The 56,520-nt window shown below is 73.8% G+C and carries 52 protein-coding genes (2 of these 52 running past the window's edge); 34 read left to right on the top strand and 18 right to left on the bottom strand.

The annotated features are described in order from the left end of the window. Positions 1-1,654: the 5' portion of a translational GTPase TypA gene (gene typA, locus JT721_RS15245; RefSeq protein WP_205474102.1), read on the bottom strand. Its footprint begins 236 nt before the window's first position; only the first 1,654 of its 1,890 coding nucleotides appear in the window; its start codon is at positions 1,652-1,654; the stop codon falls past the left edge of the window. A gap of 191 nt (positions 1,655-1,845) precedes the next feature. On the opposite strand from typA, the gene JT721_RS15240 reads away from it, so the two are divergent. Next, complete coding sequence (locus tag JT721_RS15240) at positions 1,846-2,310, top strand: PPOX class F420-dependent oxidoreductase (protein ID WP_205474101.1); 465 nt, start codon at positions 1,846-1,848, stop codon at positions 2,308-2,310. A gap of 26 nt (positions 2,311-2,336) precedes the next feature. Here the strand turns inward: JT721_RS15240 and JT721_RS15235 are convergent, their stop codons facing one another. From JT721_RS15235 to JT721_RS15225, 3 genes are all read right to left on the bottom strand, one after another. Next, on the bottom strand, positions 2,337-3,083 hold the full coding sequence (locus JT721_RS15235; RefSeq protein ID WP_205474100.1) for an SDR family NAD(P)-dependent oxidoreductase: 747 nt from the start codon (positions 3,081-3,083) through the stop codon (positions 2,337-2,339). 113 nt (positions 3,084-3,196) lie between these two features. Then, entirely contained in the window at positions 3,197-4,624 is a 1,428-nt protein-coding gene (locus JT721_RS15230) for a glycoside hydrolase domain-containing protein (protein WP_205474099.1), read from the bottom strand. 136 nt (positions 4,625-4,760) lie between these two features. Further along, positions 4,761-6,206, bottom strand: coding sequence for an MFS transporter (locus tag JT721_RS15225; protein ID WP_205474098.1), 1,446 nt, complete (start codon positions 6,204-6,206; stop codon positions 4,761-4,763). Positions 6,207-6,321: 115 nt separating this feature from the next. Here JT721_RS15225 and JT721_RS15220 point away from each other — a divergent pair, with 115 nt between their 5' ends. Genes JT721_RS15220 through JT721_RS15195 form a run of 6 tightly spaced genes read left to right on the top strand, consistent with a single transcriptional unit; the run spans position 6,322 to position 11,602 of the window. Beyond that, positions 6,322-6,870 carry a TetR/AcrR family transcriptional regulator gene (locus JT721_RS15220; RefSeq protein ID WP_205474097.1) on the top strand — a complete coding sequence of 183 codons (549 nt, stop codon included), beginning with the start codon at positions 6,322-6,324 and terminating at the stop codon, positions 6,868-6,870. A 30-nt stretch (positions 6,871-6,900) separates the two neighbouring features. Then, positions 6,901-7,065: a hypothetical protein gene (locus tag JT721_RS21790; protein ID WP_205474096.1), complete on the top strand. Its 165-nt coding sequence runs from the start codon at positions 6,901-6,903 to the stop codon at positions 7,063-7,065. A 14-nt stretch (positions 7,066-7,079) separates the two neighbouring features. Beyond that, a complete protein-coding gene (locus tag JT721_RS15210) occupies positions 7,080-7,952 on the top strand; it encodes an alpha/beta fold hydrolase (RefSeq protein WP_205474095.1) in 873 nt (290 codons plus the stop codon). A 53-nt stretch (positions 7,953-8,005) separates the two neighbouring features. Next, positions 8,006-10,270, top strand: a complete 2,265-nt coding sequence (gene purL, locus JT721_RS15205) for a phosphoribosylformylglycinamidine synthase subunit PurL (protein WP_205474094.1) — start codon at positions 8,006-8,008, stop codon at positions 10,268-10,270. A 21-nt stretch (positions 10,271-10,291) separates the two neighbouring features. Beyond that, positions 10,292-10,714, top strand: coding sequence for an alternative ribosome rescue aminoacyl-tRNA hydrolase ArfB (arfB, locus tag JT721_RS15200; protein ID WP_205474093.1), 423 nt, complete (start codon positions 10,292-10,294; stop codon positions 10,712-10,714). A gap of 54 nt (positions 10,715-10,768) precedes the next feature. Continuing rightward, positions 10,769-11,602, top strand: coding sequence for a prolyl oligopeptidase family serine peptidase (locus JT721_RS15195; protein ID WP_307828082.1), 834 nt, complete (start codon positions 10,769-10,771; stop codon positions 11,600-11,602). A 507-nt stretch (positions 11,603-12,109) separates the two neighbouring features. Here JT721_RS15195 and JT721_RS15190 read toward each other — a convergent pair. Genes JT721_RS15190 through JT721_RS15180 form a run of 3 tightly spaced genes read right to left on the bottom strand, consistent with a single transcriptional unit; the run spans position 12,110 to position 14,701 of the window. Continuing rightward, entirely contained in the window at positions 12,110-12,844 is a 735-nt protein-coding gene (locus JT721_RS15190) for a hypothetical protein (RefSeq protein WP_307828081.1), read from the bottom strand. Between the two features lie 37 nt (positions 12,845-12,881). Continuing rightward, positions 12,882-13,694, bottom strand: coding sequence for an ABC transporter permease (locus JT721_RS15185; protein WP_205474092.1), 813 nt, complete (start codon positions 13,692-13,694; stop codon positions 12,882-12,884). Continuing rightward, a complete protein-coding gene (locus JT721_RS15180) occupies positions 13,691-14,701 on the bottom strand; it encodes an ABC transporter ATP-binding protein (protein WP_240340817.1) in 1,011 nt (336 codons plus the stop codon). Before JT721_RS15180 ends, JT721_RS15185 begins: the two co-directional genes overlap by 4 nt. 63 nt (positions 14,702-14,764) lie before the next feature. Between JT721_RS15180 and JT721_RS15175 the strand changes: the two genes are divergently transcribed. Next, positions 14,765-15,718 (top strand): YafY family protein, encoded by a 954-nt coding sequence (locus JT721_RS15175; protein WP_205474091.1) that lies wholly within the window; start codon positions 14,765-14,767, stop codon positions 15,716-15,718. A gap of 46 nt (positions 15,719-15,764) precedes the next feature. After that, positions 15,765-16,406: a histidine kinase dimerization/phospho-acceptor domain-containing protein gene (locus JT721_RS15170; protein WP_205474090.1), complete on the top strand. Its 642-nt coding sequence runs from the start codon at positions 15,765-15,767 to the stop codon at positions 16,404-16,406. A 524-nt stretch (positions 16,407-16,930) separates the two neighbouring features. Here the strand turns inward: JT721_RS15170 and JT721_RS15165 are convergent. Then, positions 16,931-19,033: an MMPL family transporter gene (locus tag JT721_RS15165; RefSeq protein WP_205474089.1), complete on the bottom strand. Its 2,103-nt coding sequence runs from the start codon at positions 19,031-19,033 to the stop codon at positions 16,931-16,933. A gap of 83 nt (positions 19,034-19,116) precedes the next feature. Here JT721_RS15165 and JT721_RS15160 point away from each other — a divergent pair, with 83 nt between their 5' ends. After that, a complete protein-coding gene (locus JT721_RS15160) occupies positions 19,117-19,437 on the top strand; it encodes a PadR family transcriptional regulator (RefSeq protein WP_205474088.1) in 321 nt (106 codons plus the stop codon). Positions 19,438-19,505: 68 nt separating this feature from the next. Then, positions 19,506-20,150 carry a permease prefix domain 1-containing protein gene (locus JT721_RS15155; protein WP_205474087.1) on the top strand — a complete coding sequence of 215 codons (645 nt, stop codon included), beginning with the start codon at positions 19,506-19,508 and terminating at the stop codon, positions 20,148-20,150. On the opposite strand, the gene JT721_RS21785 is transcribed toward JT721_RS15155, so the two are convergent. Further along, positions 20,147-20,983, bottom strand: coding sequence for a DNA-formamidopyrimidine glycosylase family protein (locus tag JT721_RS21785; RefSeq protein WP_205474086.1), 837 nt, complete (start codon positions 20,981-20,983; stop codon positions 20,147-20,149). The genes JT721_RS15155 and JT721_RS21785 overlap by 4 nt on opposite strands. A 31-nt stretch (positions 20,984-21,014) precedes the next feature. On the opposite strand from JT721_RS21785, the gene JT721_RS21455 reads away from it, so the two are divergent. The 5 genes from JT721_RS21455 (at position 21,015) to JT721_RS15125 (ending at position 26,239) form a co-directional block, all read left to right on the top strand. Then, positions 21,015-21,392 carry a sterol carrier family protein gene (locus JT721_RS21455; RefSeq protein WP_205474085.1) on the top strand — a complete coding sequence of 126 codons (378 nt, stop codon included), beginning with the start codon at positions 21,015-21,017 and terminating at the stop codon, positions 21,390-21,392. A gap of 8 nt (positions 21,393-21,400) precedes the next feature. After that, entirely contained in the window at positions 21,401-22,756 is a 1,356-nt protein-coding gene (locus JT721_RS15140) for a dipeptidase (RefSeq protein WP_205474084.1), read from the top strand. Between the two features lie 28 nt (positions 22,757-22,784). Further along, positions 22,785-24,218 (top strand): FAD/NAD(P)-binding protein, encoded by a 1,434-nt coding sequence (locus JT721_RS15135; protein WP_307828080.1) that lies wholly within the window; start codon positions 22,785-22,787, stop codon positions 24,216-24,218. Positions 24,219-24,734: 516 nt separating this feature from the next. Continuing rightward, on the top strand, positions 24,735-25,742 hold the full coding sequence (locus tag JT721_RS15130; protein WP_205474083.1) for a DNA topoisomerase IB: 1,008 nt from the start codon (positions 24,735-24,737) through the stop codon (positions 25,740-25,742). Next, on the top strand, positions 25,739-26,239 hold the full coding sequence (locus JT721_RS15125) for an O-acetyl-ADP-ribose deacetylase (protein WP_205474082.1): 501 nt from the start codon (positions 25,739-25,741) through the stop codon (positions 26,237-26,239). Before JT721_RS15130 ends, JT721_RS15125 begins: the two co-directional genes overlap by 4 nt. Here the strand turns inward: JT721_RS15125 and JT721_RS15120 are convergent. Both JT721_RS15120 and serC read right to left on the bottom strand, forming a co-directional pair. Further along, positions 26,226-28,286 carry a PhoX family phosphatase gene (locus tag JT721_RS15120; protein ID WP_205474081.1) on the bottom strand — a complete coding sequence of 687 codons (2,061 nt, stop codon included), beginning with the start codon at positions 28,284-28,286 and terminating at the stop codon, positions 26,226-26,228. The genes JT721_RS15125 and JT721_RS15120 overlap by 14 nt on opposite strands. A gap of 103 nt (positions 28,287-28,389) precedes the next feature. Then, complete coding sequence (gene serC, locus JT721_RS15115; RefSeq protein WP_205474080.1) at positions 28,390-29,505, bottom strand: phosphoserine transaminase; 1,116 nt, start codon at positions 29,503-29,505, stop codon at positions 28,390-28,392. A 70-nt stretch (positions 29,506-29,575) separates the two neighbouring features. On the opposite strand from serC, the gene JT721_RS15110 reads away from it, so the two are divergent. The 4 genes from JT721_RS15110 to JT721_RS15095 all read left to right on the top strand — a co-directional run bounded on the left by JT721_RS15110 (position 29,576) and on the right by JT721_RS15095 (position 32,057). After that, positions 29,576-30,070 carry a GNAT family N-acetyltransferase gene (locus JT721_RS15110; RefSeq protein WP_205474079.1) on the top strand — a complete coding sequence of 165 codons (495 nt, stop codon included), beginning with the start codon at positions 29,576-29,578 and terminating at the stop codon, positions 30,068-30,070. Positions 30,071-30,160: 90 nt separating this feature from the next. Continuing rightward, positions 30,161-30,817: a DUF6518 family protein gene (locus JT721_RS15105; protein WP_205474078.1), complete on the top strand. Its 657-nt coding sequence runs from the start codon at positions 30,161-30,163 to the stop codon at positions 30,815-30,817. A gap of 14 nt (positions 30,818-30,831) precedes the next feature. Then, positions 30,832-31,464, top strand: a complete 633-nt coding sequence (locus JT721_RS15100; RefSeq protein WP_205474077.1) for a hypothetical protein — start codon at positions 30,832-30,834, stop codon at positions 31,462-31,464. Between the two features lie 32 nt (positions 31,465-31,496). Then, on the top strand, positions 31,497-32,057 hold the full coding sequence (locus JT721_RS15095; RefSeq protein ID WP_205474076.1) for a hypothetical protein: 561 nt from the start codon (positions 31,497-31,499) through the stop codon (positions 32,055-32,057). A gap of 189 nt (positions 32,058-32,246) precedes the next feature. Here JT721_RS15095 and JT721_RS15090 read toward each other — a convergent pair whose 3' ends face one another. Continuing rightward, complete coding sequence (locus tag JT721_RS15090) at positions 32,247-33,350, bottom strand: citrate synthase 2 (protein ID WP_205474075.1); 1,104 nt, start codon at positions 33,348-33,350, stop codon at positions 32,247-32,249. A gap of 123 nt (positions 33,351-33,473) precedes the next feature. Here JT721_RS15090 and pdxH point away from each other — a divergent pair, with 123 nt between their 5' ends. The 8 genes from pdxH to JT721_RS15050 all read left to right on the top strand — a co-directional run bounded on the left by pdxH (position 33,474) and on the right by JT721_RS15050 (position 43,038). After that, a complete protein-coding gene (pdxH, locus tag JT721_RS15085; protein ID WP_205474074.1) occupies positions 33,474-34,124 on the top strand; it encodes a pyridoxamine 5'-phosphate oxidase in 651 nt (216 codons plus the stop codon). Between the two features lie 78 nt (positions 34,125-34,202). Next, positions 34,203-35,075 (top strand): hypothetical protein, encoded by an 873-nt coding sequence (locus tag JT721_RS15080; protein ID WP_205474073.1) that lies wholly within the window; start codon positions 34,203-34,205, stop codon positions 35,073-35,075. 161 nt (positions 35,076-35,236) lie between these two features. Next, positions 35,237-35,809: a hypothetical protein gene (locus JT721_RS15075; RefSeq protein ID WP_205474072.1), complete on the top strand. Its 573-nt coding sequence runs from the start codon at positions 35,237-35,239 to the stop codon at positions 35,807-35,809. A gap of 446 nt (positions 35,810-36,255) precedes the next feature. Continuing rightward, on the top strand, positions 36,256-36,849 hold the full coding sequence (locus JT721_RS15070) for a TetR/AcrR family transcriptional regulator (protein ID WP_205474071.1): 594 nt from the start codon (positions 36,256-36,258) through the stop codon (positions 36,847-36,849). Then, entirely contained in the window at positions 36,849-38,579 is a 1,731-nt protein-coding gene (locus JT721_RS15065) for an ABC transporter ATP-binding protein (RefSeq protein WP_205474070.1), read from the top strand. The genes JT721_RS15070 and JT721_RS15065 overlap by 1 nt, the downstream gene beginning before the upstream one ends. Before the next feature lie 77 nt (positions 38,580-38,656). Next, entirely contained in the window at positions 38,657-40,549 is a 1,893-nt protein-coding gene (locus tag JT721_RS15060) for an ABC transporter ATP-binding protein (protein WP_205474174.1), read from the top strand. Between the two features lie 431 nt (positions 40,550-40,980). Beyond that, complete coding sequence (locus tag JT721_RS15055; RefSeq protein ID WP_307828079.1) at positions 40,981-42,570, top strand: MDR family MFS transporter; 1,590 nt, start codon at positions 40,981-40,983, stop codon at positions 42,568-42,570. Positions 42,571-42,573: 3 nt separating this feature from the next. Beyond that, positions 42,574-43,038, top strand: a complete 465-nt coding sequence (locus tag JT721_RS15050; RefSeq protein WP_307828078.1) for a MarR family transcriptional regulator — start codon at positions 42,574-42,576, stop codon at positions 43,036-43,038. On the opposite strand, the gene JT721_RS15045 is transcribed toward JT721_RS15050, so the two are convergent. From JT721_RS15045 to JT721_RS15035, 3 genes are all read right to left on the bottom strand, one after another. Continuing rightward, positions 43,025-44,635, bottom strand: coding sequence for a glycoside hydrolase family 13 protein (locus JT721_RS15045; protein ID WP_205474069.1), 1,611 nt, complete (start codon positions 44,633-44,635; stop codon positions 43,025-43,027). The two genes, JT721_RS15050 and JT721_RS15045, sit on opposite strands and share 14 nt — an antisense overlap. Then, entirely contained in the window at positions 44,632-45,336 is a 705-nt protein-coding gene (locus JT721_RS15040; protein ID WP_205474068.1) for a hypothetical protein, read from the bottom strand. The genes JT721_RS15045 and JT721_RS15040 overlap by 4 nt, the downstream gene beginning before the upstream one ends. Positions 45,337-46,252: 916 nt before the next feature. Then, positions 46,253-47,605 carry a deoxyribodipyrimidine photo-lyase gene (locus JT721_RS15035; protein ID WP_205474067.1) on the bottom strand — a complete coding sequence of 451 codons (1,353 nt, stop codon included), beginning with the start codon at positions 47,603-47,605 and terminating at the stop codon, positions 46,253-46,255. Between the two features lie 46 nt (positions 47,606-47,651). On the opposite strand from JT721_RS15035, the gene JT721_RS15030 reads away from it, so the two are divergent. Continuing rightward, positions 47,652-48,338 carry a metal-dependent transcriptional regulator gene (locus tag JT721_RS15030; protein ID WP_205474066.1) on the top strand — a complete coding sequence of 229 codons (687 nt, stop codon included), beginning with the start codon at positions 47,652-47,654 and terminating at the stop codon, positions 48,336-48,338. Between the two features lie 9 nt (positions 48,339-48,347). Here JT721_RS15030 and JT721_RS15025 read toward each other — a convergent pair whose 3' ends face one another. Both JT721_RS15025 and JT721_RS15020 read right to left on the bottom strand, forming a co-directional pair. Further along, on the bottom strand, positions 48,348-49,130 hold the full coding sequence (locus JT721_RS15025) for a Sir2 family NAD-dependent protein deacetylase (RefSeq protein WP_307828077.1): 783 nt from the start codon (positions 49,128-49,130) through the stop codon (positions 48,348-48,350). A 47-nt stretch (positions 49,131-49,177) separates the two neighbouring features. Further along, positions 49,178-49,447 carry a DUF2277 domain-containing protein gene (locus tag JT721_RS15020; RefSeq protein WP_205474065.1) on the bottom strand — a complete coding sequence of 90 codons (270 nt, stop codon included), beginning with the start codon at positions 49,445-49,447 and terminating at the stop codon, positions 49,178-49,180. Between the two features lie 210 nt (positions 49,448-49,657). Between JT721_RS15020 and JT721_RS15015 the strand changes: the two genes are divergently transcribed. Together JT721_RS15015 and JT721_RS15010 are read left to right on the top strand one after the other, a co-directional pair. After that, positions 49,658-50,536 carry a LysR substrate-binding domain-containing protein gene (locus JT721_RS15015; RefSeq protein WP_307828076.1) on the top strand — a complete coding sequence of 293 codons (879 nt, stop codon included), beginning with the start codon at positions 49,658-49,660 and terminating at the stop codon, positions 50,534-50,536. A gap of 20 nt (positions 50,537-50,556) precedes the next feature. After that, positions 50,557-51,279: an SDR family oxidoreductase gene (locus JT721_RS15010; RefSeq protein WP_205474064.1), complete on the top strand. Its 723-nt coding sequence runs from the start codon at positions 50,557-50,559 to the stop codon at positions 51,277-51,279. A gap of 131 nt (positions 51,280-51,410) precedes the next feature. Here JT721_RS15010 and JT721_RS15005 read toward each other — a convergent pair whose 3' ends face one another. After that, positions 51,411-53,354, bottom strand: a complete 1,944-nt coding sequence (locus JT721_RS15005) for a beta-propeller domain-containing protein (RefSeq protein WP_205474063.1) — start codon at positions 53,352-53,354, stop codon at positions 51,411-51,413. Positions 53,355-53,451: 97 nt separating this feature from the next. Here JT721_RS15005 and JT721_RS15000 point away from each other — a divergent pair, with 97 nt between their 5' ends. The 3 genes from JT721_RS15000 to JT721_RS14990 all read left to right on the top strand — a co-directional run. Further along, the gene (locus JT721_RS15000) at positions 53,452-54,639 is read left to right on the top strand and encodes a trans-acting enoyl reductase family protein (protein WP_205474062.1); all 1,188 of its coding nucleotides are present in this window, start codon (positions 53,452-53,454) and stop codon (positions 54,637-54,639) included. Beyond that, positions 54,636-54,986, top strand: coding sequence for a hypothetical protein (locus JT721_RS14995; RefSeq protein WP_205474061.1), 351 nt, complete (start codon positions 54,636-54,638; stop codon positions 54,984-54,986). The genes JT721_RS15000 and JT721_RS14995 overlap by 4 nt, the downstream gene beginning before the upstream one ends. Before the next feature lie 173 nt (positions 54,987-55,159). Next, on the top strand, positions 55,160-56,520 hold the 5' portion of the coding sequence (locus JT721_RS14990) for an Ig-like domain-containing protein (RefSeq protein ID WP_205474060.1). It continues 4,822 nt past the right edge of the window; only the first 1,361 of its 6,183 coding nucleotides appear in the window; it begins with the start codon at positions 55,160-55,162; its stop codon lies beyond the right edge, outside the window.

Here is a 56,520-nt window from a genome sequence, read left to right as displayed (position 1 = left end):
CGTCGGCGCGGCTGTTCTCGCCCACGATCATGCCCTCGTAGACCTCGGTGGCCGGCTCGACGAACATCACGCCGCGCTCCTGCAGCGAGGTCATCGCGTACGCCGTCGCGGCGCCCTTGCGGTCGGCGACCAGGGAGCCGGAGTTGCGCGAGCGGATCTCGCCGGCCCAGGGCTCGTAGCCCTCGGAGATGTGGTGGGCGATGCCGGTGCCGCGGGTGTCGGTGAGGAACTCGGTGCGGAAGCCGATCAGGCCGCGCGCCGGCACCACGAACTCCATCCGGACCCAGCCGGTGCCGTGGTTGGTCATCTGCTCCATCCGGCCCTTGCGGCTCGCGAGCAGCTCGGTGATGGTGCCGAGGTACTCCTCGGGCGCGTCGATGGTGAGCCGCTCGAACGGCTCGTGCACCTTGCCGTCGATGGTCTTGGTGACGACCTGGGGCTTGCCGACGGTGAGCTCGAAGCCCTCGCGCCGCATCTGCTCGACCAGGATCGCCAGCGCCAGCTCGCCGCGGCCCTGCACCTCCCAGGCGTCCGGTCGCTCGGTCGGCAGCACCCGGAGCGACACGTTGCCGATCAGCTCGGAGTCGAGGCGGTCCTTGACCAGCCGGGCGGTGACCTTGCTGCCCTTCACCTTGCCGACCAGCGGCGAGGTGTTGGTGCCGATGGTCATGGAGATCGCCGGTTCGTCGACGTGGATGAGCGGCAGCGCGACCGGGTTCTCGGGGTCGGCCAGGGTCTCGCCGATGGTGATGTCGGGGATGCCGGCGATGGCGACGATGTCACCGGGGCCGGCCTGCTCACCGGGCTTGCGCTCCAGGCCCTCGGTGATCAGCAGCTCGGTGATCCGGACGTTCTTGACCGCGCCGTCGCGCTGCATCCAGGCCACGGTCTGGCCCTTGCGCAGCGTGCCCTGGTGGATGCGCACCAGCGCGAGCCGGCCGAGGAACGGCGAGGCGTCGAGGTTGGTGACGTGGGCCTGCAGGGGCGCGCCCTCGACGTACGTCGGCGCGGGGATGGTGTCGAGGATGGTGCGGAACAGCGGCTCGAGGTCGGTGCCGTCGGGAAGGGTGCCGTCGGCGGGCTGCTCGAGCGAGGCGACGCCGGCCTTGCCGCTGGCGTAGACGACCGGGAAGTCGAGCGCGTCCTGGCCGTGGGAGTCGTCGAGCAGGTCCATGAACAGCTCGTAGGTCTCGTCGACGACCTCGCTGATCCGGGCGTCGCCGCGGTCGACCTTGTTGACCACGAGCACGACCGGCATGTCGGCGTTGAGCGCCTTGCGCAGCACGAAGCGGGTCTGGGGGAGCGGGCCCTCGCTCGCGTCGACGAGCAGCACGATCCCGTCGACCATCGACAGCCCGCGCTCGACCTCGCCGCCGAAGTCGGCGTGGCCCGGGGTGTCGATGATGTTGATCGTCATGCCCTCGGGGGCGGACGGGCCGGTGTAGTGGATCGCGGTGTTCTTGGCGAGGATCGTGATGCCCTTCTCGCGCTCGAGGTCACCGGAGTCCATCACCCGGTCGGCGACGCTCTCGGCCTCGTGCGCGGTGAACGCGCCGGCCTGGCGCAGCATCGCGTCGACCAGCGTCGTCTTGCCGTGGTCGACGTGGGCGACGATGGCGACGTTGCGCAGGTGGGCGGTCTTGGTCTCGGACATGCTCGTACGACGTCGCTCTCTCAGGGGTCAGGGGTGGCCGAACGGCCGCAGCGAGTCTAGTGGCGCCCCCGGCCCCGCCCCGCATCGTCGGGGGACCCGGCCGGGGGGGTCACGGACGGACGGCAAGGGTTCCGGCCGGATCGACCTGCCGGACGTCCGTGACCACCGCGCCCCGGCCTACGCTCGGAGCCATGCCCACCATCGCTACGACCACCCGGGTGGACCGCGACGAGCTGCTGGAGTTCGTGCGGCCCCGCCACCGCTTCACGCTGATCACCAGCCGCACGGACGGGCGGCCACAGGTCTCGCCCGTCTCGGGCGGTGTCGACGCCGAGGGCCGGCTGGTGGTCTCGACGTACCCCGACCGGGCCAAGGCGACCAACCTGCGGCGCAACCCCGCCGCCACCGTGCTCGTGCACTCCGACGACTGGAACGGCCCCTACGTGCAGGTCGACGGCGACGCCGAGGTCGTCGACATGCCGGCGGCCGAGGAGGCGCTCGTCGACTACTACCGCTGCATCGCGGGCGAGCACCCCGACTGGGACGAGTACCGCGAGGCGATGCGCCGCCAGGGCAAGTCGCTGATCCGGATCACGCCCACCGGGTGGGGCCCGGTCGCCACCGGCGGGTTCCCGCCGGACCGGGTGCCGCAGTAGCCGCTCCGCGGGACACTGCGGGACGGTCAGTCCGTGACCCGGTGCACCTTGTGCTGGGCGGCCTGGGCGCGGGGCCGGATCACCATCTCGTCGATGTTCACGTGCGGCGGTCGGGTCACCATCCACCCGATCGCGTCGGCGACGTCCTCGGCGACGAGCGGCTCGGCGACGCCGGCGTAGACGGCGTCGGCCTTCTCCCGGTCGCCGTCGAAGCGCACCAGCGAGAACTCGTCGGTGCGCACCATGCCGGGCGCGATCTCCATCACCCGCACCGGCTGGTCCCAGAGCTCCAGGCGCAGGGTCTCGGTGACGACCTGGGTGCCGTGCTTGGCAGCGGTGTAGCCGGCCCCGCCCTCGTAGGCGATCCGGCCGGCGGTCGAGCCGACGTTGACGATGGCGCCGGCGCCGCTGGCGACCAGCGCCGGGAGCAGCGCCCGGGTCACCTGCATCAGGCCGATCACGTTGACCTCGTACATCGCCCGCCACTCCTCGGTGACGGCCTCGGCCACCGGCGACGACCCGAACGCCCCGCCGGCGTTGTTGACCAGTACGTCGAGCCGGGGCCCGACCCGGTCGGCCAGGGCGGCCACCGACTCGGCGTCGGTGACGTCGCAGACGACCGGCGTGCCGCCGATCTCCTCGGCGAGCGCGGTGACCCGGTCGGCCCGCCGCGCGGCGCAGTAGACGTGGTGGCCGGCGGCGGCGAGGGCCCGGGCGGTGGCCGCGCCGATCCCGCTGCTCGCTCCGGTGACGACGGCGGTGGGGGTGCTCATCCGCCCATTGTCCACCGTTCTGGTCTGCTTCGGCGCGCCGGTGCGGTAGTCCGTGACGTTTCGCACCCGATCCGGCCCGATCAGGGGCCCGAACGTCACGGACTACCGCGGCGTCAGCGGTTGCCCTTGGCCAGCTGGGGCCAGTCGTCCGCGCCGACGACGCCGGAGACCTCGAGCCGGTTGGCCTGCTGCCACCTCCGCACCGCGGCGACGGTGGCGGAGGTGACGACGCCGGAGACGGTGAGGCGGGCGGCGGGGTCGGCGGCGTTGAGGGTGCGCTGGAGCCGGCGGACGGGCGCGCCGTACGAGCCGACCTTGAGCACCGGCTTGGTGCCGGTCGCGAGCAGGGTCATCCAGTTCTTGCGGGTCCAGCCGGAGCGCTGGGGCTGGCCGGTGCGCTTCTGCCAGGCCCTGACCGCGGTGACCACGCGGGGGTTGTAGTTGCCGTTGAGCTGCCCGGCGTAGAGCTTGCGCTCGCGCAGGAAGCACTGGAGCGCCCGCACCTGGTCCCTCGGCGCGCGGTAGCCGGTGCGCGGCACGCTGAGCCAGCCGTACGACGGCAGGTCGACCTTGACGCCACCGCAGTGGGTCTCGGGCGCGGCGACCGACCCGTTGCCGACGTCGAGGTAGTTGCTGTCGATGTTGATCGTGACCTGGCCCCACCTCTCCTTGTGACCACCGCGGTACTGCTTGATCCGGTTGCGACGCCAGCCGTCGTCGGGGATGTAGGTGGTCGAGGTGTTGGCGACGCCGTCCCAGCGCGCGATCCACAGCGTGTCGGGCAGCACGAAGGTGCCGGGCCGCTTGCGGCGCGCCTCGTCGAGGGCGAGGATCCCGGAGCCGGCACTGGAGTAGACGCCCGACCTCCAGCCCAGCGCGTGCAGCCGCTGGGTCCAGGCGCTGAGGAACGACAGGGCCGACTCGCGGCAGTCGGTGTTCTTGTGGTCGAAGCCCTCGAGGTCGTAGAAGAGCGTGCTGCCCTTGGTCAAGCCCAGCGCGAGCGCGTCGCGGACGGTGGTGTCGGCCTCGGTGCGACCCTGGGTGCGGGCCAGGCTGTAGCCGCCGTTGCGGCCGGGCTTGGGGTTGATCGTCGGGTCGTCGCCGTAGCGCGGGAAGCTGCGCAGGCACGACGCCTGGGGGCCGAGCGTGATCGGCAGCAGCCGCCAGCCCTTCGCGAGCTGGGTGCGGATCCAGGTCGGCGTCAGGTTGGGCTGCTCGCGGCAGCCGCGGGACTTGCCGGAGATGTAGATGCCGACCGCGAGGAACGGCGACGACTGGAGCCAGCGGTCCATCTTCCACTGCTCGGGCGCCAGGCACTGGTCGAAGCCGAGCCCGGTGAAGCCGCCCGGGGTCACCGGGTTGGGCGTCGTACGGGCGGCGGCCGCGACCGCGGTGTCGTCGGCCACGGCCCGGGGGGCCGGGCCCGGGCCGCCCAGGGCCAGGGTCGCCGCCACCACCAGGGCGAGGAGGCTCGCGACGACGGCCACGGGGGCGGTCGCCGGCACGGTGCGGGGGATGGACGGGCGCGCTCGGCCGGTCATGGCGGATCTCCAGATTGGGGGAAGTCGGTCCGTCGTTTCCCTGCACGAAATCACACCAGTCACACGAGCAACAGGGGTTCGCGCGAACTACAGACGTGTAGTTCGCGCGAACCCCCGTCGAGGGTCCGGAACCGCGTCAGCTGCGCCGGCGGGCCACCAGCATCCGCACGCCGACGGCCAGCGCCAGCAGGGCGAACAGCCCGGAGGTGAGGAACGCCGGCTGGAGGCCGGGCACGACCTCGCCGGGCACGGCGCCCGCGGCGTAGACCGAGACGATCACCGCCAGCCCGACCGCGCCGCCGAGCTGCTGGAAGGTCTGCAGCAGCCCGGACGCCGAGCCGGCGTGCTCGGGCGCGACGCCCTCGAGGATGATCGAGGTCACCGGCAGGAAGACCAGCCCGGCCGAGATGCCGTTGAGCAGCATCGGCCCGAGCAGCCCCGAGGCGTAGCTGTCGTCGAGGGTCACCGTGCTGAGCCAGGCGAAGCTCGCGGCCAGGCCGGCGGAGCCGGTGACGATCATCGGCGCCGGGCCGACCCTGCCCAGGATCGTCGGGGTGATGCGCGACATCGCGAAGATGCCGAGCGACAGCGGCAGGAACGCCAGGCCCGACTGCAGCGGGCTGAATCCGAGGCCGCCCTCGACGAGCTGCACCGCCAGGAAGAACATCGACAGCTGCCCGGCGACGACCAGGCCGATGGCGACCAGGCCGCCGACCCGCAGTCCGCTGCGCAGCAGTGCGGGCTGCACCAGCGGGTGCGCGACGCGGCGCTCGGTGCGCGCGAACAGGGCGATGAGCGCAGCGCCGACGACGAGCCCGGCGATGGTGCGGGCCGAGCCCCAGCCGTGCTCGGGCGCGCTGATCAGCGCCCAGACGACCGATACGGCCCCACCGGTCGCGGTGAGGGCGCCGACGACGTCGAAGCGGCCCGGGCGGGTCGCCGTCTCGTCGAGCACCCGGCGGGTGACCGCCAGCACCGCGATGCCGATCGGCACGTTGATGAACATCGTCCAGCGCCACGAGCCGAGGTCGGTGAGCACGCCGCCGAGGAGCAGCCCGATCGAGAGGCCACCGGAGGTGACGGCTCCGAACAGAGCCAGCGCCCGGGTGCGGGCGGCGACGTCGGGGGCGCTGGTCGTGAGCAGGGCGAGCACGCCGGGCGACGCCAGCGCCGCGCCGATGCCCTGGGCGGCCCGCGCGGCCACCAGCATCTCGGGGGTCTGGGCGAGGCCGCCGGCGAGCGAGCCCAGGGTGAAGACGGCCAGCCCGATCTCGAAGATCCGGCGGCGGCCGAGCACGTCGCCGAGGCGGCCGCCGAGGAGCAGCAGCCCGCCGAAGGCGAGGGTGTAGCCGTTGAGCACCCACGAGAGGCCGGCGGGGCCGAAGCCCAGGTCGGCGTTTATGTGGGGGAGCGCGACGTTCACGACGGTCGCGTCGAGGATCAGCATCAGCTGCGCGACGAGCACGACCGCGATGCCCGCCGCGGCCCGGCCGGCGTTCGCCGGGAGCTCGGTGGGCAGCCCGGGCAGGGCGCCGTTCGCGGTGGCCTGAGGCTGAGCAGGCTGCAGGGTCTCGGTGGTCATGGGGAGGTCCTGTTCTGGCCGGGTGGGCCGAGGTACGCTGATTCCGGAGGATGGCTCCGGTTCCTCCACCACGATACGGAGACCATCTCCGTTTAGCAAGGGCAGGTGTCCATCGGTGCGCGCAGACGCGAGGCGCAACTACGACCGGATCGTCGAGGTCGCGCGGGAGGTCTTCCGCGAGAAGGGGTACGACGCCCCGCTCGACGAGGTCGCCCGTCGGGCGGGCGTGGGTCCCGGCACGCTCTACCGACACTTCCCGCGGCGCGACGACCTGCTCGACGCCATCATGCAGAGCTGGGTCGACCGGGTGCGGGAGACGACCGACAAGGCGCTGGCCCGCGAGGGCTCCCCGCGCGAGGTGCTGATCGGCTGGTTCGAGGCCTACACCGCGTTGATCTCCTCCTACAAGGGCGGGCCCGCCAAGATCACCTCGGCGATGGGCGACCCCCACTCGCCCATCCTGACCAAGTGCCAGGTGCTGGCCGGCGCGAGCCAGCGGGTCGTCGACCGGCTCGACCAGGAGGGCGCCCTGCGCGACGGGGTCGACGCGCTCCAGGTCTGCCGGCTGGTCGGCGGCGTCGCGACCGTGGCCGACAACGCCGGGCTGCCCGCCGCCGACGTGCGACCGCTGCTCGAGGTGGTCGCGGACGGGATGCTGCGCTGACCAGTCCGGACCAGGCCTCGCCCCGGCGGCGTGGCAGGATGGTCGGCGCTCCAGGAGGAGCCGGCCGCCCTGTCGAGCCGGTCGCGGCACGTCACGATCGAGGAGGCCGACCACGTGGGGCTGCTCTTCGGCGAACACATCGCCCGGCGGACCACGCAGCTGGTGGCCGAGACGGTCGCGGTGGCCGCCTCGTGACCGGCGTGCGCACGGTGGAGACGCCCGTCGGCGCGCTGCAGGTGCGCGACTACGGCGGCCCCGACGACGCCCCGGTCGTCGTCTGCGTGCACGGTCTGGGCGGGTCGGCGCTCAACTACGACGAGCTCGGGCCGCGGCTGGCCGGCACCCGCCGCGTCGTCGCCGTCGACCTGCCGGGGCACGGCGGGTCGCCGCCCCCGGCCGACTGGGGTGGCCCCCGCGGCGCCGTACCGGCCCTGGTGGCGGCGGTCGCCGCCGCCGGCGACGCGCTCTCGCCCGACCGGTCCTACGAGCTGGTGGGCCACTCGCTCGGTGGCGTCGCCGCGATCGTGCACGCCGGCGAGCGGCCCGGGCGGGTCGCCCGGCTCGCCCTCCTCGGCCCGCCCGTGCCCGGCCGGAGCGCCGGTCGCGACTGGGCGCTGACCGCGAGGCTCGCAGCGCTCCGGCTGCCCGGCGTCCGGGCGCTGGTGGCCCGCCAGATGCTCGGCGGCGCGCCCGAGGACCTGGTCGCGAAGCAGCTCGGCGACGCCACGCCCCACGTCGACCGGGTGCCGGCGCAGGTGGTCGCGGACGCCGTCGCCGAGACCCGGGCGCGGCTGGCCGCACCGGACGCCCGGCTCGCCCAGCGGCTGCAGTGGGACGCGATCCTCGGCACCATGTCGCTGCTGGCCGCGGCCGGCGCCTGGAGCGCCCGGCTCGACGCCGTCCGCGCGCCGGTGCTGTGGTTGCACGGCGACGACGACAAGCTCTCGCCCGTCGAGGCCGGCCGGGCGCTGGTCGGCGAGCGTCCCGGCTGGCGGTTCGTCCGCCGCCCCGGCGTCGGCCACCTGCCCCACCTCGAGGACCCCGACTGGACCGCAGCCCAGCTCGGAGCGGCGGCCGGCTGACCGCGGACCGGAGCGGTGCGTGGTGGCCGCGGGACCGCCGGTAGATTGCTGCCGTGCCAGAGTCCCGCGCCGCCAGCACTCTCGACACCGTCTCGGTCGCCGCGAGCGACCCCCAGCAGGAGCAGCCCTGGGCCGAGCTCGGCCTCAAGGCCGACGAGTACCAGCGGATCCGCGAGATCCTCGGTCGCCGGCCCACCAGCTCGGAGCTGGCGATGTACTCGGTGATGTGGAGCGAGCACTGCTCCTACAAGTCGAGCAAGGTGCACCTCAAGCAGTTCTCCGAGATCCCGCAGGTGACCCCGGTCGGGCCGATGCTCGCGGGCATCGGTGAGAACGCCGGCGTGCTCGACATCGGGCAGGGCTACGCGGTCACGTTCAAGGTCGAGTCGCACAACCACCCGTCGTACGTCGAGCCCTACCAGGGCGCGGCCACGGGCGTCGGCGGCATCGTGCGCGACATCCTCGCCATGGGCGCCCGCCCGATCGCGGTGATGGACCCGCTGCGCTTCGGGCCGCTCGACGCCGACGACACCTCGCGGGTGCTGCCCGGCGTGGTGGCCGGGGTCGGCGGCTACGGCAACTGCCTCGGGCTGCCCAACATCGGCGGCGAGGTGGTCTTCGACGAGTCCTACCTCGGCAACCCGCTGGTCAACGCGCTGTGCGTCGGCGTGCTGCGCCACGAGGACCTCCACCTCGCCAAGGCCTCCGGTGCCGGCAACCAGGTGATCCTCTACGGCGCCCGCACCGGCGGGGACGGCATCGGCGGCGCGTCGATCCTGGCGTCGGTGACCTTCGACGAGGACGGGCCCGCCAAGCGGCCCAGCGTGCAGGTCGGCGACCCGTTCATGGAGAAGCTGCTCATCGAGTGCACGCTGGAGCTCTTCCAGGCCGGCGTCGTCGCCGGCATCCAGGACTTCGGCGCGGCCGGCATCTCCTGCGCCACCTCCGAGCTGGCCGCGGCGGGCGACGGCGGCATGCACGTCGAGCTCGACAAGGTGCTGCTGCGCGACTCCACGCTCTCGCCCGAGGAGATCCTCATGAGCGAGAGCCAGGAGCGGATGATGGCCGTCGTCGAGCCCGGCGACGTCGCGACGTTCCTGGAGATCTGCGCGCGGTGGGACGTCGAGGCCACGGTGATCGGCGAGGTCACCGGCAACGGCCGGCTGGTCATCGACTGGCACGGCGAGACCGTCGTCGACGTCGACCCGCGCACCGTCGCCCACGACGGCCCCGTCTACCACCGCCCGTTCGCCCGCCCCGCGTGGCAGGACGCCCTCCAGGCCGACGGCGCCGAGTCGCTGCCGCGCCCGTCCGGCGGTGAGGCCCTGCGCGAGACCGCGCTGCGCCTGGCCGCCTCGCCCAACCTGTGCGACAAGTCCTGGGTCACCGACCAGTACGACCGCTACGTGCGCGGCAACACCGTGCTCGCCCAGCCGGCCGACAGCGGCATGCTGCGCATCGACGAGGAGACCAACCTCGGGGTCTCGGTGGCCACCGACTGCAACGGCCGGTTCGCCAAGCTCGACCCCTACGCCGGCGCCCAGCTCGCGCTGGTCGAGGCCTACCGCAACGTCGCCACCGGCGGCGCCGTCCCGCTGGCGGTCAGCGACTGCCTCAACTTCGGCTCTCCCGAGGACCCCGACGTGATGTGGCAGCTCGCCGAGGCCTGCCGCGGTCTCAAGGACGCCTGCCTCGAGCTCGGCGTACCGGTCACCGGTGGCAACGTCAGCCTCTACAACCAGACCGCCGAGACGCCGATCCTGCCCACGCCCGTGGTCGCCGTCCTGGGCGTGGTCGACGACGTCACCCGCCGCACCCCGTCGGCGTGGTCGGCCGAGGGCGAGCGGCTCGTGCTGCTCGGCGAGACCCGCGAGGAGCTGTCGGGCTCGGAGTGGGCGCACGTCGTGCACGGCCACCTCGGCGGGCGGCCCCCGGCCGTCGACCTGGCCGCCGAGAAGGCTCTCGCGTCCCTGCTCCACGAGGCGGTCGGCCTGGTGACGAGCGCCCACGACCTCTCCGACGGTGGCCTCTCGCAGGCGCTGGTCGAGGGAGCGCTCGGCCGGATGGTGGGGGTCTCGGTGGCCTTGCCGGGAGACCCGTTCGTCGCGCTGTTCTCCGAGTCCACCGCCCGCTGCCTGGTGACCGTGCCGGACGCCGACCTCGACCGGCTGACCGCGCTGGCCGAGCGGCACGGCGTACCGCTGACCGAGCTCGGGCGCACCGGCGGCGACACCATCGCGGTGGAGGGACAGTTCGAGCTGAACCTCCTCGAGCTGCGCTCGGAGTGGATGGCGACGCTGCCGGCCGCGCTGGCCTGACCTCGGGCCCACAATGGTCGGGTGGAGGACCTCGTCGTCACCGGCTCGCTGACCGTCCCGGACGGCGAGCTGGTCGAGCGCTTCTCCCGGTCGTCGGGCCCCGGCGGCCAGGGCGTCAACACCACCGACAGCCGGGTCGAGCTGGCCTTCGACCTGGCCCGGTCGCCGTCGGTACCGGAGCACCTGCGGGCCCGCCTGCTCACCCGGCTCGCCGGCCGACTGGTCGACGGCGTCGTGACCGTCACCGCCTCGGAGCACCGCACCCAGCTCGCCAACCGTCGCGCCGCCCGCGAGCGGCTGGCCCAGCTGCTGCGCGAGGCCGCGGCCCCGCCGCCGCCGCGCCGGCGCCCGACCCGGCCGACCCGGGGCTCCCAGGAGCGGCGGATCGCGGAGAAGAAGCGGCGCGGCGAGACCAAGCGCGGTCGGCAGGGCCGGTTCGACTGACCCATCCGTCTCCTCGCCGGCTCCGAACCCTCCCCGACCGTTCGAGGAGGAGTCGTGCAGCGTCGCACCGTGCAGCGTCGGACCGTGCTGGGCCTGCCCGTGCTGGGTGTCGCCGCCCTCGCGGCGGCGGGCTGCGGGGATGATCCTGCTGTGCGCAGACGTCAGGACCAGTCCGGCGAGGGGCGGATCGCCTACGGCGACGACCCCAGCCAGTTCGGCGAGCTCCGCCTGCCCGACGGTCCGCCCCGGGGGGTGGTGGTGGTCGTGCACGGCGGGTTCTGGAAGGCGGAGTACGACCTCTCCCTCGGCTCGCCCCTCGCGGTCGAGCTCGTCGCGCTCGGTTGGGCGGCCTGGAACCTGGAGTACCGCCGGGTCGGCAACGGCGGCGGCGCCTCGACGACGTTCGACGACGTGGCCGCGGGCATCGACCGGCTCGCCAATCTCGACGTGCCCCTCGACACCGTCGTCACCCTCGGCCACTCCGCCGGCGGGCACCTCGCCACCTGGGCCGCGTCGCGGACCCGCTCCGACCGGTGGGCCGGCGGGGTCGAGGTCACCCACGTGGTCTCCCAGGCCGGCGTGCTCGACCTCGGTGCCGCCCACGAGGCCGGTCTCGGCGGCGGCGCGGTCGAGGCGTTCCTCGGCCACCCGCCCGGCCCCGCCGACGCCCTGCTCGACCCCGTCCGGCAGGCGCCGCTCGACGTGCCGGTCTGGTGCGTGCACGGCACCGACGACGACGTCGTACCGATCTCGCAGTCGAGGTCGTACGTCGCCGCCGCCGATGGGTCGGCCGAGCTCGTGGAGGTGCCGGGCGACCACATGTCCGTCATCGACCGCGCCTCCGACGCCTGGCAGGCCCAGCTGCGGATCCTCGAGGGCATCGCCTAGCCGGCGCCGGGGTCGGGGAGCGCCCGTCGCTGGTTGAGGAAGTCGCGCTGGCGACTGTCTCGAAACCCCCGCACCCGACCGCACTCCGCCCCGACCGGGTGCGGGTGCAGGTATCGCCGAGCCAGCGCTTGTTGTCGTCGCGGTGCGTCGAGCCGTCGTTGATTGACGCCGGGTCGGCGAAGCCGGGGCTGCCCACGGTGGTTGCGGGAGGGCTTGCTTCTCGCCGGGTTTCGAGACAGGACTTCGTCCTTCCTCAACCAGCGGTGGTTGAGGAAGTCGCGCTGGCGACTGTCTCGAAGCTCCGCACCTGAGCGCACTCCGCCCCTACCGGGTGCGGGCGCAGGTATCGCCGAGCCGGCGCTTGTTGTCGTCGCGGTGCGCCGAGCCGTCGTTGATTGACGCCGGGTCGGCGAAACCGGGGCTGCCCACGGTGGTTGCGGGAGGGCTTGCTTCTCGCCGGGTTTCGAGACAGGACTTCGTCCTTCCTCAACCAGCGGCGGGGAGCTGCTACCCGTCCACCACCGGGGCGGGCAGGGTCGAGATCTTCTGCCAGATCTTGCGGGACATGCCGGCGGTGAGGGTCTCGATGCGGGCGACGGTGTCGAGGATGACGTTGTCGCGCGATTCCTCGGCGCAGAGCGCGGCGGTCTTGCCGACCAGGCTGAGCAGCTCGGAGCAGTAGTCGAGGTAGCGCTCCATCTGGTCGCGGTCGAGGTCGAGCGGGACGCTCGCCTCGGTGGGCACGAACGTCGGCTTGAGCTGCTCGGGGTCCTTGGTGAGCTGGTGCATGTCGATGATGTGGGCGGTCGAGCGCAGCTGGTGGAGCAGGTTGAGCAGCTGGCCGCGCTGGATCCGCTCGGGAAACGACCACAGGAAGAAGACCGCGATCCCGGCGAAGACGATGTCGTTGATCGCGGTCTCCACCAGCGGGAGCAGGTCGAGCGAGCTGTCGAACTGGCCGTCGACCACGGCGCGGGCGGCGTCGCGCACGGCCAGCGCCAGGGCCAGCAGGGTCCCGGCCAGGATCAGCACCATCAGCGCCCGCGAGGCCAGGCGGGCCAGCTGGATGCGGCGGTTGATGAGGGTCGCGCTCGACTCCACCTCGTCGATGAGGATGAGCAGGTCGCCGGCGACCTTGGGCAGGCCGCGGTGGGGGAACCGGGCCACGATCCGGCTGCGCAGCTGGGTCACCGTGTCGCGGACCGGTCCCGCCTCGAGCGGTTCGTGCAGGTCCGGGTTCACGAGCGGCAGCCTAGGGCGTCCCGGTCCCCCCGTCGGCTCAGTCGGCCCGACGCATCGCCCGCAGCCCGACGACCAGGCCCAGCACCGCCACCAGCGCGGCGGCCGCGAAGCCGGCCAGCACGGTGTCGGCGGGGTAGTCGCCGGCGAACAGGGCGCGCTCGGCCTCGACGACGTACGTGAGCGGGTTGAGGTCGGAGGCGGTGGCGAGCCAGCCGGGCGCGCCGTCGAGGGGCAGCAGCACCCCGGCGAGCAGCAGCACCGGGAAGATCAGCGTCTGCTGCACGGTCCAGAACAGCCACTCCTGGCCCTTCGACACCAGCGCCAGCGCGAAGCTCAGCGAGCCCAGCCCGATGGCGAACAGCGCCGCCATCAGCGAGCCCAGCAGCACGCCCCCGAGGTGGAGGTCGAAGGAGAACGGCGTCACGACCGCCACGATGATCGCGGCCTGCATCAGCACCGGCACGACCTCCTTGAGGGCCCGCCCGACCAGCAGCGACGACCGGTTCAGCGGCGAGACCAGCAGCCGCTCGTGGGAGCCGGTCATCATCTCCTGGGTCAGGTTCGAGCCGGTCATCGACGCCCCCATCAGCGCGGTCATCACCACGATGCCGGGGACGAACCACTGCAGCGCCGAGCCGTGCGGCACCTCGGGCAGCAGCGGCGCGAACAGGCCCAGGAAGACCAGCGGCTGCACCATCGCGAACAGCACCGAGACGGGCTCGCGGAGCACCGGTCGCAGCTCGCGGACCATCACGTTCCAGGTGTCGGCCAGGAAGCCCGGCACCCGCTCGGAGGTGACCGTGGTGGACAGGGGGGTGGTGCGGGTCGGGGTGTCGAGGACGGCGCTCATGCCGCGGCTCCTTCGGTGGTGTCGGTGGACTCGTTGCTCTCGCGCAGGCTGCGCCCGGTCAGGTCGAGGAAGACGTCGTCGAGGGTCGGGCCGACCACCTCGAGCCGGGTCGCCGGCGTGCCGGCGGCCGCCAGGTCCGCGACGTACGACGCCGCGAGGTCGCGACCGTGGGCGACCCGCACCCGCAGGTCGGCGCCGCTCACCGTGATGCTGGCGCCGTCGATGCGGGCGGCCCGCTCGGCGGCCGCGGCCGCGTGGGCGGGCGAGGCGAACCCGAGCGAGACCAGGTCGCCCAGTGCCGACTTCAGCCGGGCCGCGGTGTCGTCGGCGATGACCACGCCGTGGTCGATCACGACGACCCGGCCGGCGATGGCGTCGGCCTCCTCGAGGTAGTGGGTGGTGAGCACGATCGTGGTGCCGAGCTCGCGGTGCAGCCGCTGCACCTGCTCCTGGAGGTTCACCCGGTTCTGCGGGTCCAGGCCGGTGGAGGGCTCGTCGAGGAAGAGGATGCGCGGCGCGTGCACCAGCCCGATCGCCACGTCGAGGCGGCGTCGCTGGCCGCCCGAGAGCGTGGAGACCGGACGGTCGGCGAGCTCGGTGAGGTCGAACGCCTCCAGCAGCTCCTCGGCCCGGCGCCGTGCGTCGGCGCGCCCCAGCCCGTGGGCCCGGGCCTGCGCGACCAGCTCGTCGCGGCCGCGCTGCTGGTGGCCGGCGCCGTTGCCCTGGCCGACGTAGCCCAGCGCGCGGCGTACCTCGCGCTGGTGGCGAACGACGTCGTGGCCGGCCACCTCGGCGCTGCCGGCGGTCGGCGGCACCAGGGTGGTCAGCATCCGCAGGGTCGTGGACTTGCCGGCCCCGTTGGGGCCGAGGAAGGCGACGAGCTCGCCGTCGGCGATCTCGAGGTCGAGGCCGCGCACGGCCCGGACCTCCTTCTTGTGGCGGGTGAAGGTCTTGGTGAGCCCCGAGGTGCGGATCACCGGACCGGTGCGAGTGGTGTGGTTGGTCATGACCACGACGCTAGGAGTCCTTTAGGCCAGTTCCTGGCCGCAATCAGAACTAGTCTGGGAAACATGAACACCAGCGCCCGGATGCTGCGCCTGCTCTCGCTGCTGCAGACCCACCGCTACTGGCCCGGCGGGGAGCTCTCCGACCGCCTCGAGGTCAGCCCCCGCACCCTGCGCCGCGACATCGACCGGCTCCGCGAGCTCGGCTACGCCGTCGACGCCGTGCGCGGCACCGCCGGCGGCTACCAGCTGCGCGCCGGCGGCTCGCTGCCGCCGCTGCTGCTCGAGGACGAGGAGGCGGTCGCGATCGCCGTGGGCCTCCAGCAGGCAGCGAACGGCGGTGCCGTGGCCGGGATGGAGGACACCTCGGTGCAGGCGCTCACGAAGGTGATCGGGCTGATGCCGCCGCGGTTGCGGCGCAAGGTCGACGCCCTCCGCTCGCAGACCGACAACCTGGTCTGGGGTGGCGGCCCGGCCGTCGACGCCGGTGTGCTCACGACGCTCGCCCAGGCCTGCCGCGACGACGAGTCGGTCCACCTCACCTACACCGCGCCCGGCGCGACACCCACCGAGCGCCGGGTCGAGCCGCACCGGCTGGTGACCCTCGGCCGCCGCTGGTACCTCGTCGCCCACGACCGCGACCGCCAGGACTGGCGCTCCTTCCGCCTCGACCGGATCGGCGAGGTGCGTACCACCGGTCAGCGGTTCCGGCCGCGCGAGATCCCCGGCGGCGACGCGCTGGCCTTCGTGCAGTCGGGCATCCGCAGCCGGCCGCAGCGCTACGACGTGCGCGTGCGGCTCGACACCAGCCGGGCCGCGGCGGAACGGGCGGTCGGTCACTGGGGCACGGTCTCGGGCCGTGACGGCGACGTGCTGCTGGAGATGAACCTCGACCACCTGCAGTGGCCGGTGCTGGTGCTGGCCGAGGTCGACTGCGACTTCACGATCGAGTCGCCGCCGGAGCTGCGCGAGCTCGTCGGCCGGCTCGCGGCGCGGGCCTCCCGGCCGGCCGCCGGATAGGCGGACGCTGGTCGGGCACCGAGTCGCAGGACCCCAGGAGGCTGCGGTGCACCAGGAGATGTGGGACCTCCGGCTGCGCGCGCTGCTCGCGCACACCTCGGTGGGCATCGCGGCCAGCGACGCCGAGGGCAACCTCACCGTGTTCAGCCCCGGCCTCGAGGGACTCTTCGGCCGTACCTTCGAGCCGCTGCCCGAGGAGTCCTGGACCGAGGCCTTCCAGCTGCGCGACGAGACAGGGGCGCGGCCGCTGCCGCCCGAGGAGGTGCCGCTGGCCAGGGCCCGTCGGGGCGAGGTGGTCACCAACGCGATCATCACCACCGAGTTGCCGGAGCGCGGGCTGGTGCACCTGCGGTGCAACGGCGGGCCGGTCACCGACGCCCAGGGTCGCGTCGTCGGCGCCATCGTGCTGGTGCAGGACGTCTCCGCCGAGCGCCGGGCCGAGGCCCGCCAGCACGCGCTGCAGGAGCGGCTGGTGGCGACGATCAACCACGAGTTCCGCACCCCGCTGGCCGCCCTGCTGGGTCACGCCGAGCTCCTCCGCGCCGGCACCGACCCCCTCTCTCCCGAGGTCGTCTCCTCCCTCGAGGCGATCGAGCGCGCGGCGTGGCGGCTGCGCGAGCTGGTGCGCCAGGCGTCGCTGATCGTCGAGCGGCAGGCCGAGGCCAGCGCTGACGCTGGTGGTGGTTGAGGAAGTCGCGCTGGCGCACCCGATCGCCGACCGTTCCCACCGGAGGGTTGTCGTCTCACCGGGTCTCGAGGCTCAGGCCTGGCGGCCTTCGCGCCTCGACCAGCGCCACCCACCGGTGGTCGAGCAGCGACGAGCGCCAGCGAGGAGCGTCCGTCGAGACCCCGGACGGCCGAACGGCCTGCGGTGGGGACGGGAGGTCTTTCGTCTCACCGGGTTTCGAGACACGACTTCGTCGTTCCTCAACCAGCGGTGGGCGCCGGTTGAGGTGCGAGCGGAGCGAGCCTCGAAACCTGCGCACCCGAACGCCGACCGTGCCCACCGGAGGGTTGTCGTCCCACCGGGTCTCGAGGCTCAGGCCTGGCGGCCTTCGCACCTCGACCAGCGCTACCGGCGCTGGTTGAGGTGCGAGGGGAGCGAGCCTCGAAACCTGCGCACCCGGACGCCCTCCGGTGGGGACGGGAGGGCGTCCGTCGCACGGGGTCTCGACGACGCTCGCTGGCGCTCGCTGCTCGACCAGAGGTGGGTCAGTCGACCCGCACCCGCGGGGCGACCCGGGTCAGCCAGCGCGGCGCCCACCAGGCCCGGCGGCCGAGCAGCTGGAGGACGGCGGGCACGACCAGGCAGCGGATCACCAGCGCGTCGATGAGCACCGCGGACGCCAGCCCGACCCCGAACATCTGGAGCATCCGGTCGGGTGCGGCCACGAACGCCCCGAAGACCACGATCATGATCGCCGCGGCCGCGGTGATCACCCCGCCGGTGGTGGCGAGTCCCTCGCGCACGGCGTGCACCGGGTCGTGGCTGCGCTCCCACTCCTCGTGCATCCGCGACACCAGGAAGACCTCGTAGTCCATCGACAGACCGAACACGATCGCGAAGGTCATCACCGGCACGAACGCCTCGATCGGGCCGGGCTCGGCGATCCATCGGCCGTCCTGGAAGACGAGCACCATCACGCCCAGCGCCGCGCCGATCGAGAGCAGGTTCAGCACCGCCGCCTTGACCGCGATCGCCACCGACCGGAAGACCACGAGCAGCAGCAGCGCGGAGAGCCCCACGACCACGCCCACGAACAGCGGGAACCGCTCGGAGACCGCGTCGGAGAAGTCGACCGCGGCCGCCGTGGGCCCGCCGACGACGCTCTCCGCCGGCAGGGTGTCCCGCAGGTCGCGCACCAGCTCGGAGGTCTCCTCGTCCTGGGGGGAGGTCTCGGGGAAGGCCAGGCTGGTGAAGATCGCGCCGTCCTCGGAGGCCTGGGGCGGGGTGGCCGACGCGACGCCGTCGGTACCCACCAGCTCGTCGTACGCCGCCCGCGCGCTCGCCTCGTCACCGCGGGTGACGACGACCAGCGGTCCGTTGGCACCGGGACCGAACCCGTCGGCGACCAGGTCGTAGGCCTGCCGGCTGGTCGTCGACGGGTCGTCGTTGCCCGCGTCGGCGAAGCCGAGCTGCATCGAGAGCGCCGGCACGCACAGCGCGCCGAGCACCACTGCGGCCCCGACGAGCGCGGCCCAGGGTCGGCGCTGCACCGCGGCCGCCCATCGGCGCCAGCGGTGGCCGGGCTCGTGGGTGCGCTTGGCCGCGCGGCGCCGCACGCTGCGCTCGAGGCGGCTGCCGAGGATCGTGAGCAGGCTGGGGAGCAGGGAGATCGAGGCCAGCATCGTCATCAGCACGGTGAGCGAGACCGAGAGCGCGACACCCTCGAGCGAGCCCAGGTCGAGCGTGTAGAGGCCGAGGAGGGCGATGACGACCGTGGTGCCGGCGAAGAGCACGGCCCGGCCGGCGGTGTCGAGGGCGACGGCGGTGGCCCGCGGCCGGTCCGCGCCGCGCAGCAGCTCGGAGCGGTAGCGGGCGAAGATCAGCAGCGCGTAGTCGATGCCGACGCCGAGCCCCACCAGCACGAGCATCGGCGCGGTGTAGTCGGGGATCGTGACCAGGTGGCTGGCCAGGGTCACCACCCCGAAGGTCGTGCCCACCGCGAGGATCGCGGTCACCAGCGGCAACGACGCCGCGAGCAGCGACCCGAACAGGAACAGCAGGATCACCAGCGCCGCCAGCATCCCGGCACCCTCGGCCGCGCCGCCCGCGGCCTCGCTCTCCTGCACCTCGCGGATCGCGTCGCCGCCGAGCTCGACCCGCAGCCCGTCGCCGTCGGCCTCCAGCGCGGTGTCCATGATCGCGACCTTCGCCTCGGTCGCGATCAGGCCGGCCTGGTCGTCGAGCACGACCGTCGCGATGCCGAGGGTGCCGTCCTCGGAGACCGTCCCGCCGCGGGGGTCCGGCGGCTGCACGGCGGCCACGTGGTCGAGGTCGCCGAGCCGGCCCCAGAGGTCGTCGAGCCGCTGCTGGTGGGCCGCCACGCCGTCGGCCGCCTGCACCACCACCGTCACCAAGTCGCCCTGCTGCTCGGGTGCGTGCTCGGCATAGGCGTCGAGCAGCTCCTGCGATTCGGTGCCGGGCAGCGTGAAGTCGTTCCTGAAGTCGCTCCCGGCCACTTGCGAGCCGGCCGTGATCGCCACCAGGGCCACCACCCACAACAGGATGGCGGTCCAGTGGTGGCGCTGGGAGTACGCCGCCAGGCGGGTCAGGCGGGTGGACCGCTGCTCGGGTGGTGCCGTCGTCGTCATCGGTGCTCCATGCGTAGGTCGTCTATAGGTAGACAGGCAACTTATAGGTCCCTGTATAGCGCGGGCATGTGTAGGCTGTCTACATGAAGGCGGACGCGCTGCGCGGGCACCTCGACCCGCTGATCCTGGCCGTGGTCGAGGCCGCGCCCCTCCACGGCTACGCGATCATCGAGGCGCTCTCGGCGCGCAGCGGCGGCGAGCTCGACCTGCCCACCGGCACCGTCTACCCCGCGCTGAGGCGGCTGGAGGCTGCCGGCTACCTCGAGTCGGACTGGTCGGAGGTCGGCGGGCGGCGGCGCCGCACCTACCGGCTCTCGCGGGCCGGCCGGCGCCAGCTCCGCGAGGCACGCAGCGAGTGGCAGGTGTTCTCGCGGGTGGTCGACGGCGTGCTGGGACCGGCATGACCCGGGCGCACGAAATGGGGGGTTGCCCCGATGGTGCTGCCGGGGTGGGTCGGGCGACCATGACCCCCATGACCACGCCGGTGACCGACCACGTCCGCGAGCTCGGCGCCGCCCTGCGCGGACCGCAGCGGGTCCGCCGGGGCCTGGTGCGCGAGGCCGCCGACCACCTCGCGGACGCCACCGACGCCTACGTCGCCGCCGGTCTCGACCGCGCGGCCGCCGAGCGGCGGGCGGTCGCCGACTTCGGCACCGTCGCGGAGGTGGCGCCGGCGTTCCAGACTACGCTCGCGGTGGCGTCGTCACGGCGCACAGCCTGGGCCTTCCTCCTCGGGCTGCTGCCGCAGCCGTTCCTGTGGGACAAGGGGCTCAACCTCTCCGCGCGCGCCGACGACGCCACGCCCGACAGCGCCCTCACCGCCGTCCTCGACACGGGCATCGAGATGGTGGGCGCGGCGATCTTCGTCGGCACCGTGCTGTCGCTGGTCGCCACCGGCATCGGCAACCGCTGGTGGCACGCCGGGGTGCCGGTCGCCCGCGCGACCGGACGGTTCGCGGTCGTCGCGGCCCTCGCGCTGCCCGCCACGGTGCTGGTGTCGATGACCCTGACCCCCGGCACCGACGCGCTGCTCTGGCTAGAGGTGGCGGTGCTGCTGGGCGGGCCGATGGCACTCTCGGTGGTGCTGGGCCGCCGCTGCCTCGCGGTCGCCGGCTAGCGCGACCGGCGCGGTGTGGCCCGGCGCGACTCGGGCCCGGGCCCCGGCTGGCAGTGCGGGCACCACCAGGTGCGCCGGTGGGCCGGGTCGTCGGGCAGCTCGTCGACCATCCGCACCCCGGTGCCGCAGCGCAGGCACGGGCGTCGCTGCCGGCCGGCGACCCAGTGGTCCTCCCCGCGCCGGGACCGGCCGGTGGTGACCTGGTAGGCGCCCGGCACCAGGGCCGAGTGGCGCAGCGCGCGGGCCGCGCGCTCGACCAGCGCCGGCACGTCCAGCTCGCCCATCGGGGTCCAGGGGCTGCGCCCGGTCAGGAACGCGAGCTCGTTCGCCCACAGGTTGCCCAGGCCGGCGATCCGGGTCTGGTCGAGCAGCGCCGAGACGAGCGGCGTGGCGGGCTCGGCGCCGAGGCGGAGGGCGGCCTCATCGGGGTCCCAGTCGTCGCGGAGCGGGTCCGGTCCCAGGTGGCCGACCAGCTGCTGCTCGTCGACGGTCGCCACCACCGCGAGCTGGTGGAGGCGCAGGCCCCAGGCGGTGCTGCCCGTGTCGGCCTCGAGCACGACCCGCAGCTCGTGGTGGAGCCGGCGGGGCAGGACGCGGCCGGGCCGGGTCACGGTCCACTCGCCGTCCATGAGCAGGTGGCTGTGGAGGGTGGCGCCGCCGGAGAAGCGGGTGAGCAGGTGCTTGCCGTGGGTCGCGTGCTCCACGACCTCGCGCCCCGCGAGGTCGGTGGTCGCGAGGTGCGGCACCCGCAGGTCCGAGCGCACCACGGTGCGGCCCAGCAGCGACCGGTCCAGTCGCCGCGCGAGCCTGAAGACGCTGTCCCCCTCCGGCACCTCCCCAGTGTGCCGGGACTACTGTCGCGCCATGCCCGCCCGCCTGCGTCCCGCACCGGCCGCCGACGTCGCCGCGGCCCTCGGCCGGGTCGCCGGGGGGCGCGCGCGGGCCCCCCCCCCCCCGGCCCCCCCCCCCCCCCCCCGGCCCCCCCCCCCCCCCCCCGCGCCCGGCGCGTCGGTGGAGGTGCGGGTGCCGCCGTACGCCGCCGCCCAGGTGATCCCCGGGGTGCGCCACACCCGGGGCACGCCGCCGGCCGTGGTCGAGACCGACCCGCTCACCTGGATCTCGCTCGCGACCGGCGAGCTGGCGTGGCGCGACGCGGTGGCCGAGGGCCGGGTGTCGGCCAGCGGCGAGCGGGCCGACCTGGCGCCGTACCTCCCGCTCGGCGACGCACCGGGCCGTGATTGAGTCGGGCCATGACCGACGACCTCGCGGCCCGCGTGCAGGGCCTCCTCCCGCAGCTGCGCACCGATCTCGAGGACCTGGTGCGCATCGAGTCCGTCAGCGCCGACCCCGCCCGTGCCGGCGAGGTGCGGCGCAGTGCGGAGGCGGTGGCCGAGCTGTTCCGTGCCGAGGGCTTCGACCCCGTCGACATCGTCGCCGAGGAGGGCGGGCACCCCGCGGTCATCGCGCGCAAGGCCGGCCCCGAGGGGGCGCCGACGGTCCTGCTCTACGCCCACCACGACGTCCAGCCCGAGAACGACCACGCCGACTGGGACTCCCCGCCGTTCGAGCCCACCGAGCGCGGCGGTCGCCTCTACGGCCGGGGCGCGGCCGACGACAAGGCCGGCATCGCCGCCCACCTCGGCGCCGTCCGCGCGTTCGGCGACGACCTGCCGGTCAACGTCGTGCTCTTCGTCGAGGGGGAGGAGGAGATCGGCTCGGAGACCCTCACCGCGCTGCTCGAGAAGCACCACGACGCGCTGGCCTCCGACGTGATCGTGATCGCCGACTCCGGCAACTGGGGCATCGGCGAGCCCGCCCTCACCACGAGCCTGCGCGGGCTGGCCCGCGGCTACGTCGAGGTGCGCACGCTCGACCACGCGGTCCACTCCGGCATGTGGGGCGGGCTGGTGCCCGACGCGCTGATGACGCTCACGCGCCTGCTCGCGACCCTCTACGACGACGACGGTGCGCTGGCCGTCGACGGCCTGGTGAGCGGGCCGGCGGCCGACGTCGTCTACCCCGAGGACCGGCTGCGCGCCGAGTCGGGCATCGCCGAGGGCGTCTCGTGGGTGGGTCGCGGGCCGGCCGTCGAGCGGCTGTGGACCCAGCCGGCGCTGACGATCACCGGCATCGACGCGCCCAAGGCCGAGAACGCCAGCAACACCCTCACCGCCTCGGCGCGGGCCATGCTCTCGCTGCGGGTGGCCCCCGGGGACACGGCCGCCGACGCCTGGGCCGCGCTGACCCGGCACCTCGAGGCGCACGTGCCGTGGGGAGCACAGCTCACCGTGACCCTCGCCGACTCCGGCGAGCCCACGGTCATCGACGCCACCGGCCCGGCGTACGACGCGGCGCGGGCGGCGTTCAGCGAGGCCTGGGACGGCACTGCCCCGGTCGACATGGGGGTGGGCGGCTCGATCCCGTTCATCGCGGAGTTCCTCGAGGCGTTCCCGCAGGCCAGCGTGCTGGTCACCGGCGTCGAGGACCCCGATACCCGGGCCCACGGCGCCAACGAGGGGCTGCACCTGGCCGAGTTCGAGCGGGTGGTGCTCGCCGAGGCGCTGCTGCTGCGCAACCTGGGCGAACTCGGCGCGGTTTCTCGCTAAATCAAACCTATCCACTAGACTTGGTCGGGTGGACAGGTCTTCGCAGGGTGCGGGTGTGGCGTCGACGGTGGTGCCCGAGGCCCCGCCCGGACAGCAGCAGTGGCAGCGGGACGGCGCGCGCCGGGTCGCGATCGTGGGCGGTGGCGCCAGCGGGATGCTGACCGCGATCCACCTGCTGGCCTCGCGCTCCCACGACCTGCGGGTCACGATCCACGAGGCGTCCGGCGTGCTGGGGCGGGGCATCGCCTACGGCACCACCGACCCGCGCCACCTGCTCAACGTGCGCTCGCGCCACATGAGCGCCTTCCCCGACATCCCCTCCGACCTGGTCGAGTGGGCTGCCCGCACCGGGCGTGAGCCCGACGCGCAGGCGTTCCTGCCGCGCCGCGACTACGCGGCCTACCTCACCGAGACGCTGGAGCGCCTCGCCGACGACCGGCTCGCCGTCAGTCCCACCCGGGTCGACGACGTCGTCGCCGTGCCCGGCGGCTTCGAGGTCCACTCCGCCGGCGAGGCCACCCGCGCCGAGGCCGTCGTGCTCGCCTACGGCAACCAGACCCCGGCGCGCCTCGAGGCCGGCGGGCAGCCGCTCCCCGACGCGCCGTGGCACCTCGCCGACCCGTGGGACGTCGAGCGGATCGCCGCGCTCCCGGCCGACGCCACCGTCGTGCTCGCCGGCAGCGGGCTGACCGCCGTCGACACCGCGATCACGCTCCTCGACGACGCCCCGGGGCGCCGGGTCGTGATGGCCAGCCGCCAGGGCCTGCTGCCCGAGCCCCACATCGAGCAGAGCTCGACAGCCTGGCTCAGCCCGGTGCCGGTCAGCGGCCCGGTGACCGCCGACCAGCTCGCCGAGCTGTTCCGCGGCCAGGTCGAGGCCGCCCGCCGGCAGGGCGTCGACTGGCGCGCGGTGGTCGACGGCCTCCGGGCTCCCACCCAGTCGCTGTGGCAGCGGCTCGGGCCGGCTGAGCAACGGCGGTTCCTGGCGTCGTACGCGCGGGAGTGGGAGGTGCGCCGGCACCGGATGGCCCCCGGCGTCGCCGACCGGATCGCCGCCTACCGCACCGAGGGCCGGCTCGAGCTGGTCGCCGGCGGCGTGCGCGCGGTCGAGGACCACGGCCGCCGCTGCGAGGTCCACCTCGCCGAGCGCCCCGACTCGGTGTGGGCCGACGCGGTCGTCAACTGCACCGGCCCGCTCACCGACGTCTCCCGCACCGCCGACCCGCTGCTCGCGACCCTCGTCCGCCGCGGCACCCTGGCTCCCGACGAGCTGCGCCTCGGCGTCACCTGCACCCCCGACGGCGAGGTCCTCGACGTCTCCGGCCAGCCCGTCCCCGGTCTCTTCGTCGTCGGTCCGCCCCGCAAGGGCACCCTCTGGGAGACCACCGCCGTCCCCGAGATCCGTGCCCAGGCCGCCACCCTCGCCCACCTGCTGCCCGAGGTCTGCCGGTCCGCCGGTTGACCGCTGGTCGACCGCTGGTCGGGAACGACGAAGTCCTTACCTGGTTGGCCAACCGTCGTTCCGCGGGTGGCGGTGAGCAGGCCTCGGTTTGCGCGCGTTGGGTGGGGGCTGGCTCACCGCTGCCTGGTGGTGGCCCGGGGTGGCGGTGAGCAGGCCTCGGTTTGCGCGCGTTGGGTGGGGGCTGGCTCACCGCTGCCTGGTGGTGGCCCGGGGTGGCGGTGAGCAGGCCTCGGTTTCCGCGCGTTGGGTGGGGGCTGGCTCACCGCTGCCTGGTGGTGGCCCAGGGTGGCGGTGAGCAGGCCTCGGTTTCCGCGCGTCGGATGGGGGCTCACTCACCGGCCCCCGCCGATCCGCCCGTCGCCACGAGACGCCGGAAGCCCACTCACCGATCGCCGAGCCGTCGTCAATCGACGTCGGGTCGGCCCACACCGGCGACAACGAGCGCCGGGTCGGCGATGCCTGGCCTCACCCCAAGGGAGACCTGTCCGGCCGGGGGGTGCCACCTAGGCTCGGGGCATGCGTCTGCGCCGCACCTCACCGGACCAGCCGGGCTGGACGAGACGACGTGCGGGGCGGGGGTTCGTCTACCTCGACCAGCACGGCCAGCGGCTGCCCGAGGAGGACGCCGAGCGGGTGCGGGCGCTGGTGATTCCCCCGGCGTGGCGCGACGTGTGGGTGACGCCCTACGCCAACGGCCACCTCCAGGCGGTCGGCACCGACGACGCGGGGCGGCGGCAGTACCTCTACCACCCGGAGTGGCGCACCCGGCGCGACGCGGAGAAGTTCGACCGGATGCTCATGTTCGGCCGGGCGCTGGTCAAGGCGCGGGAGCGGGTGCTGACCGACCTGGGGTCGGAGGGGATGCCGCTGGCGCGGGCGTGCGCGGCATCGGTGCGGCTCCTCGACCTCGGCTACTTCCGCATCGGCAACGACGTCTACGCCGACGAGAACGGCAGCTTCGGCCTCACGACGCTCGAACGGCGCCACGTGCGGCGCCGGCAGGACAAGCTGGTGTTCACGTTCGTGGGCAAGTCGGGGGTCGACCACCGGATCGAGATCGACGACCGCACCGTCGTCGACGCGATCGAGGTGATGCGCCGCCGCAAGACCAGGGACGACCCGCGGCTGCTCGCCTACAAGCACGGCCGCGGCTGGCGCTCGGTGCTGCCCGAGCTGGTCAACGACTACGTCCGCGAGAGCACCGGCATGGAGGCCACGGCCAAGGACTTCCGCACCTGGCACGCGACCGTGCTCGCGGCGGCTGCCCTGGCCGAGTCGCCGGAGCCGGGGCAGACCCGCGCGTCGCGCAAGCGCGCGGTGGCCGGGGCGATGCGCGAGGTCGCGGAGTTCCTCGGCAACACACCCACCCTCGCGCGCTCGTCGTACGTCGACCCGCGGGTGATCCAGGCCTACGAGCAGGGCCTCACCATCGAGCGGGTCACCCGCCGCAGCTACCCCAACCCCGACGTCCGCCAGGCCGCGCTGGAGCGGGCCACGCTCAAGCTGATCAAGGCGGTCGCATGAGGATCACCGCGGTGCAGGGCGACATCACCGAGCAGCACGTCGATGCGGTGGTCAACGCCGCCAACAACCGGATGCGCGGCGGTGGCGGCGTCGACGGCGCCATCCACCGGGCGGGCGGCCCGGAGGTGCTGGCCGACTGCGTACGCCGCTTCCCCGACGGGTTGGCCACCGGTGACGCCGGATGGACCACGGCGGGGGCGCTGCCGGCGAGGTGGGTGATCCACGTGGTCGGCCCCAACCGCAACGCCGGCGAGACCGACCGCGGCCTGCTCACCTCCTGCTACGCCCGCGCGCTCGAGGTCGCCGACGAGCTCGGCGCCCGCAGCGTGGCCTTCCCGCTGGTCAGCGCCGGCGTCTACGGCTGGCCCAAGGACGACGCCGTCGCGTGCGCGCTCGAGGTCCTCCGGTCGGCCGCCACCGGGGTGGAGGAGGCGCGGCTGGTCGCCTTCGACCGGTCGACCTTCGAGCTGGTGGAGCGCGCGGTCAGCGCTTCGTGACCTGCACGACCGTCGGGCGGGGGCCGGCGAGCTCACCGCGCCGGGCCCGCTTCCCGACCGGGACGTAGTCGGGGAACCGCGACTTCTGCGCCTCCCACGTGCCGTCCTCGCCGGGGTGCTGCACGGCCACGAACACCGAGTCGTCCCGGTCGTGGATCACCGGCCCGCAGGTCTCGGCACCGGTCGGCACGGCGAGGAACTGCTGCACCCGCCCGCGCTCGGGCCCGCTCACGGGCACCTTGAACAGCCCGTCGTTCAGCTGCAGCGAGCTCGGCTGCCCGTCGGTGGAGACCCACAGGTTGCCGCGGCTGTCGAAGGCGACGTTGTCGGGGCACGAGATCGGCGAGACCTCACCCTGGTAACCGCCGAAGTAGGTGCCGGCGGTGGCGGGATCGCCGCAGACCAGCAGCAGGTTCCAGCTGAACGTGCGGGCGGTGTGGTCGCCGCGGGTCGGCACCAGCTCGACCACGTGGCCGTCCTTGTTGGCCGGGCGGGGGTTGGGCTCGGTGGGACCCTCCTTGCCGGCCTTCCCGCGGTCGGTGTTGTTGGTGCACGCGATGTAGACCCGGCCGTTGTGGAGGTTGGGCTCGACGTCCTCGGGGCGGTCCATCTTCGTGGGCTGCACGGCGTCCGCGGCCAGCCGGGTGAAGACCAGCACCTCGTCGATCGAGAAGCCCGGCACCATCGACCGGCCGTCGCGGGTCAGCGGGATCCACTCGCCGGTGCCGTCGGAGACGCCGTCGGCGAGGCCGTCGCCGGTGAAGCGGGCCACCGAGAGGTCGCCCTCGGAGAGCAGTCCGAGGTTGTGGCGACGGTCGCGGGGGCGGTCGCCGGCGCGGTAGCGCCGCTTGGAGACGAAGCGGTAGACGTAGTCGAACCGCTCGTCGTCGCCCATGTAGGCCACGACCCGACCGTCGTGGTTGACGACGACGTTCGCGCCCTCGTGCTTGAAGCGGCCCATCGCGGTGTGCTTCACCGGGGTGGACGTCGGGTCGTGCGGGTCGACCTCGACGACCCAGCCGAAGCGGTTGGGTTCGTTGCGGAAGTCGGCGCTGGTGGCGTTCCACCGCGGGTCGACCGAGCGCCAGTTGCGGCCGTCCTGGGTCGGCCCGAGGCCGTAGCGCGCCTCGCGCTGGTCGGTGCCGGCCGCGTAGAAGTACTGGTTGAAGTTCTCCTCCCCCGACAGCACGGTGCCCCACGGCGTGGTGCCGCCGGCGCAGTTGTTCATCGTGCCGCGCACGCGGCGGCCGGTGCGGTCCTCGGCGGTGCGCAGCAGCGGGGAGCCGGCGGCCGGACCGTCCATGCGGAACGGCGTCTCGAGGGTGATCCGCCGGTTGAGGCGGGCGCCCGGCACGTAGGTCCACGCCTCACCCCGGCGGCGACGGCGCAGCTCGACGACCGACATGCCGTGCGCGGCCCAGGCGATCCGGATCTTCTCGGCGGGGTCGAGGTCGGGCGGGAACATGATGTTCTCGTTGGTGTACTCGTGGTTGCACACCAGCAGCGCGCGGGTCCCGCGCCGGTCGGTGACGATGATGTCGAGGTAGTCGTTGTTGTAGCCGAACTGGCCGGCCTGCGCGCGGGCGGTCTGGTGCTCGGGGTCGAACGTCGGCGCGCCGCGCAGCACCGGGTCGCCCCACCGGATCACCGGGTCCCACGTGTAGCCGCGTGGCACGGTGAGGTCGTCGACGCTGGCCGCGACCGGCGCGATCGCGTCGAAGCGCAACCCTCCTACCCCGCCGCCGTGCCCGTGGCCGGGCGGGCGGTGACCGCCGTGGTGGGGGCGGGCCGCGGCCGGGGCGCCACCGAGGGCGGCCAGGCCGGTGCCGAGCGCCGCTGCGCCGAGCGCGCCGCGCCGGGTCAGCGCGGCCGAGGCGACGTCGCGGAAGTACGACGTCTCGGTGACGTTGGGCGCGACGACCGAGCAGGCGTCACCGCAGCGCAGGTGGCAGGTCACCGGGCTCCGGCGGCCGTGGGTGCGGCCGGCCATCGGCAGCCCGTCGGTCAGCAGCGGCAGGGTGGTGCGGTCGGCAGGCTCGACGGTCATGCGGGCTCCCGGGATCTCGTGGTGGCAGGCACGCTGAACCCTGTCGCCGCCGGGTGACCGGCCCGGGACGCCGGGATGGACGACGGGTGAACCTCCGGGGAGGTCAGAGCCGGTCGATCACCCAGTCGATGCAGGCGGTCAGCGCCTCCACGTCGGCGGGGTCGACCGCGGGGTACATCGCGATCCGCAGCTGGTTGCGGCCGAGCTTGCGGTAGGGCTCGGTGTCGACGACGCCGTTGGCCCGCAGCTCGGCGGCGATCCGGGCGGCGTCGATGCCGTCCTCGAAGTCGATGGTGCCGATCACCAGCGACCGGTGCGCGGGCTCGCTGACGTAGGGGAACGCGTGCGACGACTTCTCCGCCCACGTGTAGAGGGCGTCGGACGACGCCGTGGTGCGCTCGACCATGCCGGTCAGGCCGCCGTGGGCGTTCATCCAGGCCAGCTGCTCGGCCATGAGGAAGAGCGTCGCGACCGCGGGGGTGTTGTAGGTCTGGTTCTTGGTGGAGTTGTCGATCGCCGTCGGCAGGTCGAAGAACGCCGGCACGTGGCGGTCGCTCGCGGCGATCCGGGCCGCCCGCTCCAGCGCGGCCGGCGAGAACGTCGCCAGCCACAGTCCGCCGTCGGAGGCGAACGACTTCTGGGGCGCGAAGTAGTAGACGTCGGTCTGGGTCACGTCGACCGGCAGGCCGCCCGCGCCCGAGGTCGCGTCGACGAGCACCAGGGCGTCGCCGCCGGCGCCCTCGGGCCGCACGACCGGGGCCATGACCGCGGTGGAGGTCTCGTTGTGCGCCCAGGCGTAGACGTCGATGCCGTCCTCGGCCACCGGGTCGGGCCGCGAGCCCGGCTCGCTGGTGATCACCGAGGGGTCCTCCAGCCACGGCGCAGCCTTGGCGGCCGCGGCGAACTTCGACGAGAACTCCCCGAACGACAGGTGCTGACTGCGCCGCTCGATCAGCCCGAAGGTGGCGATGTCCCAGAACGCCGTCGCCCCGCCGTTGCCGAGCACCACCTCGTACCCCTCGGGCAGCGAGAACAGCTCGGCCAGCCCCGAGCGGACCCGCCCGACCAGGTCGCGCACCGGCGCCTGCCGGTGGGAGGTGCCCATCAGCGTGGTGCCGGTCGCGGCCAGCGCGTCGAGGTGCGACGGCTGGATCTTCGACGGACCGGCGCCGAAGCGTCCGTCAGCGGGCAGGAGGTCGGCAGGGATCTGCAGGGCCATCGACAGCCTTCCGTGGGGCGGTGGGCACTATTGTCCCACCGCCCTCCGCCGTGGTCCCCGAGGAGTCCAGATGCCCGACCTGCCGGTCGGGACGCTGCTGATCGAGCGCGTCCCCTACGGCCACCCCGACGCACTCGCGCTCGTCGAGGAGGTGCAGCAGGAGTACGTCGCCCGCTACGGCGGCCGCGACGAGACCCCGCTCGACCCGGCGATGTTCGAGCCGCCCGGCGGCAGCTTCTTCGTGGGCTACGACGCCGGCGCGGCGGTCGCGACGGGGGCCTGGCGACGCCGGCACGACGCGGCATTCGAAGGTGTCACCGAGACCGCCGAGATCAAGCGGATGTACGTCGCCCCGCGGGCGCGGGGCCGCGGTCACGCCCGGGCCGTGCTGGCCCACCTCGAGGCGACCGCGGCGGCCGCCGGGGCGGGGGCGATGGTGCTCGAGACCGGGTCGCGCCAGCCCGAGGCGATCGCGCTGTACGAGTCGGCCGGCTACGTGAGGATCCCCGGCTTCGGCCACTACCGCGACTCCCCGGTCAACCGCTGCTTCGCCCGGCGGCTCTAGCACCGTCGGCGGCGTCGCCGGCACCTCGGGTCGGCGTCGCGGTACCTCAGACCGAGGTCGGCCCGGCCCGCGGCTGCCGAGGATCGGGGCATGACCACCTCGACGTCCCTTCCCACGGTCCCTCGGCCGGTCCCCGCCCCTCGGCCGCTGCTCGTCTGGCCGGTCGTGCTCGCGGCCGGCGCCGGCGTCGTACTCGGCGTCGGCGACCTCTGGCTGCAGCGCCAGCTGTCCTACCCGCTGGCCCACCTGGCGAACTCCAGCGCCGTGTGGGCGGTGTGCGCCTTCGTCGTGGGCACGCTGCTGCCCGGACGGCCGTTGCTGGGCGCGCTCTGCGGCGCGGTCGTGCTCGTCGTCGCGACCGAGGCCTACTACGTCGCCGAGCTGCGCCGGCTCGGGCTCGGCTGGAACGGCCTGGCGCCCGACGTGCTGCTCCGCCCGCACACCCTGATGTGGGTGGGCATGGGGCTGGTGGTCGGCCCGGTGCTCGGCGCGGCGGGCGCCGGGTGGCGGCGTACGACGGGCTGGGTCGCGGCCGGGCTGCTGGCGCTGCCGGCCGGGGTGCTGCTGGGCGAGGCGATGCTCCGCGACGGGGCGGTCGCGGTGCTGACCGCCGGGCTGGCGGCGGCGCTGGTGCTGGCCGGCTCGGCCCGGCTCGACGACGCGGCCCGGGCCGCGCTCCTGACGCCGGCCGTCGGCGTCGCCGCCTGGGTGGCCTTCCACCTGGCTGGCTTCGGGTGGGGTGGATAGGCCACTATGCCCGGGTGCTGCTGCCCCCGAAGGTCGCCCAGGGGGTGCGCGACGGCTCGGTGACGTTGGCGTTCCGCCGCTGGCGCCGCCAGGACGTGGTGCCGGGGCAGCAGTTCACGACCGTGGCCGGGATCGTGCGGGTGGAGTCGGTGGAGGTCGTCGACGCCGACACCATCACCGACGACGAGGCGGTGCGCGCCGGCTGGCCCGACGCGGAGCGCCTGCGCCGACGACTCGCCCCCGACCCCACGCTTCCCTGCTACCGCGTGGGACTGTCCTGGGCGGGGGAGGACCCTCGCATCGCGCTGCGGGAGGACGACGACCTCGCCGAGGCCGACGTGGCGGCGATCGACGCGCGACTCGAGCGCCTCGACCGGGCCAGCAGCCACGGCGCCCGGACCATGGCGACCCTCGACCTGATCCGGCGCCACCCCCAGCGCCGGGCGCCCGACCTGGCCGAGCTGGTCGGCCTTGAGACCGCACCGTTCAAGATCGACGTGCGCAAGCTCAAGGCCCTGGGGCTGACCCGCAGCTTCGCGGTCGGCTACGAGCTCTCGCCGCGCGGCATCGCCTACCTGGCCCGCACCGCACGGGTCGTCCCGGACCATCTCGACCGTCGAACGGACGAATCCCCGCCGTCTCGCTGACGCCCCGCCCACGACCTTCCTACGGTCGCGCCATGCCCCGCCGTGCCCCGCTCGCCGCTGCGCTCGTCGCGCTCGTCGCCGTCCTGCTCCCCACCGCCGCGCAGGCGGCGCCGCCGGTCGAGCCCTACGCGTCGTACGACCCCGAGACGAGGTGCAGCAAGTTGGTGCAGCGCGGCACCGTGGTGCTCGGTCGCTGGATCGTCAGGCAGCACGGCGGATCCGGGGGTGCCACCTGGCGCCGGTGCAGCTCGTCGGTCTCCGAGCACCAGGACGGCCGCGCGATCGACTGGACGATGGACGCCGACGACCCGGGCGACGCCGCGACCGTCGAGGCGTTCCTCGCCCGGGTGTTCGCCAGCGACCGGGCCGGCACCCCGCACGCCAAGGCGCGGCGGATGGGGATCATGTACGTCATCTGGGACGACCGGATGTACGCCGCCTGGGAGGGCTTCGAGCCGCGCCCCTACCTGTCGTCGTCGTGCCGGCGGGTCAGGAGCTGCTCCAAGACGCTGCGGCACCGCGACCACGTGCACGTGTCGCTGTCTCGGGCCGGGGCCAAGGGCCGCACCAGCTGGTACCGCGGGCGGCTCTGAGGCCGGCTCCGGGTCGGCTCTCGGTCGGCTCCAGGCCGGGCGCCGAGGTTGCCCGGGCATGAGTAGACCCGCCGGCGTCTCGGGTCACCAGCGGGTCTGCGCCCGAGACTAGCTGCCGCGCTCCTGCCGTCGCGATCCTCACCTCGGGCCATCTTCGGGTAGCCCGATCGGGCCATCCCGACGCTCGCGTCAGGCCCCCCAGGCCTCCTGCCACCCCTCGACCTCGTCGGCACCGCGAGGCGCGGGGCCGGTGTAGATCGCCGAGGGCCGGATCAGCCGGCCGGTGGTCTTCTGCTCGAGGATGTGCGCCGACCAGCCGCCCGTGCGGGCGCAGGTGAACATCGAGGTGAACATGTTGGCCGGCACCTCGGCGAAGTCGAGGACGATCGCGGCCCAGAACTCCACGTTGGTCTCGAGCACCCGGTCGGGGCGCCGCTCGCGCAGCTCGGCGAGCGCCGCCTTCTCCAGGGCCTCGGCGACCTCGTAGCGGGGTGCGTCGAGCTCGCGCGCGGTGCGGCGCAGCACCCGGGCGCGGGGGTCCTCGGCGCGGTAGACGCGGTGGCCGAAGCCCATCAGCCGCTCGCCGGAGTCGAGCAGGCCCTTGACGTACGCCGTGGCGTCGCCGGTCTTCTCGACCTCCTCGATCATCCCCAGCACGCGCGAGGGGGCGCCGCCGTGGAGCGGGCCGCTCATCGCGCCGATCGCACCCGAGAACGCCGCCGCGACGTCGGCGCCGGTGGAGGTGATCACCCGGGCGGTGAAGGTGGAGGCGTTCATGCCGTGCTCGGCGGCGCTGCTCCAGTAGGCGTCGATCGCCTTGACGTGCTTGGGGTCGGCCTCGCCCTTCCAGCGGATGAGGAACTTCTCCGCGAGGGTCTTGCCCTCGTCGACGAGCCGCTGCGGCACGACCGGCTGGTGCAGGCCGCGGGCCGACTGCGCGGCGTACGACAGCACCATGACGGCCACCCGGCCGAGGTCCTCGCGGGCCTGCTCGTCGGAGATGTCGTAGGTCTGCCCGAAGCCGAACGCCGGCGCCAGCATCGCGACGGCCGCCTGTACGTCGACGCGGACGTCGCCGGTGTGGACGGGCAGGATGAACGGCTCGGCCGGCGCCAGGCCGGGGGTGTAGGAGCCGTCGATGAGCAGGCCCCAGACGTTCTCGAACGGCACCCGGCCGACGATGTCCTCGATGTCGACACCGCGGTAGCGGAGGGCGGAGCCCTCCTTGTCGGGCTCGGCGATCTGGGTCTCGAACGCGACGACCCCTTCGAGTCCGTGGTGGACCTCGACCATGCGGGAACTCCTCTGTCCTGGGCCGGTGGCTTCTCCGGCAGGGCCATCGGGCATTGTGCCCCACGGCTCCCGGGGCGCTGACCGCCCCCGACCCCGATACCCAGCATCGGGTTTCATGGCTCCATGAGCGAGCTCTCCGACCTCCTGGCCGCCGCCCGCGAGGAGTACTCCCGCGGCGGCCTCGCCGAGGACGACCTGCTGCCCGACCCGATGGCCATGTTCGCCCGGTGGTACGACGAGGCGCGGACCGCCGGCATCCACGAGCCCAACGCGATGGTGGTCGCCACCGCCACCCCCGACGGCGTGCCCTCGTCGCGGTTCGTGCTGCTCAAGGGGGTCTCCGACGAGGGCTTCGTGTTCTTCACCAACACCGGGTCGCGCAAGGGTGAGGAGCTGGCCGCCAACCCGCGGTGCGCGCTGCTGTTCCCCTGGCACCCGCTCGAGCGCCAGGTCCGCGTCGACGGGATCGCCACCCCGCTGCCGCGCGCCGACGTCGACGCCTACTTCGCCGCCCGCCCGCGCGGGTCGCAGCTCGGTGCGTGGGCCTCCCACCAGTCGCGTCCGGTCGCCGACCGGGCCGAGCTGGAGGCGGCGTACGCCGAGGTGGCGGCCCGCCACGAGGGCGCACCGGTGCCGACACCGCAGGAGTGGGGCGGCTACCGGGTGCGGCCGGAGGCCGTGGAGTTCTGGCAGGGTCGGCCCGGGCGGATGCACGACCGGCTGGTCTACCGGCGTCACCCGGAGGGGTGGAGCACCGAGCGACTGGCCCCCTGACGGTCCACCGCGTGGCCCGCGAAGATGGCTCGGATGAGTCATGTGGGCCATCTCCCCGAGGGCCTACGATTCCCCCTTGTGACCAAGCACCTGTTCCGGGGCAACCCGCGCATCCTCGTGAGCGCGGCGCCGTTCGTCGTGGCCGTCCTGGTGCTCAAGGTCATCATCGAGCAGGCCGAGTGGCACGTGCTCGGGCTGAGCCCGCTGCTGGCCGCCGCCATCTCCGCCGAGGTCTTCATCGTCGGCTTCCTGCTGACCGGCACCTCCAGCGACTTCAAGGAGGCCGAGCGGCTGCCCGGCGAGCTCGCGGCGAGCCTGGAGACGATGGCCGACGAGTGCCTGATCGCCCACCAGGAGCACCAGCTGCCGGCCGCCCGGGCGGCGCTGGCCCAGCTGGTCGAGATCGGCACCTCGGTGCGCACCTGGCTCCAGCACGACAAGGGCTTCGAGGACGTGCTGGGTGACATCCGGGCGTTCAACGGCTTCCTGATCGCGCTCGGCGTCAAGGTGCAGGCCACCTACCTCAACCGGCTCCGGGCCGAGCAGCACAACATCCGCAAGGTCGTCGTCCGGATGGACACGATGCGGCGCACGTCGTTCGTCACCGCGGGCTACCTGATCGCCGAGGTCACCGCGGCTGCGCTGCTGATCGTGCTGCTGCTCACCGACATCGGCCCCAGCCTCGCACCGACGCTGGTCGCGACCGGGCTGATCTCCTACCTGCTCATCTACCTGGTCAGCCTGATCCGCGACCTGGACAACCCGTTCGAGTACACCCGCGGCCCGGCCGGCGCCGCCGACGACAACCTCGTGGGGCTCGCCCGCGCGGCCGCGCGGCTCCGCGACGAGCTGTCGCGGCTCGAGGTCGTGACCCACGAGCCCGCGGCCGCCGCCCACCCCGTCTCCCCGGACCCGGTCCCGGCCGGTGCCTCCTCCGAGCCGCCGGTGTGAGCGGCTCCTCCTGACGGGCGGCTCGCCGCCCGGTAGGACCCCCCCACGTCGGGGTGGTCCGTGGCGATCGGTCAGGGGACCTGGGGAGGGACCCGAACGACCACGGATCACCCCGGCTCTGCTCCCACCCCGGGACGCCGGAGGGTGGGAGCATCTCGCGCATGTCCGCGACCACTCCCGCGCCCGGCTCGGACCGCAGCCCCGCCCCGTGGTCCACGTCGTCGGTGCTGCTGGTCCTCGGCGCCTGCGTCATGGCCGTCGCCCTCGTCTGCTTCGTGGCTGCGGCCGTGGCCACGTCGCGGGGGCACGACTGGCCCCCGGAGGCCACCGTTCCCGTGGACGGGCAACCCCACCAGGTCGCCGTCTCCGCCGACCGCGAGGCGTTCCTCTGGGCGGAGGTCGGTCCGGAGCCGAGCTGTGCCGTCACCGGCGAGCACGCCGAGGTGCTCGAGCTGGAGACGACCGACGGCGCCTACCGCCGGGCGGCGGTCGGCACCGAGCACGTCGCCATCCGGTCGTTCCGCCCGACGTCGTCGTCCGTCTACGTCGAGTGCGTGCGCACCGGCGAGCCCTACGCCGTGGTCTTCGTCGAGCCGGTGCCCCGACTCCCGCCCTTCCTGGCCAACGGCGACTGGCTGTTCGTGCTCCCCGCCGGGCTGGCCCTGGTGGCGACCGGGCTGGTCCTGGTCGCCACGGTGCTGGTCGCCCGTCAGCGGCGTCGGCCGGCTGCGTGAGTGGTGGTGGGCGCGGTCTGGGGCGGGGTCGGGCAGCGGTGAGTGGGCCTCGGTTCGGGGTGTGGGGACGGAGGTTGGCTCACCGCCGCCCGGGGTGCTGCGGGGGGAGCGGTGAGTGGGCCTCGGATTGCCGTCCGGGGATGGGGGGTGACTCACCGCTGCCCGGGGTGGGCGCGGGGCGGCGGTGTGGGGGCCCCGGTTTGCGGTTCGGGAACGGAGGGTGGCTCACCGCCGCCCGGGGTGGCGGCGGGCAGCGGTGAGCACGCCGCCGTTGGCAGCCCGAGAACGGAGGCCCACTCACCGCCGCCAGCGGCGGTCGCCGGGCAGCGGTGACGAGGCCGCCGTCGGCAGCCCGAAAACGGAGGCTCACCCACCGCCGCCCGCAGCAACCCACACCCCCACGACCCACTTGTGAGTGAGCACTCACTCATTTATCGTCCTCCCTCGTGACCCCACCTCGAGAACGCGCCCGACCGCTCTCGCCCGAGGAGCGGCGCCGGGCGATCATCGCCGCCACCCGGCCGCTGCTGCTCGAGCACGGGCAGCGGACGACGACGCGGCTGATCGCCGAGGCGGCGGGGATCGCGGAGGGCACGATCTTCCGCAGCTTCGCCACCAAGGACGAGCTGTTCGACGCGGTGCTCGAGGCGGAGTTCGACCCCGAGGGCTTCCTCGCCGCGGTGGGCGGCATCGACCGCGAGCTGGCGCTGCGCGAGCGGCTGGTGGCCTACACCCGGCTGCTCCAGCGCCGGTTCGTCGGCATCTTCACGCTGATGTCGGCCATGGGGCTGCCCAAGCCCCCGCCGCGGTTCGGTGATCCCGAGGCGCGCAAGAGGCTGGCCGAGGGGGGGCTGGCGACGCTGCTCGAGCCGGACGCCGAACGGCTGACGGTGCCGGTCGAACGGGTCGTCCACCTGGTGCGGCTGCTCACGTTCTCGGGGAGCCACCCCCACATCTCCGACCAGGGGCCGCTGACCCCGGAGGAGATCGTCGACGTGATCCTCCACGGCGTCCTCGCCGATCCCGGGAAGGACGCCTGATGCTGCTCCGACTCCTCCGCGACCACCTCGGCCGCCATCGCGGCTGGCTCGTCGCGATCGTCGTCCTCCAGCTCACCTCGACGCTGGTGATGCTCTACCTGCCGAGCCTCAACGCCGACATCATCGACCGCGGGGTGACCCGCGGCGACACCGACTACATCATCAGCCGCGGCGCCCTGATGCTTGGCTTCTCGGTGCTGCAGGCGGCGTGCGCGATCACCGCGGCCTGGTACGCCGCGCGCACGGCGATGGCGTTCGGGCGCGACCTGCGGGCCTCGGTCTTCCGCCGCACGTTGGCCTTCTCCGGGCGCGAGGTCGCCACCATCGGCGCCCCCTCGCTGGTCACCCGCAGCACCAACGACGTGCAGCAGGTGCAGATGATGGCCCTGATGACCTGCACGATGGCGGTGCAGATCCCGATCATGATGATCGGCGGCATCCTGATGGCGATGCGCGAGGACCTCGGGCTCTCGTGGCTGCTGGTCTTCGTCGTGCCGGCGCTGCTCGCCACCGTGGGGTTCATCGTGTCGCGGATGGTGCCGAGCTTCCGCCTGGTGCAGGTGCGCCTCGACGAGGTCAACCGGATCCTGCGCGAGCAGATCACCGGCATCCGGGTGGTGCGCGCGTTCGTCCGCGAGCCCGCCGAGACCGAGCGGTTCGCATCCGCCAACGACGGGCTCACCGACGTGTCGCTGCGCGCCGGCCGCTGGATGGCGACGATGTTCCCCGCGGTGATGCTGGTCATCAACGTCTCCAGCGTCGCGGTGATCTGGTTCGGCGGCCACCGGGTCGACGACGGCAGCATGCAGGTGGGGGCGCTGACGGCGTTCCTGTCCTACCTGATGCAGATCATGATGAGCATCATGATGGGGATGTTCCTGCTGATGCAGGTGCCCCGGTCGGCGGTCTGCGCCGACCGCATCGCCGAGGTCCTCGACACCGACTCCAGCGTCGTGCCGCCCGAGCGCGGCGTCGACCGCCTCGACGGCGGGGTGCTCGAGCTCGACCACGTCGGGTTCACCTACCCCGGCGCGGCCGAGCCGGTGCTGCGCGACGTCAGCCTCACCGCGCGACCAGGCCAGACCGTCGCGGTGATCGGCTCGACGGGTGCCGGCAAGAGCACCCTGGTCAGCCTGGTGCCCCGCCTCTACGACGCCACGTCGGGCAGCGTCCGGATCGGCGGCGTCGACGTGCGCGAGGTGACGCCGGAGGCGCTGTGGTCGCGGATCGGCCTGGTGCCGCAGAAGGCGTTCCTCTTCACCGGCACGATTCGCTCCAACCTCCTGCACGGCAGGGCCGACGCGACCGACGAGGAGCTCTGGCACGCGCTCGAGGTCGCGCAGGCGCGCGACTTCGTGGAGGCGATGCCCGAGGGGCTCGACAGCCCGGTCGTGCAGGGCGGCACCAACGTCTCCGGCGGCCAGCGGCAGCGGCTCGCCATCGCCCGGGCGCTGGTACGCCGCCCCGCGGTCTACCTCTTCGACGACGCGTTCTCGGCGCTCGACCTCGCCACCGACGCCCGGCTCCGGGCCGCGCTCGCCCCCGAGACCCGCGACGCGACCGTGCTGGTCGTGGCCCAGCGGATCTCCACGATCCGCGACGCCGACCTGATCGTGGTGCTCGAGGACGGCGCGGTGGTGGGCCGCGGCACCCACGAGGAGCTGCTCGCCGGCAACCCCACCTACCAGGAGATCGTCACCTCCCAGCTGAGCGCGGAGGAGGCGGCGTGAGCGGGTCGAGGCAGGGCGGGGCCGAGCTCCGTGAGACCGAGCGGATCGAGGCCGGCCCCGGCCCCGGGCGGGGCCCGATGGGCGGTGGCATGGTCGGTCAGCGGGCCCACCGGTTCGGGCCGTCGGCCAAGCGGCTGGTCCGGCGGCTGGCGCCGGAGCGGGTCCGCGCGACCGCGGTCGTCGTGCTGGCGGTGGCGAGCGTGTTCCTGATGACGCTGGGGCCCCGGCTGCTCGGGCACGCCACCGACCTGGTCTTCGCCGGCCTGATCGGCCGGTCGGTGCCCGGCGGCGCCACCAAGGAGGAGGCGGTCGAGGCGCTGCGCCGCGCGGGCGACGACCAGCGGGCCGACCTGCTCTCGGGGGTCGACTTCGTGCCGGGCCGGGGCGTTGACTTCGGCGCGGTCTCCGACGCCCTGCTGATCGTGCTGGGCGTCTACGTCGCCGCGTCGGCGCTGGCCTGGCTGCAGGGCTACCTGCTCAACGACGTGGTCCAGAACGTCGTGCGCACGATGCGCTCCGACGTCGAGGACAAGGTCAACCGGCTGCCGCTGGAGTACTTCGACCGCCAGCCGCGCGGCGAGCTGCTGAGCCGGGCCACCAACGACATCGACAACGTCAGCCAGTCGCTGCAGCAGACCATGAGCCAGCTGCTCACCTCGTTGCTGACGGTGGTCGGCGTGCTCGCGATGATGTTCTGGATCTCGCCGCTGCTGGCGCTGATCGCGCTGGTGACGGTGCCGATCTCGATGTGGGTGGCCGGCCGGATCATGAAACGGTCGCAGGGCGAGTTCATCAGCCAGTGGCGCCAGACCGGCCGCCTCAACGCACACATCGAGGAGAGCATCTCCGGCCACGCGCTGGTGACGGTCTTCGGCCGCCGCCAGCAGGTCGAGGACGACTTCGCCCGCCAGAACGACGAGCTCTACGACGCGTCGTTCCGCGCCCAGTTCATCAGCGGCCTGATCATGCCGGTGATGTTCCTGATCGGGAACCTCAACTACGTCGCGGTCGCCGTCGTCGGTGCGCTGCGGGTGACCCAGGGCTCGCTGTCGATCGGCGAGGTGCAGGCGTTCATCCAGTACTCCCGCCAGTTCATGCAGCCGCTCACCCAGGTCGCGTCGATGGCCAACCTCCTGCAGTCGGGCGTCGCGTCGGCCGAGCGGGTCTTCGAGCTGCTCGACGCCGACGAGCAGGTGCCCGACGCCGCCGCGCTGCCGCACCCGCCTCTACGCCGGGGCGAGGTGGCCTTCGAGGACGTCTCGTTCAGCTACGACCCCGAGCGGCCGCTCATCCAGGGGCTGTCGCTGGTGGCCTCGCCCGGGCAGACCGTCGCGATCGTCGGCCCCACCGGAGCCGGCAAGACCACGCTGGTCAACCTGGTGATGCGGTTCTACGAGCTCCAGGGCGGCCGGATCACCCTCGACGGCGTCGACATCACCGCCGTGCCGCGCGCGCAGCTGCGTGGGCAGGTCGGCATGGTGCTCCAGGACACCTGGCTCTTCGAGGGCACGATCCGCGACAACATCGCCTACGGCCGGCCCGGCGCCACGGAGGAGGAGATCCTCGAGGCCGCGCGGGCGACGTTCGTCGACCGCTTCGTCCACTCGCTTCCCGACGGCTACGACACGGTCATCGAGGAGAACGGCGAGAACCTCGCCGCCGGCGAGCGGCAGCTGGTCACCATCGCCCGGGCATTCCTGTCCGACCCGGCGCTGCTGATCCTCGACGAGGCGACCTCGTCGGTCGACACCCGCACCGAGCTCCTGCTGCAGAAGGCGATGGCGGCGCTGCGCACCGACCGCACGTCGTTCGTCATCGCCCACCGGCTGTCCACGATCCGCGACGCCGACCTGATCCTGGTGATGGAGGACGGCGCGATCGTCGAGCAGGGCACCCACGACGAGCTGCTCGCGGCCGACGGCGCCTACGCCCGGCTCTACCAGGCCCAGTTCGCCGCCGCGGTCGCGTGACCGGCTCGCGAAGACGCGGGAAAAGGTGTTGAGCGGCCGGGTGCGGCGACCTACGCTCGTCGTACACGGGAAAGGAGGTGGTCCGAAGAATGAAGTCTTCAAGGACGCGTGAGGTGGCTGCGAGCTAGCAGCCCACGCAGCAATGCAGGGGGCGGGAATGCCCCCATGGCTGCGCGCGAATCCCAACGCAGCTACCCGACCCGCAGGCGATCCGGTCATCACGTCCACCGGAGCGGTCTCCACCGGAGGCCACGCCTGCGGGTTGCTGCATTTCCGGAACGGTCAGGGACGGTCCGGATCTGCGGCGGCGTGATCCGGGGCACAAGAAGTTGTCGTCGGCAACCACCACGGAATAAGGTTGACCGCAGCAACCTTCTATCCGGTGTCGCACCCGACACCAGCGCCCCGCACCGAATCGAGATGACGTCCCCGTGAGCCAGTCCGTCGACCTGGACCAGCCGGCCCCGGTCTCCGCCGAGGAGACCGGCCAGATGACCCACCGCCAGATCCTGGAGGCCCTCTCGGGGCTCCTGCTGGCGATGTTCGTGGCGATGCTCTCCAGCACCATCGTCACCAACGCCCTGCCCCGCATCGTGGCCGACCTCGACGGCAGCCAGACCGGCTACACCTGGGTCGTCGTCGCCACGCTGCTGGCGATGACCGCGACCACCCCGATCTGGGGCAAGCTCGCCGACCTGTTCAGCAAGAAGCTGCTCGTGCAGAGCGCCCTGGTCATCTACTCCGTGGGCTCGGTGGTGGCCGCGCTGGCCCCGAACATGGAGGTGCTGATCGGCGCCCGGGTCATCCAGGGCCTCGGGGTCGGCGGCCTGACCGCGCTGGTGCAGGTGGTGATCGCGTCGATGGTCACCCCGCGCGAGCGCGGCCGCTACAGCGGCTACATCGGTGCGGTGTTCGCGGTCGCGACCGTCTCCGGCCCGCTGCTCGGCGGGCTGATCGTCGACTCGCCGCTCGGCTGGCGGGGCACCTTCTTCGCCACCCTGCCGATCGCGCTGTTCGCCTTCGTCGTGCTGCAGGCCAAGCTCCACCTGCCGGTCGTGCGTCGCGACGTGAGCATCGACTACCTCGGCGCGACGCTGCTCGTCGGCGGCGTCAGCCTGCTGCTGGTCTGGGTCTCCCTGGCCGGGCAGCAGTTCGACTGGCTCAGCACCCAGACCTACCTGCTCGTGGCCGCCGGCGTCGTGCTCCTCGCCGCGGCGATCTGGGTCGAGGGCCGGGTCGCCAAGGACCCGATCATCCCGCTGCGGCTCTTCCGGGACCGCACCACCGCCCTGGCCACCACCGCGTCGGTGCTGATCGGCCTCGCGATGTTCGGCGCGACCGTCTACCTCAGCGAGTACTTCCAGAACGCCCGGGGCATGAGCCCGACCCAGGCCGGCCTGATGTCGATCTGCATGGTCGGCGGGCTGCTCGTCTCGAGCATCGTCAGCGGCCGGATCATCAGCAACACAGGGCGTTGGAAGGGCTGGCTGGTGGGCGGCATGGTGCTGGTCATCGCCGGCCTGGCGCTGCTCGGCACCCTCGACGCCACCACCCACCTGGTCGCGATCGGCGCCTCGATGGCGCTGCTCGGCCTGGGGCTCGGCGCGACCATGCAGAACCTGATCCTCGCGGTGCAGAACAACACCGCGCAGGCCGACATGGGTGCGGCCAGCTCGGTGGTGGCGTTCTTCCGCTCGATGGGCGGCTCCATCGGCGTATCCGCGCTCGGCGCGGTGCTGGCCCACCAGGTCAGCGACAAGGTGCTGGCCGGGTTGGCCGACCTCGGCGTCGACGGCGGGCACCAGACCGGCTCGATCCCCGACCTGGCCGACCTGCCGGCCCCCGTGCGGGCGATCTACGAGACCGCGTTCGGCGAGGCCACCGGTCACCTGTTCCTCATCGCGGTGCCGTTCGCGGTGCTGGCCCTGGTCTGCGTGCTGTTCATCCGCGAGGTCCCGCTGCGCACCACCCTCGACCGCGACGAGCTGGCCCCCGAGGTCCGCGCCGAGCTGGGCGACTGAGCCGTGGCCGAGACGCGTGGCACCGCCACCACCCGCACCGACTCGCTCATGCACATCGAGCGCGAGATCGGCGTGCTGATCCGCCGGGTGCGACGGGTGATCGGCGAGCGAGCCCGCGCCGTGCACCCCGACCTGCAGCCGGCGTCGTACCTGGTGCTGAGCTGGCTGGTCGAGGAGGGGCCGGTGCGGGCCAGTCAGGTGGTCGACCACTTCGGCATCGACAAGGGCGCGGTCAGCCGCCAGGTCCAGCACCTCGCCGAGCTGGGGCTCGTCGACCGGGTGCCCGACCCGGAGGACGGCCGCGCGTCGCTGGTCTCGGCGAGCGCCGACGCCGTGCGCCGGCTCGCCGACGTCACCGCGATGCGCCGGGTCTGGCTCGACGAGCGGCTCTCGGACTGGTCGACCGCCGAGCTCGACCACCTCGCCGACGAGCTCGGTCGCTACAACCGGGCTCTCAACGAGCAGTAGCCGCCAGCCAGACCGCGGTGTCGGGTGGCAGCCGGCCGTCGACGAGCTCGCCGCTGGCGAGCACGACCTCGCCGGCGGGCAGCTCGACGGCGTCGTCGCCGGCGTTGAGCACGACCGTCAGCGTGCCGCGCACGTAGACCAGCACGTCGTCGCCGGCGTCGAGGACCTCGACCTCGTCGCCCTGGCCGAGCGCGTGCTCGCGCCGGGCGGCGAGCGCCGTGCGGTAGAGCTCGAGCGTCGAGCCGTCCGTACCTGTCTGGGCCTCGACGCTCAGCGCCGCCCAGTCCGCGGGCTGGGGCAGCCAGGGCTGGCCGTCGCCCGGCCCGAAGCCGTACGGCGGCGCGGTGCCCGACCACGGCAGCGGCACCCGGCAGCCGTCGCGGCCGACGTCCGGGCGCTCGGCGCCGCGGGTGCGCAGCCAGGCGGGGTCCTGCCGGTGCTCGGGGGCGACGTCGACCTGCTCGAGGCCGAGCTCCTCGCCCTGGTAGACGTACGCCGAGCCCGGCAGCCCGAGCATCGCGACCGTCGCCGCGCGGGCCCGGGCCAGCCCGGTCGGGCCGCCGCCGTAGCGAGTGGGGTGACGGACCACGTCGTGGTTGCTCAGCACCCACGTGGGAGCGGCCGAGACCGCGGTCAGCGCGGCCAGCGACTCGGTCACGACGTCGGCGAACGCCCGGGCCGACCAGTCCGCGAGCAGCCAGGAGAAGTTGAACGCCTGGTGCATCTCGTCGGCGCGGACGAAGCGGGCCATCGACTCGGCGGTCTGGGTCCAGGCCTCGGCGACGAGCATCCGGTCGCCGTCGTACTCCGCCAGCACGTCGTGCCAACGGCGGTAGACGCCGTGGACCTCGGGCTGGTCCCACATCGGCTCGTCGAGCTCGGTGCGCTCGACCATCGAGTCGTCGGCGGCCTGGGCTCCCGAGGTGTCGGCGCGGGTGTCGTCGCGCTCCTGGTCGCGCAGCGACTCCTCCTTGAACAGGCCGTGCGCCACGTCGACGCGGAACCCGTCGACGCCGCGGTCGAGCCAGAACCGCAGCACCTCCTCGAACAGGTCGCCCACCTCGGGGTTGCGCCAGTCGAGGTCGGGCTGGGAGGAGTCGAAGAGGTGGAGGTACCACTGGCCGTCGGCGACGCGGGTCCAGGCGGGCCCGCCGAAGACCGAGCGCCAGTTGTTCGGCGGCTCCGCGCCGTCGGGGCCGCGGCCGTCGCGGAACAGGTAGCGGGCCCGCTCGGGACTGCCTGGCCCAGCAGCCAGCGCGGCCCGGAACCAGGCGTGCTCGCTGGAGGTGTGGTTGGGCACGAGGTCGACGATCACCCGCAGCCCCAGCTCGTGGGCCCGGGCGAGCAGCTTCTCCGCGTCGGCCAGCGAGCCGAAGAGCGGGTCGACGTCGCGGTAGTCGGCGACGTCGTAGCCGTGATCGTGCTGGGGCGAGGTGTAGAACGGCGTCAGCCACAGCGCGTCGACACCGAGGTCGCTGAGGTGGGTCAGCCGGGAGGTGATCCCCGCCAGGTCGCCCACGCCGTCGCCGTCGCCGTCGGCGAAGCTGCGGACGTAGACCTGGTAGACGACGGCTTCGCGCCACCACGGGCTGCTCACGAGAACTCCTTCGCGTCGATGGCGATCCACACGTGCTCGGCGAGGGCCAGTACCCGCCCGTCCGCGCCGTAGAGGGTGGCGGCGCCGAAGGTCTTGCGGCCCTCGGTGCCGCGCGAGCCGCCGACCACGACGACCTCCTCGCCGACGGGCGGCAGCTCGTCGATCCGCGCGGTCATGGTGCCGAGCACCAGCTCGCGCTCGGTGAGGTCGGCGCCCCAGGCGCTCACGCAGTCGAGGGCCGCCCAAGCGACGGCGTACGACGCCTGGGAGTCGGTGGGCGTCCAGGTCGCGGCCGCGCGGGTGCCGTCGGCGCCGTCGGCGACCGGGCCGGGGAAGATCCGCAGCCCGTCGCCGGGCTCGCGAGCTGTCCCGCAGACGAAGCAGGTCGGGAACGGGTGGTGGGCGTGGCCGGGGTAGTGCTCGCTGGCCGCCCGCGCCTCCTCGGCGGTGACGGGCTCGACGCGGCGCAGCTCGACGGTGGCGGGTCCGGCGGTCGCCACCGGGGCGCCGTCGTGGGTCGCCACCGTCGCGCCGTCCTCCTCCGCGACCGGCATCGCGACCTCGAGCGGTGGCGGCCGGTGCAGCCGCACCGTCACGGCCTGCCCCTCGCCGACCAGCGCCGCGAGCGCCCCTGCGGTCCACCCGCCGTTCCCGGAGCGCGGTGGGCCGTTGAAGCGGGCAGGGACGGTCAGCTCGGTCACGGCTCCACGCTGCCACACGCCCCGCTGGGCCGACCGTCCCCCGTGGCGGGTGACTCCGGGGACGGGGCTCGGCGGGCTGCCTGCGGCTCGTGTGATCCGGGTGGCGGGTGACTGTGGTTGGTGGAGTGGGGTGCGGGGTGCCGCGCGTGGGTGGGCACTGCGGCTGCTGCGCGCCGGACGTCGTTCGGCACTCGTTGCCGTGTCGCCGGACTCTGCCCTGCGGTGCCCCGACGTTCGTGTCGGCGCCACATCGGGCGTTGACGTGCCGAGCGCCGCCCGTCGCTCCGCCGCCTCCGTGTCCGGTGGCGCGGCACGCCGCAAGTGGACGGGCGCGCACCGATGGTCGAGCAGCGAGCGCCAGCGAGCGTCGTCGAGACCCAGTGAGCCGACCGCCGGCCGCTGGTCGAGGTGCGAAGGCCGCTAGGCCTGAGCCTCGAGACCCGGTGAGCCGAACGCCCTCCCGGTAGCGGGCGACTCCGGGGACGGGGCTCGGGCGGGGGCTGACTCCCTGTCGTGTGATCCGAGCCGGTGCGGACTGGTGGTGGGTGGGGGTGCGGGGTGCCGCGCGTGGTGGGGGCACTGCGGCTGCTGCGCGCCGGACGTCGTTCGGCACTCGTTGCCGTGTCGCCGGACGCTGCCCTGCCGTGCCCTGGCATGCGCTGCGGCGCCACGCCGCCGTCTACGTGCCGGACGCCGCCCGTCGCTCCGCCGCCTCCGTGCCGGCGGCGCGGCACGCCGGCGTGCGGTGGTCGAGGTGCGAAGGCCGCTAGGCCTGAGCCTCGAGACCCGGTGAGACGAACGTCCTCCCGTCCCCACCGGAGGGCGTTCGGGTGCGGGGGTTTCGAGACAGTCGCTAGCGCGACTTCCTCAACCAGCGGTGGGTCGCTACCGCGCGACTTCCTCAACCACCGGCGGGTCAGCGGATCTGCTCCCAGCGGGCCAGGGCCTCGCGTCGCTCGGCGGCGTGGTCGACGATCGGCCCGGGGTAGCCGACGCGCTGACGGGCGGCGGGGGCGGGGTCGTGGGGGTCGGCCACGTCGCGGAGCTCCTCGACCCAGCGGCGCACGTAGGAGCCGTCGGGGTCGAACTTGCGGCCCTGGGTGGTGGGGTTGAACACCCGGAAGAACGGCGACGCGTCGGTGCCCGAGCCGGCGACCCACTGCCAGCCGTGCTGGTTGGAGGCGAGGTCGCCGTCGACGAGGAGGTGCATGAAGTGGCGGGCGCCGTGCTGCCACTCGACGTGGAAGTCCTTGACCAGGAAGCTCGCGGTGATCATCCGCACCCGGTTGTGCATCCACCCGGTCGCGCGGAGCTGGCGCATGCCGGCGTCGACGACCGGGAAGCCGGTGCGCCCCTCGCGCCACGCGTCGAACCGCTCGCCGGGCTCGTCGTAGGCGATCCGGGCGTACTCGGGGCGCAGGTACTCCCGGGCCGACTCCGGCCGGTGGTGCAGCACATCGGCGTAGAACTCCCGCCAGGCGAGCTCGGTGCGGTACGCCGTCGCCCCCTTGCTGCGGAGCGCGGCCAGGTCGGCGAGCAGGGTGCGGGGGTGGACCTCGCCCCACTTCAGGTGCACCGACATCCGGCTGGTGCCGTCGACCCCGGGCAGGTTGCGGTCGACGTCGTAGGCGGCGACCCGGTCGAGGAACTCGGCCCACCGGCGCCGGGCGGCGTCCTCGCCGGCCCCCGGCAGCTCCGTGCCCTCGGGCAGGGCGGGGTCGGGCAGCTCGACGGTGCCGCGGAGGGTCGCCCAGGTGGCGTCGTCGGGCGGCCCGACCGGCGCCCGCCAGCCGTGCTCGGCCCAGGCGCGGGAGAACGGCGTGAACACCCGGTAGGGCTCCCCGGCGCCGGTGAGGACCCGCCCCGGTGCGACGGCGTACGGCGAGCCGGTGCGCACCAGCTCGATGCCGACCCCGGCGAGCGCCCGCTCCACGGCGGCGTCGCGGCGGCTGCCGTGAGGCCCGAAGTCGGCCGACACGTGCACCCGGCGGGCGCCCACCTCGCGGGCCGCGCGCAGCACCTCGTCCACCGGGTCGCCGCGCAGCACCGACAGGCCGCCGCCGAGCCCGGCGAGGCCGGAGTCGAGGGCGCGCAGCGAGGCGCAGAGGTAGTGGCGGCGCGGTGCGCCCGCCGGTCCCCAGAGCGCCGGGTCGAGCACGAAGAGGGGGAGCACCGGCCCGTCGGCGCACGCCGCGAGCAGCGCTGGATTGTCGGCCAGGCGCAGGTCGCGCCGGAACCACATCACCGAGGTCGCGCCGTTCCCAGCCATCGTCGGCCAGCCTGCCACCCGGGTGGGTGCCGGGTAGGCTTGGCGGGTGAGCGACCTGATCGACACCACCGAGATGTACCTGCGGACGATCTACGAGCTGCAGGAGGAGGGGATCGTCCCCCTCCGCGCCCGGATCGCCGAGCGCCTGCACCAGAGTGGTCCCACGGTGTCGCAGACCGTCGCCCGGATGGAGCGCGACGGGCTGGTCACGGTCGAGGGCGACCGACACCTCGAGTTCACCGACGAGGGCAAGCGGCTGGCGACCCGGGTGATGCGCAAGCACCGCCTCGCGGAGCGGCTGCTCACCGACGTCATCGGCCTCGACTGGGAGCTGGTGCACGAGGAGGCGTGCCGGTGGGAGCACGTGATGAGCGAGACCGTCGAGCGGCGGCTGCTCGAGCTGCTCGACCACCCCACCGAGTCGCCCTACGGCAACCCGATCCCGGGCCTCGACGAGCTGGGGGAGGAGCGGGTCGGCGAGGAGTTCATGTCCGGCGTCGAGCCGCTGTCGCGGGCCTCGAGCGACGACGAGACCCGGGTGCTGGTGCGTCGCATCTCCGAGGAGATGCAGAAGGACGAGGTCCTGATGAGCGCGCTGCGCCGGGTCGGCGCGGTGCCCGACAAGACCGTCACGGTGATCACCACCCGCGACGGCGTGCTGGTGGGGTCGGGTGGCGAGACGGCCGAGATCGTCCCCGAGGCCGCCGACCACATCTTCGTCCGCAAGCTCTGACGCCCGTGGTCAGGCGCGGACGGCGCTCGCCTCCCGCGCCTCGACGAGCGCCGACAGGAACTCCGAGCACCCCGTCTCGACCTTGACCGTCGCGTGCTCGTCGCCGCGGGTCGCGCCCCGGTTGACGACGACGACCGGCGTGCCGGCCTTGGCGGCGTGGCGCACGAAGCGCAGCCCGCTCATCACGGTCAGGCTCGAGCCCGCGACCAGGAGCGCGCCACCCGTGTCCGCCAGGGCGTCGACGGCGGCGTAGCAGCGCTCGACCCGCGGCTTCGGCACGTTCTCGCCGAAGAAGACCACGTGGGGCTTGAGCACGCCGGCGCAGCCGGTGCAGTCGGCGACGACGAAGTCGCTCGTGTCGTCGAGCTCGACGTCGCCGTCGGGGCGCACCTCGACCTCGGCCCAGCGCTGCTCGAAGCCGGGGTTGAGCGCGACCAGCCGCTCGTGCAGGGCGGCGCGGCTCGTGACGGCCCGGCAGGCGAGGCAGACGACCTCGGCGATCCGGCCGTGCAGGGCGACGAGCCGCCGCGAACCGGCCCGCTCGTGCAGGCCGTCGACGTTCTGGGTGATGAGCAGCTCGGGGTCGAGCCGGGCCAGGCTGGCGTGGCCGGCGTTGGGCTCGGCGCGGCGCATCCGGCCCCAGCCGAGGTGGCTGCGCGCCCAGTAGCGCTGCTGGGCGGCGGGTCCGGAGACGAACTCCTGGTAGGTCATCGGCGCCCGCACGGGCGACCCCGGGCCGCGGTAGTCGGGGATGCCGGAGTCGGTGGAGAGCCCCGCCCCGGTGAGTACCACCAGCGGGCGGCCCTCGAGGAGGGTGAGCGCCTCGGCGACGGTGGCGGTCAGCGCGCGTACCTGAGCTCGGCGCGGGCCCGGGCCTTGGCCGCCTCGGTCTCGCGGTCCTTGGGGGGCGCGGTGGTGACCAGGTCGTCGACGAGGTGGCGGGTGATGTGGGCGATCTCGCGCACCGCCCGGTCGAAGACGGCCTGGTTGGCCGCCGACGGCTTGGTCGTGCCCGCGACCTTGCGCACGTACTGCAGGGCGGCGGCGTGCACCTCGTCGTTGGTGGCCGGGGGCTCGAAGTTGTTGAGCGGACGGATGTTGCGGCACATGCCTCGATCGTACGTCGGGTCGCCCCTGCCGAGCCGTCGTCCGGACCACGAGGCCCCTGACCCACCGCGCCGCGATGCGCCTCGCACGATGCGCCTACCAGCCCGTTCGAGCACCCCCGAAGGCCATGTCGCGACCGTCTGCTGCGGGTCGGCTGCGGCCTCCGCGACAGGCGTACGATGCGCGGTGTGGCCGACCTGAGCCTGAGGCGTGTGCGGTACTTCGTCGCGGTGGCCGACACGCTCAACTTCGGCCGCGCCGCGCAGCGGCTGCACATCGCCCAGCCCGTGCTCAGCCGTCAGATCGCCGTGCTCGAGCGGGAGCTCGGCGCGAAGCTCTTCGATCGCTCCACCAACGGCACGACACTCACCGCGGCGGGGCGCGACGTGCTCGAGGAGGCGCGCACGCTGCTGCTCCGTGCCGATGCCCTCGAGCGGCGGGCTCGTCGGGCCTCGCGCGACGTCGAGCACGTCCGCATCGGGTTCATGCCCGGGCTCGTGGTGACCCCGTTGGTCCAGGGTCTGCGGACGTCGTTCGCCGGCATCGAGGTCGAGCTGGTCCGCACCGGGTGGGACGACCAGGTCGCGACCATCCTCGACGGGCGGGTCGACATCGGCCTGCTCCGGCTCCCCGTCGTCGGCGACGGCGTGCGGGTGGAGGGGCTCTTCGAGGAGCCGCGCGTCGCGGTCGTGCCGATGACGCACCCGCTCGCCGAGGCGAGCGAGCTGAGCATCGACGACCTCGCCGCGTTCGAGCTGCTGCAGTCGCCGGAAGCCGTACCGGAGTGGCGGGATGCACGCCGTCGTCGCGGCCTGTCGATCCGGGCGGCGCACTCCTACCCGCACGAGGTCGAGGTCAAGCTCGAGAGGGTCGCAGCCGGCCTCGGCGTCGCGATCCTGCCCGCGTCCACGGCCCGCTTCTACACGCGCCCGGACCTGGTCACGCGGGCCGTCAGCGGGCTGGCGCCCGGCACGGTGGGCATCGGCCGGGCCGAGGACCGCGACGGCACGGTCCTCGACCGGGCGGTCGAGCTGGCTCATACCCTGGGGGCATCACTGGCGACCGGAAGGGTCTTGGACGGCATCGCCTGACCCGCTCGATGCTGGTCGACATGGCAGTCGACAACACCTCACGCATCGTCGTCCTCGGCGGCACCAGCGGCATCGGCCTGGCGGTCGCGCAACGCGCCGCCCGGGCCGGCGCCGCCGTCACCATCGGCTCGCGCCGACCCGAGTCCCTCCGGCAGGCCCTCGACCAGCTGCCCACGGGGGTGAGCGGACACGTGGTCGACGCCTCCTCGAGCGAGTCGGTGGCCGGCTTCCTCGACCGGGTCGGCGAGTTCGACCACTTCGCCTACACGGCGGCCGAGAACCTCACCGGCGCGCCGCTCGCGGCCTACACGGTCGCCGGTGCGCAGGCGTTCTTCGGCCTCCGCCTCTTCCACGCCCTCGACGCCGTCCGGCTGGCGGTGCCGCACCTGCCGTCGTCCGGATCGATCACGCTCACCAGCGGCACCGCCGCCTTCAAGGGCGGGCCGGGCTGGACGCTCGGGTGCGCGGTCTCCGGCGCGATGGTCTCGGTGGCACGGAGCCTCGCGGTCGAGCTGGCCCCGGTCCGGGTGAACGTCGTGGCGCCGGGCGTCGTGCGCTCGCCCGTGTGGTCGTCGATGACCGAGGAGGACCGAGAGGCCATGTACGCACAGGTCGGGGCCGGGTTGCCGCTCGGCCGGGTCGCCGAGCCGGACGACGCGGCGAAGGCCTACCTCGCCCTCATGGACCAGGACTACGTCACCGGCGCGGTCTCGGTCGTCGACGGCGGCACGCTGGTGGCCTGACCCGAGGGCGACTCTGTCCCCGCGTAGGCCCAGCAGTCGAGGCGCGAAGGACGACTCGGGCGTCCGACGGGGACTCCCGGGCACCGTCCGACTGCCGCCTCGCGGTCGCCCGGAGCCCGGTCTGAGCGCGGCTAGAGGGCGAGGAAGTCGGCGCCGTCGCCGGTCGCCACCACGACCCGGCCGTCGGGCAGCGGCACCAGCCGGACGTCGCGGATCTCGTCGCCGTACTCGGTCTGCACCATCCGGTTCTCGATCCGGCCGCCGGCGAACCGGGAGACCGACACGTAGCCGTTGTTGCCGCGGGTGACCACGCTCAGCGCGGTCCGCTCGTCGGGCAGCCAGGTGAACTGGCGCGGGTCGGCGACCGCGTTGGCGACGCTGCGCCGGCCGAACGAGAGGACGTCGAGGCGGCTCACGTCGGTAAGGTCGGTGACGTCGAAGAGGCCGAGCTGCGCGCCCCAGCCGTCGGCCGACGGGCCCTCGCCGTAGCCCAGCAGCCGCATCGAGCCGAGCGGGTGGAGGTAGCCGGAGAAGCCCGGGATCTTCAACTCCCCGAGCAGCCGGGGCCGGCGGGGCGCGGACAGGTCGACGGCGTAGAGGGGGTCGACCTGGCGGAAGGTGACCACGATCGCCAGGTCGTCGAACCACCGCACCGAGGTGATCTGCTCGCCGACGCCCAGGCCGTCGAGCCGCCCGGCCTCGACCAGGTCGTCGCCGTCCTCCTCGAGGGTCACCACGGAGTTGAACTGGCCGGTCGCACCGGTCGGCCCGAGGGCCAGGCGGATGGTGTCGTCGGCCGCGTCGATCGACCAGCGGTCGCGCAGTGCGCCGTCGACGTCGCCCGCGGCGGTGAACAGGGTGTCGGTGCCGTCGAGGGCGAAGGAGTAGACCCGGCTGGAGCCGGGGTCCCCGGCGGGCAGGCTGCCACAGCACCACCCGCCGCCCCAACCCCGGCTCCACGGCGACCACCGGGGGCCGCCGGAGGTCGCCACCACCAGCCGGTCGGGCGCGGCGTAGACCAGTCCGGTGTCGACCGCGAGCGCGGTCACCGAGGTGTCACCCGGCTCTGCGACCTCGAACCCGGCCACGGCGAGCGTGCCGACCGGGGCGTCCGCGTCGGGGACGGCGACGTCCTCGCAGTCGACCAGCGGTCGGGCGTCGCCTCCGTCGACGGTCGCGGTGGGCAGCCAGTCCTCGATCGTGGTGGCCCGCAGCGCCGAGCGCAGCTCGTCGGCCTCGCCCTGCGGGTCGCGCGGCGGGGGCGCGACCTCGAGGTCCGGCAGCCCGGCTTGGAGCACCAGCCGGACGACGGAGCCGTGGAGCCGGGCGGCGACCAGGGCGGCGTCGTAGGACGTGGCGGACGTGACCTCGGGGGCGGCGGGGTCGGAGACGTCGACCACCACCGTGCGGGCCGGCAGCAGCTCGTCGTAGGACGTCGAGGTCGTGATCGGATCGCCGGCCGGGTCGGTGCCGACCGCGACCACGGTGTCGCCGGCCAGCAGGAGCTCGGCGTCGCGCAGGCCGGGCAGGTCGAGCGCGGTGAGCCGGTCGACCTCCGACCCCGAGACGTCGTAGGTGACGAGCTCGCCGTCCTCGACGCGGAACAGGGTCTCGCCGTCGGTCTTCACCGTGTCGGGCTCGTCGACGCCGGCTTCCTGCACGTTGGTGCCGGTCTCGCCGTTGACCTGGCGCACGGTGCTGCCGCTGGCCCGGCCGGCCTCGCCAGCGAGGGGCGCCAGCGGGCCGGCGTCGTTGGCGACGTCGCCCTCGAGCCGGTGGAAGTACGTCGCGTCGTACGCCCGCACCAGCGGCAACGCGCGCTCGACGTAGGAGTCGAGCAGCTCCTCGCAGCCCGCGCCGGGTGCGAGCGAGGCGTCGGTGAACGACGCCCGCACCACGTCGCGCCCGTCGGTAGCGGGGGTGCCGTCGCTCGCCCGGTCGCCGCGACGGTCGTCGCCGGCGCTCCCCGTCACGACGGCGCCGGCGACGAACGCCGCCGCCAGGCCGGTCACCACCCCGGCGACGAGCACGGTGCGCTGGGGGGTGGAGCGCGGCGGGGTGGACGGGTTCGGCATGGCGAGACCTCGGTATCGGGGACGGAGCTCGCAGGGTGGGACGGCGCGACCCCCGGGCCGGTTCCCGGCGCTCCACGCCGGGTGCGAGAGTGGCTGCATGCCTCGAGAGACCACGCGTCAGTCCAAGGACCTCGACCTGGTGCTGTTCGGTGCCACCGGCTTCACGGGCGGGCTCACCGCCGAGTACCTCGCCGAGCACGCCCCCGCCGGGCTGCGCTGGGCGCTCGCGGGCCGCAACGCCGGCCGGCTGGAGGAGGTGCGCGACCGGCTCGCGGCCGCCCACCCCGAGCTGGCCGAGCTGCCGCTGCTCACCGCCGACACCACCGACCCCTCCTCGCTGGCCGAGGTGGCGCGGCGGGCGTCGGTCGTGATCACCACGGTCGGTCCCTACCTCCAGCTCGGCGAGCCGCTGGTCGCCGCCTGCGCCGAGGCCGGCACCGACTACGTCGACCTCACCGGGGAGCCCGAGTTCGTCGACACCATGTACGTCGCCCACCACGCGACCGCCCAGCGCACCGGCGCCCGGATCGTGCACGCGTGCGGCTTCGACTCGATCCCCCACGACCTCGGCGCGCTGTTCACCGTCCAGCAGCTGGCCGCGGCCGGCCCGGTGACGGTGCGCGGCGTCGTCCGCACCACGGGGTCGTTCTCCGGCGGCACCTTCCACTCCGCGATGGGGGCGTTCTCCCGCGCCCGGCAGATGCAGGCCGCGATGAAGGCCCGCCGCACGGTCGAGCCGCGACCCGAGGGACGCAGCTCGCGCGCGGTCGCCGGCAGGCCCGGCCGCGACCGGATGCTCGGCTATTGGCTGCTACCGCTGCCCACGATCGACCCGTTCGTCGTCGCCCGCAGCGGCGCCGCGCTCGAGGTCTACGGCCCCGACTTCCGCTACTCCCACTACGCCGGCACCAAGACCCTGCGCTACGCCCTCGGCGGCGCCGCGGCCGCCGGTGCGCTCGGCGTCTCGGCGCAGGTGCCGCCGCTGCGCAACTTCCTGCTCTCGCGGGTCAAGCAGGGGGAGGGCCCGAGCGAACGGCGTCGCGAGCGGGCCTGGTTCACCGTCGACTTCGTCGCCGAGGGCGACGGCCGCACCCTCCACACGCGGGTCTCGGGCGGCGACCCGGGCTACACCGAGACCGCGAAGATGCTGGCCGAGTCGGCGCTCTGCCTGGCCTTCGACGACAACCCAGCCGCCGCCGGCTGCGTCACCCCCGCCCAGGCGATGGGCGACAGCCTCATCGCGCGCCTCACCGCCGCCGGCATCACCTTCGAGGTCGTGGCGTGACCGACCTGCGCGCGGCGCTGGCCGCGGCGCTCACCGACGCGATGCGTCGGCGCGACCGGCCCGCCCTCGCCGCGCTGCGGGCCGCGTCGGCGCGGATCGCGAACGCCGAGGCCGTGCCGGTCGACGCAGTGCCCGCCGCCGGGGCGATCGAGGCCGCCGCGGCCGGCGCCGGCGCGGCCGACGCCCCGCGCCGCGAGCTGACGCCGGCCGACGTGCGCGCCCTCGTCGCGGCCGAGGCCGAGGAGGCCGAGTCCGCCGCCACCGAGCTCGACACCGCTGGCCGGGCCGACCGTGCCGCCGAGCTGCGCACCGGCGCGGCGGCGCTGCGGGAGCTGCTGGGCGGCTGACCGCCCGGCCCTCCCCCGGTCGGGCGATGTCCTGATCCGGTCGCGCCGTTCCGCTTGCCTGGGCGAGGGCGAGGTGGCAATGTGATCGCCCTCACGCTTAAAACGTTTCAACCTTGTGGGCGAGGCGAGATCTCGTGCGGTCGCGGCTCCACCCGTCTGGTCTAGGAGGATCAGTGGCTGTCGAGTTCCGAAGTGGTCTGGTCGAGCGCGTTCGACGGGCGGTCGAGCCCGTGCGGCGGGTGCTCGCCGGCGTGCTGTTCGTGGCGCTGGGCGCCGGCGGGCTCGCGGTCGTCGTGGCCGCCACCGCCGCGCCGGCCCAGGCGGCCCCGCCGCGGGTCTGCGGCACCGCGCTGAGCACGCTGACCAACAAGGTCGTGCTGCTCGGGCTGCCGGCCAGCGGGGGCACCGGTGCCGACTCCTACTCCGGCGGCTACCTGGCCCCGGCCCGGGCCTCGGAGTGGACCGACTACTCGCTGGAGGGCACGGCCACCACGTCCAACACCCTCGCGGTGTCGTTCCGGCAGAGCGGCAACAACGGCCCCTCGCTCCAGTTCGCAGCCGGCCAGAACACCCTCGGCCCGCTCCGGCTCAACAACGGCGGCTGGGCGGCCGACGGCAACCTGCAGCTGCCCGCCGGCACGCTGAGCGCGGGGAAGCCCTTCCGCTTCAAGATCGCCGTGACCGGGCAGCAGGTCACCGTCTCGATCGACGACGTGCAGGTGGCGCAGTACTCGCGGCCGTGGATCCCGGCGTCCGGCACCGTCGGCATCCGGGTCTCCGGCGCCGAGACCGGCACGCTCGACGACCTGGTCGTGCGCCGCCTCGACACCGGCAAGTACCTCTACGCCGACGACTTCGACGACCGGGCCGTCGGCACCGCCGGGGCCACGGCCGCCGGTTACGCCGGGCTGGAGACCGTCGAGGTCTGCAGCGTGCCCGACTCGCCGGCGGACGCCTACTGGATCTGGAGCTCCGACGCGACGTCGGTCAACAACTGGGCGGCGTTCCGCAAGACCTTCACCGTCGACGACGTCGACGCGCTGCCCGAGCGGGTGAACGCCCGGATCGCCGCGGAGACGAAGTACTGGCTCTACGTCAACGACGAGCTCGTGGTCTTCGAGGGCAGCGTGAAGCGCGGCCCCAACCGCAACGACACCTACGTCGACAACGTCGACCTGCGTCCGCACCTCCAGGAGGGCGAGAACACCGTCGCGATCCTGGCGGTCTCCTACGGCCGCGGCGGCTACGCCGGCCCCTACTCCGGCCGGGCCGGACTCTTCTTCGAGGCCGCCGACGTCGACCTGCGCTCCAACGACACTTGGAAGGCGCTCAAGGTCGCGGCCTACGGCTCCATGGGGGTCGACACCAACTACCGGCTCGCCGAGCCCAACGTGCGCTACGACGCCCGCGAGGAGGTCGCCGACTGGGCGGACTGGAAGCAGGGCGACTACGACGACTCCGAGTGGCCCGCGGCGGTCACCGCCGGCAACGAGGGCAGCTCGCCGTGGAACCTCCTGGTCGACCGGCCGATCCC

It is taken from the genome of Nocardioides sp. SYSU D00038, from assembly GCF_016924665.1.
In the GTDB taxonomy this organism is placed as follows: domain Bacteria; phylum Actinomycetota; class Actinomycetes; order Propionibacteriales; family Nocardioidaceae; genus Nocardioides.
The sequence above is the reverse complement of the archived record's forward strand: the minus strand, read 5'-3'. Positions and strand labels throughout refer to the sequence as shown.

What these genes read in the sequence shown, in the direction of transcription:
- JT721_RS15005 (WP_205474063.1), bottom strand. Translation starts at nt 53,354, where the DNA reads ATGCCGAACCCGTCCACCCCGCCGCGCTCCACCCCCCAGCGCACCGTG.
- JT721_RS15180 (WP_240340817.1), bottom strand. Translation starts at nt 14,701, where the DNA reads ATGACCAACCACACCACTCGCACCGGTCCGGTGATCCGCACCTCGGGG.
- JT721_RS15155 (WP_205474087.1), top strand. Translation starts at nt 19,506, where the DNA reads ATGACCACGCCGGTGACCGACCACGTCCGCGAGCTCGGCGCCGCCCTG.
- JT721_RS15130 (WP_205474083.1), top strand. Translation starts at nt 24,735, where the DNA reads ATGCGTCTGCGCCGCACCTCACCGGACCAGCCGGGCTGGACGAGACGA.
- JT721_RS15035 (WP_205474067.1), bottom strand. Translation starts at nt 47,605, where the DNA reads ATGGCTGGGAACGGCGCGACCTCGGTGATGTGGTTCCGGCGCGACCTG.
- serC (WP_205474080.1), bottom strand. Translation starts at nt 29,505, where the DNA reads ATGGCCCTGCAGATCCCTGCCGACCTCCTGCCCGCTGACGGACGCTTC.
- JT721_RS15225 (WP_205474098.1), bottom strand. Translation starts at nt 6,206, where the DNA reads ATGACCACCGAGACCCTGCAGCCTGCTCAGCCTCAGGCCACCGCGAAC.
- JT721_RS15020 (WP_205474065.1), bottom strand. Translation starts at nt 49,447, where the DNA reads ATGTGCCGCAACATCCGTCCGCTCAACAACTTCGAGCCCCCGGCCACC.
- JT721_RS15175 (WP_205474091.1), top strand. Translation starts at nt 14,765, where the DNA reads ATGAACACCAGCGCCCGGATGCTGCGCCTGCTCTCGCTGCTGCAGACC.
- JT721_RS15120 (WP_205474081.1), bottom strand. Translation starts at nt 28,286, where the DNA reads ATGACCGTCGAGCCTGCCGACCGCACCACCCTGCCGCTGCTGACCGAC.
- JT721_RS15105 (WP_205474078.1), top strand. Translation starts at nt 30,161, where the DNA reads ATGACCACCTCGACGTCCCTTCCCACGGTCCCTCGGCCGGTCCCCGCC.
- JT721_RS15110 (WP_205474079.1), top strand. Translation starts at nt 29,576, where the DNA reads ATGCCCGACCTGCCGGTCGGGACGCTGCTGATCGAGCGCGTCCCCTAC.
- JT721_RS15185 (WP_205474092.1), bottom strand. Translation starts at nt 13,694, where the DNA reads ATGAGCGCCGTCCTCGACACCCCGACCCGCACCACCCCCCTGTCCACC.
- JT721_RS15140 (WP_205474084.1), top strand. Translation starts at nt 21,401, where the DNA reads ATGACCGACGACCTCGCGGCCCGCGTGCAGGGCCTCCTCCCGCAGCTG.
- JT721_RS15165 (WP_205474089.1), bottom strand. Translation starts at nt 19,033, where the DNA reads ATGACGACGACGGCACCACCCGAGCAGCGGTCCACCCGCCTGACCCGC.
- JT721_RS15240 (WP_205474101.1), top strand. Translation starts at nt 1,846, where the DNA reads ATGCCCACCATCGCTACGACCACCCGGGTGGACCGCGACGAGCTGCTG.
- JT721_RS21455 (WP_205474085.1), top strand. Translation starts at nt 21,015, where the DNA reads ATGCCCGCCCGCCTGCGTCCCGCACCGGCCGCCGACGTCGCCGCGGCC.
- JT721_RS15230 (WP_205474099.1), bottom strand. Translation starts at nt 4,624, where the DNA reads ATGACCGGCCGAGCGCGCCCGTCCATCCCCCGCACCGTGCCGGCGACC.
- JT721_RS15090 (WP_205474075.1), bottom strand. Translation starts at nt 33,350, where the DNA reads ATGGTCGAGGTCCACCACGGACTCGAAGGGGTCGTCGCGTTCGAGACC.
- JT721_RS15060 (WP_205474174.1), top strand. Translation starts at nt 38,657, where the DNA reads ATGGGCGGTGGCATGGTCGGTCAGCGGGCCCACCGGTTCGGGCCGTCG.
- pdxH (WP_205474074.1), top strand. Translation starts at nt 33,474, where the DNA reads ATGAGCGAGCTCTCCGACCTCCTGGCCGCCGCCCGCGAGGAGTACTCC.
- JT721_RS15075 (WP_205474072.1), top strand. Translation starts at nt 35,237, where the DNA reads ATGTCCGCGACCACTCCCGCGCCCGGCTCGGACCGCAGCCCCGCCCCG.
- JT721_RS15160 (WP_205474088.1), top strand. Translation starts at nt 19,117, where the DNA reads ATGAAGGCGGACGCGCTGCGCGGGCACCTCGACCCGCTGATCCTGGCC.
- JT721_RS15125 (WP_205474082.1), top strand. Translation starts at nt 25,739, where the DNA reads ATGAGGATCACCGCGGTGCAGGGCGACATCACCGAGCAGCACGTCGAT.
- JT721_RS15235 (WP_205474100.1), bottom strand. Translation starts at nt 3,083, where the DNA reads ATGAGCACCCCCACCGCCGTCGTCACCGGAGCGAGCAGCGGGATCGGC.
- JT721_RS15010 (WP_205474064.1), top strand. Translation starts at nt 50,557, where the DNA reads ATGGCAGTCGACAACACCTCACGCATCGTCGTCCTCGGCGGCACCAGC.
- JT721_RS15065 (WP_205474070.1), top strand. Translation starts at nt 36,849, where the DNA reads ATGCTGCTCCGACTCCTCCGCGACCACCTCGGCCGCCATCGCGGCTGG.
- JT721_RS15000 (WP_205474062.1), top strand. Translation starts at nt 53,452, where the DNA reads ATGCCTCGAGAGACCACGCGTCAGTCCAAGGACCTCGACCTGGTGCTG.
- JT721_RS15095 (WP_205474076.1), top strand. Translation starts at nt 31,497, where the DNA reads ATGCCCCGCCGTGCCCCGCTCGCCGCTGCGCTCGTCGCGCTCGTCGCC.